Genomic DNA, 41,824 nt, shown 5'->3' on the forward strand with positions numbered 1-41,824 from the left:
GCGCCTAGGCTGGACGCATGATCTCCTCCCTGCGCGGCACGGTGCTGCACGCCGGCACCGACAGCGTCATCGTCGAGGTCGGGGGAGTCGGCTTCTCGGTCGCCGTGCCGCCGGATGTCGCGCGCACGGCGCGCGTCGGCGAGACGCTCGCGCTGCACACCACCCTCATCGTGCGCGAGGATGCCCTGTCGCTGTTCGGGTTCGCCGAGCGCTCGGAGCTCGAGGTGTTCGGGACGATGCTGAGCGTGTCCGGCGTCGGTCCCAAATCCGCCCTCGGGGTGCTGTCCGCGCTGACGGTCGACCAGATCGCGGCCGCGGTCGCGGAGGACGACGACAAGCCGTTCCGGCGCGTGTCGGGCATCGGCCCCAAGACCGCGAAGCTCATCGTCGTGCAGCTGCAGGGCAAGCTCGCCCCGCCGGCGCCGACCGCCACGCCCGCGGCGGCGCCGTCCGACGTGACGGACCGTGTCGTGCAGGCGGTCGCCGGGCTCGGCTGGCCCGAGCGCGTCGCGGGCGAGGCCGTCGCGCAGGCGGCGGAGGCGGCATCCGATTCGGACCGGGCCTCCGTGCAGGCGCTGCTGCGTCTGACGCTGGCCCTCCTGGGCCCGGCCAAGCAGGGAGCAGCGCGTGGCTGACGACGACCTGTCGTCCGACGACGTCACAAGGCCCCAGCCGCTCGACGAGGTGGAGCTCGCGATCGAGGGTGCGCTGCGCCCCGCCAGCCTGGCGGAGTTCGTCGGCCAGCAGAAGGTCCGCGGGCAGCTCCAGCTGCTGCTCGACGCCGCACGCATCCAGCAGCGGCCGGCCGACCACATCCTGCTGGCAGGGCCGCCCGGCCTCGGCAAGACCACGCTCGCCATGATCGTCGCCCAGGAGAGCGAACGACCGCTGCGGCTGTCGAGCGGCCCCGCCATCCAGCACGCGGGCGATCTGGCAGCGCTGCTGTCGAGCCTGACGCCGGGCGAGGTGCTGTTCATCGATGAGATCCACCGGATGGCCCGCTCGGCCGAGGAGATGCTCTACCTCGCGATGGAGGACTTCCGCATCGACATCATGGTCGGCAAGGGCGCGGGCGCGACGAGCATCCCGCTCGATCTGGCGCCGTTCACGCTCGTGGGCGCCACGACCCGCTCGGGCATGCTTCCGAACCCGCTTCGCGACCGGTTCGGCTTCACGGCGCACCTCGAGTACTACGAGCCCGCCGAGCTCGAGCGCGTCGTGGGGCGCTCGGCCGCGGTGCTCGGCGTGGAGCTGGGGCCGCCGCAGCGCGCGGAGATCGCGCGCCGCTCGCGCGGCACGCCCCGCATCGCCAACCGCCTGCTGCGCCGCGTGCGCGACTACGCGCTCGTGCATGCCGGGGGCGCCGCGGCGGGCATCGCCGAGGTGCGCGCCGCGCTCGACCTGTATGACGTGGACGAGATCGGACTCGATCGGCTGGATCGCGCCGTCCTGGACGCGCTCGTGCGGAGATTCCGCGGGGGGCCGGTCGGACTCTCGACGCTCGCGGTCGCGGTCGGCGAGGAGCCGGACACGGTCGAGAGCGTCGTCGAGCCCTACCTCGTGCGCATCGGCTTCATGGGGCGCACGCCCCGTGGTCGCGTCGCGACCCCCGAGGCCTACGCGCATCTGGATGTGCCCCACCCGGATGGGGTGCTGAAATTCAATGACCTATAATCACTGAAGGTCTGGCGGCTTCCCGCCGAACGCCCCTTCTCTCGCACCCGTGACGGTGCGTGCGCCCACCCGAAAGGCTCTCCCGCCCCATGGATATCCTCCTCCTCGTCGTCCTCGCACTGCTGCTCGTCTGGATGTTCTTCAGCTCCCGGCGCCGTCAGCAGAAGATGCGCGAGGAGCAGGCCCGCAAGGCCGAGCTCATGGTCCCCGGCGCGCGCGTCATGACGCGATCCGGACTGTTCGGCACGCTGGTCGAGTTCGACAAGGACGACCTGTCGCAGCCTGCGAGGGTCGAGATCGCCCCGGGCGTCGTCGTCGAGCTGCACACGCAGGCGATCGATCTGGCTCCCGAGGAGACGGCGGCCACGGCCGACGCCACCGACGCCGATGCCGCCGAGGTGGACGCCGTGGACGCGCGCGACGCGGACGCGACCCTGATCGCCGAGCCGGAGCCGGTCGCGGATGACTCGAAGCCGGGCACCTACACGGTCAACGGCGTCGAGGCCGACGAGCTGCCCGGATCGGGCACCACGCCCGACAAGCGCGACGACAAGAACGCCTGAGCCGCACAGCCGCGCCTCACCTCCGCTGCAGAAAGCTGACACCTCAGTGGCGATCTCCACTCCTGCGCGCCGTGCCTGGCGCGTCCTGACCGGCCTGCTGGTCATCACCGCCATCCTGTTCGGCGCGAACGCGCTCGGCGTCCACGTCGTCAAGGGGGGCACCTGGGTCCCCGAGCTCGCGCTCGACCTCCAGGGCGGCACGCAGATCGTGCTCGAGGCCCAGACCGAGGAGGCGGAGCCGTCGGCCGAGCAGCTCGCGCAGGCCGTCGCGATCATCCGCCAGCGCGTCGACGCGTCGGGGGTCGGCGAGTCCGAGATCTCCACGCAGGGTTCGCAGAACATCGTCGTCCAGATCCCGGGCAACGCGGACGAGCAGACGCGCGAGCGCATCCAGGCCAGCGCGCAGCTCGAGCTCCGCGCCGTGATCTACGCGTCTGGTCCCTCGAACACGTTCGTGGGAGAGGACGGCGAGGAGACCCCGTACCCGACGCCGGACGCATCGCTCAACGCGACGCCCACCGCCGAGCCGTCGAACGGGTCCGACCCCGCCTGGGTCAGCGACCTGCTGTGGGCGCAGTTCCAGTCCTACCGCTGCGATGACCCCGAGAACGACCCCTCAGCCGCCCCTGCCGACCAGCCGCTCATCACCTGCGACGCCTCCGGCGCGGCGAAGTACATCCTCGGCCCGGTCGAGATGGACGGGTCCTCGATCGACGACGCGACGAACGGCATGGACCCGCAGACGGGCACGTGGAGCGTCAACCTGCAGTTCGACGGCGAGGGCGCGCAGACGTTCGGCGAGATCAGCGAGCGTCTGAACGCCGTCCGCCAGGAGTCGCCGAACGACCCGCGGAGCCAGTTCGCGTTCGTGCTGGACGGCAACATCATCTCGGCGCCGACGATGAACGCGGTCATCACCGACGGCCGTCCCAGCATCTCCGGCGGCGGCATCGACCAGGAGACCTCGAAGGTGCTGGCCGATCAGCTCAAGTTCGGCGCACTGCCGCTGAGCTTCGAGGTCGTCAGCTCCGACACCATCTCGGCGACGCTCGGCTCGCAGCAGCTGCAGAGCGGTCTGATCGCGGGACTCATCGGCCTGCTGCTCGTCGCCCTGTTCGTCGTCCTCGTCAGCTACCGCGCACTCGGCTTCGTGATCATCGCGTCGCTCGTCGTGATGGCGGTGCTGACCTACATCCTGCTGTGCCTGCTGTCGTGGCGCCTCGGCTACCGCCTCTCGCTCGCCGGCGTCGCGGGCCTGATCGTGACGATCGGCTTCACGGCGGACTCGTTCATCGTCTACTTCGAGCGCATCCGCGACGAGCTGCGCGACGGGAAGGCGATGACGGTCGCCGTCGAGGACGGCTGGGCGCGCGCCAAGCGGACGATCTACATCTCGAAGTCGATCAACGTGCTCGCCGCCGTCGTGCTGTACATCCTCGCCGACGCGACCGTGAAGGGCTTCGCGTTCACGCTGGGTCTGACGACCGTGCTGGACGTGCTGATCTTCGTGGCGTTCACGCACCCGGTCATGCAGCTGCTCGTGCGCACGCGCTTCTTCGGCGACGGACATCCGCTCTCGGGCCTCGACCCCGCCGCCCTCGGCGCCGTCTACCGCGGCCGCGCATCCTTCCGCACGCCGGTCGCCGCGGCCGGGCGCGCGAAGCGCTCCCGCGGTGAGGCAGAACGCCGCCAGACCATCGCCGAGCGCAAGGCCGCCGAACTGGCGGCCGCGCAGAACGCATCGGACAAGGGCGCGGGCCGCGCCGAGGAGGAGAACGCCTGATGCGCTCCATGACCGACTTCGGCAACGACCTCTACACGGGCAAGGCATCCTTCCCGTTCGTCGGTCGCCGCCGCACGTGGTTCATCGTCGCGATCGTGCTCGTCGTGCTGTCGGCCATCGCGCCGTTCCTGCGCGGCGGTTTCGAGTTCTCCGTCGAGTTCACGGGCGGATCGCAGTTCCTGGTCTCCTCGCCCTCGTCCACCGACCAGGCGCTCGCGACCGACACGGTCGAGGAGTCCGTCCCCGGCACGACGACCAGGGTCACGACCGTCAACGACCGCGACATCCGCGTGCAGACGTCGCAGCTCGGCGCCGAGCAGACGCAGACGGTCACGGAGGCTCTCGCCTCGGCCTACGACGTCGCGCCGGAGGAGATCACCGCATCGTTCATCGGCCCCTCCTGGGGGCAGGACGTCACGCGCCAGTCCCTGTGGGGCCTGGCGATCTTCCTGGGGCTGACCTTCCTCATCCTCGCCATCTACTTCCGCACCTGGAAGATGTCGGCGGCAGCGATCGTGGGCCTGCTCGACGTGCTGATCGTGACGGTCGGCATTTACGCCCTGTGCGGGTTCGAGATCTCGCCCGCGGCCGTGATCGGCTTCCTGACGATCCTCGCGTACTCGCTGTACGACACCACCGTCGTGTTCGACAAGATCCGCGAGAACACGATGGAGGACGCGGACGTGTCGGGTCGCACGTTCGGCGAATCGGTGAACCTCGCCGTGAACCAGACGCTCGTGAGGTCGATCAACACCTCCGTCGTGGCCGCGCTGCCGGTCGCCGCGATCCTGTTCATCGGATCGCTGTGGCTGGGTGCCGAGACGCTGTCGGACATCTCGCTGTCGATCTTCGTGGGCATCATCGTCGCGACGTACTCGACGCTGTTCGTCGCCGCGCCGATCTACTCGCTGTTCCGGGAGAACGAGCCGGCGATCCGTCAGGCCGACGAGAGGGTGCTCGCCGCACGTGGCGCAGCCTGAGTGGTCCCCGCCCCGGCGTAGGATTGCAGAATCCGCATGGCGGGCGAGTGAGCGAGGGAGGGGACGCAGCATGGCCGATTCCGTGACGTCCCAGGCCCCGAGCCTGCGCCGGCTGGTCCCGCGGATCTTCTCGCGCGCCGGGCGGCACGTCGATCTCACGCGGCTGATCACGACCGTGCGGGCGAACCACCCGCGCGGCGACCTGGCGATCATCCAGCGCGCGTACGCCGTCGCGGAGGAGAAGCACCGCGGTCAGAAGCGGCAGAGCGGTGAGCCGTACATCACGCATCCGCTCGCGGTCGCGCAGATCCTCGCCGAGCTCGGCCTCGGCCCGCGGGCGATCGCTGCTGCGCTGCTGCACGACACGGTCGAGGACACGGGCTACCCGCTGCCCGAGCTGCAGGCCGAATTCGGCGACGAGGTCGCCCTCCTCGTCGACGGCGTCACCAAGCTCGACAAGGTCAAGTACGGCGAGAGCGCGCAGGCCGAGACCGTCCGGAAGATGATCGTGGCGATGTCGAAGGACATCCGCGTGCTCGTGATCAAGCTCGCCGACCGTCTGCACAATGCGCGCACGTGGGGCTTCGTCCCGCCCGAGAAGGCCAAGAAGAAGGCGACCGAGACGCTCGAGATCTATGCGCCGCTCGCGCATCGCCTCGGCATCCAGGCGATCAAGTCCGAGCTCGAGGACCTCTCGTTCGCGGTGCTGCACCCGAAGATCTACAACGAGATCGACAGCCTCGTGAAGCAGCGGACGCCGCAGCGCGAGCAGTACGTGCAGAACGTGATCGACGACGTCAGCCGCGACCTGCACGAGCTGCGCATCCGCGGCACGGTCGCCGGTCGTCCCAAGCAGCTGTACTCGGTGTACCAGAAGATGGTGGTGCGCGGTCGCGAGTTCGATGACATCTACGACCTGATCGGCATCCGCGTGATCGTCGCGACCGTGCGTGACTGCTACGCGGTCCTGGGTTCGATCCACGCGCGCTGGCGCCCGCTTCCCGGTCGGTTCAAGGACTACATCGCGACGCCGAAGTTCAACCTCTACCGGTCGCTGCACACGACGGTGATCGGGCCCGGCGGTCGCACGGTCGAGATCCAGATCCGCACGAACGAGATGCACCAGCAGGCCGAGTTCGGTGTCGCGGCGCACTGGAAGTACAAGGAGCGGATGGCCGGCGGCAAGGCGGCCGCGGATCCGAAGTCGATCGACACCGACATGGCGTGGCTGGCGAGGATCTCCGACTGGGAGTCGGAGACGAAGGATCCGGGGGAGTTCCTCGATTCGCTGCGCTTCGAGATCGGCGCGAAGGACGTCTACGTCTTCACCCCGAAGGGGAAGGTCATCGGCCTTCCGGCCGGTGCCACCCCGGTCGATTTCGCGTACGCGGTGCACACCGAGATCGGTCACCGCACGATGGGTGCGAAGGTCAACGGCCGCCTGGTGCCGCTGGAGTCCACGCTGAACTCCGGCGACGTGGTCGAGGTGTTCACGTCGAAGAACCCCGACGCGAGTCCGAGCCAGGACTGGCTCACGTTCGTCAAGAGCACCCGCGCGCGCAACAAGATCCGCGGCTGGTTCACGAAGGAGCGCCGCGACGAGGCGATCGAGCAGGGCAAGGACGCCATCGCGCGCGCGATGCGACGTCACCAGCTGCCGCTGCAGCGGTTGAAGGACTCGCTGCACGAGGTCGCGGACCTCATGCACTACGAGGACGTCTCTGCGCTCTACGCGGCGGTCGGCGAGGGACACGTCTCGACCCAGTCGGTGCTGGAGAAGGTCTCGGCGCTCGTGCAGGCGAGCGACGAGCCGACAACCGAGCAGGTCGACCTGCCGCCCACCGTCAGCCAGCGCGCGCCGCGCGGCGGCGACTCCGGCGTGCTGGTGCGCGGTGCCGGCGACATCCTCGTCAAGCTCGCCAAGTGCTGCACCCCGGTGCCGGGCGATCAGATCGTCGGCTTCATCACGCGCGGCAGCGGCGTCTCGGTGCACCGCGAGGACTGCACGAACGTGAAGTCGCTGAAGAACGATCCCGAGCGCATGGTCGAGGTGACCTGGGCGCCCACGACGAAGAGCGTGTTCCTCGTGCACATCCAGGTCGAGGCGCTCGACCGCTCCGGTCTGCTCTCCGACGTCACACGCGTGCTCACGGAGCACCACGTCAACATCCTGTCGGCCACCGTGTCGACCACGAAGGAGCGCCTCGCGCTCAGCCGCTTCGTGTTCGAGATGGGCGACGCCGTGCACCTCGACCGCGTGCTGAACGCCGTGCGCCGCATCGACGGCGTGTACGACGTCTATCGCGTGACGTCGTCCTGATCCGCGACAGGCACTGATCGGTCGTCCGTCAGCCCCGCCAGGAAGGACATGGCGGGCTGTCGTCCGGGAAATCGCCGGTGGGCGACGAGCCATCCGATCGCCGCATCGACCAGCGCCGGCGTCGCGAGGCGTCGTGCGCAGTCGGCGGACAGGGGATCGGATGCCTCGCGCGCCAGCTCTACGAGCGTGCGCACGGGGCTGGCAACGCGCACCCCTCCCAGCACCACGATGTCGTCGTCGCCGATGGGCGTGTCGCGGAAGCGGATGCCGCGGCTGACCGGACGCGCCACACCGTGGGAGCCGCGCTGCACATGGTGCACCGCGGGCGGCGCGCCCGAGGCGCCGTGCACCCACGCCGCGCTCACGCCGATCGCGACAAGACGCTCGCCGAGCAGCCCGCGCAGGCTCGCGGCCCGCACGGCGGGCGTCTCGAGCGCGTCTGCGGGTGCGTACGCGTCCCCGCCGACGCGGGTGAGTTCGCCGTCGAGCCGCGCGGCGGACAGCTCGGCGGGGGACAGGATCTCGTGAGGCAGGTGCACGCGGGCCATGCACGCAGTGTGCCGGGAACGACGAAGAGCGCGCGGCCCGGTGTGGATAACCGGTGCCGTGCGCTCTTCGAGGGCAGTCGTCTCGCTCCGCTGCGCGGATCAGCCTCCGATGGCCCTGAGCCAGGCGCGGCGCGCGTCGAGTGCCTCGCGCGCGTTCGCCGCGGCCTTCGCGTCGCCCTTGGCCTCGGCGTCTGCGAGCTCCTTCTCGAGCTTCTCGATCGCCTCCTCGAGCTGGCGCGTCGCGTCGTTCGCGCGCGCCTTGGTCTCGGGGTTGTTGCGCTTCCAGTCGACCTCTTCGCGCGCGCGCAGATCCTGCTCGATCTTTCGCAGCTGGTCATCCAGCGCACGCTCGGCGTCGCGCGGGAAGATCCGGCCGACCTCGTCCCAGCGGCGCTGGATGCCGGTCAGCAGCTGACGTGCGCGCTTCACATCGGCGATGTCGGGAACGGCCTTCGCCTCCTCGAGCAGCGCCTTGCGCGCCTCGATGCGCGGCGCCGACTCGGCCTGCTCGGCGGCGTCGCGCTCCGCACGCGCCGAGTAGAGGGCGTCGCCCGCGGCCTTGAAGCGCGCCCACAGAGCGTCGTCGACCTTGCGCCCGGCCCGACCGGCGGACTTCCACTCGTCCAGCAGGGCGCGGTAGGCGGGGATGCCGTCCTCACCCTTCGGGGCGAGGGCCTCGGCGCGCTCGAGGATCTTCGTCTTGCGATCGCGTGCGGCCTTGTGGGTCTCGTCGAGCTCGGCGAAGAACGCGCGACGATGACGCTCGACCGTCGAGCGCGCGTCGCGGAATCGCTTCCAGAGCGCCTGACCGGTCGACTTCGGCAGGCGCGGTGCCGACTGCTGGTGCTGCTGCCACTCCTCGAACGCCGCGTTGAGCTCGGTCGTCGCCTGCTTCCACTGGATCGACTTCGGGTCGCGGGCGGCGAGGGCCTCGACGCGCTCGACGATGGCGGTGCGCTGGGCGACGGCCTCGTCCACCGCGGCGCGATGCGCGGCGGCCTCCTCGGCGCTGGCCTCGGCGAGCGAGGCGGTCAGCGCGTCGAGCAGATCGGTGAGACCGGCCAGATCGCCGACGACGGCCGCGCCGTCGACCTCTTCGCGCAGCTTCTTCGCCTGACCGCGCAGGTCGGCGGCGGACGCTCCGCCGCGCAGCCGGCGCTGGGCCAGAGTGCGCACGCGCAGCGCGAGATCGTCGAACTTGCGCTCGTAGTAGGCGAGCGCCTCCTGGGGTGTGCCGTCGGGATACTCGCCGACGACGCGCCACTCGTCGCCCTCGCGCACCGAGACGACGCCGGCTTCATCCACCCGTCCCCACGTGGTCGCGGCCTGCGCGGCGGGCTCGCCCGGCTCGGGGGCCGCGGCATCCCCGCCCGCGGCGGGCTCCTCTGCAGAGGACCCCTCGGCAGCGGTGGCGTCGGCAGCGGCCGCGTCGGGGCTCTCCTTCGCAGCGGGCTCCTCGGCAGCGGGCTCCTCGGCAGCGGTCACGTCGGCGCTCTCCGCCGGCTCCGCGGCTTCTCCCGGCTCGGCGTCGCCGGCGGCCTCGACCGCCGACGGGGCCTCCTCGGCCGCGGGGTCGTCGGCCACCGGCTGCTCCGCGGCGGGCTGCTGCGTGACGGGCTCGTCGGCGGCGGGCCGGCTCGCGTCGGCGGTGGCGGCAGGCGCATCCTCGTCCGCGGGCGTCGCGGCGGTCTGGCTCTCGTCGGCCGGTGCCGTCTCGCGCACCGTCTCGGTGCGCTCCGGCGCGGTCTCGGCGACCTCGGCGGCATCGGCGCCGGCGGGGTTCGTCTCTTCAGCGGGGGTGTGATCGGGGCTCGTCACGGGGGGCTCCTTGCGCGGTGACCGCGGGAGGGGACAGGACGGCCCCAGCCTAGTACGCCGCCGCGTGGGCGACCCGGCGTCAGCCCGCGGGCGTCTCCGTCGGCGCGGGCGAGCCCGTCGGCACAGGCGTGCCGGTGACATCCGGTGCCGGTGCGGGCGACTCCGAGATCGCGGGCGTCTCGCTCGGGACGGGCGCCTCCGCCGCCCCGGGGCCGACCGAGTAGAACAGCGCCTGACCGCCGACCGCCGCGGCGACGACGAGCCCCGCAACGCTGGTGGCGACGATGTTGTCGCGGCGTCGCCGGCGCGCCTGCGCCTGATGGTGCTGCACGCGCGCCTCGTACAGTCGCGCGCGCTCGCGGGCCTCGCGCGCGGCGCGGTCCCGGGCGGACGACCTGCCCACTGCGGCCATGGCTGCGAATCCTCTCGGCGGTGGTCGAAATCGGTCGCTCCGCTCGAGGGGCGCCTCCGCGGCGCCTCCTGCGAAGCGCGATAGAGCCTACGCAGGCTCGTGCTCGTCGTCGAAATCGACACGGTCGTGTCCGAGGTCCCGCATACGCTGGAGGGATGAACTCGGGCTCCCTGATGGGCGGCGGCCGCGGCTCTACGCCGCTCGCCGTGCGCATGCGCCCGACGTCTCTGCAGGAGGTCGCGGGGCAGGCGCACCTGTTGCGCCCCGGCTCGCCGATCGTGGCGCTGGCGGATCCCGAGGCGCAGGCACCCGGCACCGTGTCGGTCATCCTGTGGGGCCCGCCCGGCACGGGCAAGACGACGCTGGCCCAGGCGATCGCGCGATCGTCGGGTCGCCGCTTCGTCGAGCTGTCCGCCATCACGGCGGGTGTGAAGGACGTCCGCGAGGTGATGCAGGAGGCGCTGAACCAGCGCGACCTGTACGGCCAGTCGACGATCCTGTTCCTCGACGAGATCCACCGCTTCACGAAGGCCCAGCAGGACGCGCTGCTGCCCGGCGTCGAGAACGGCTGGGTCATTCTGATCGCGGCGACCACCGAGAACCCGAGCTTCTCGGTCATCTCGCCGCTCCTCTCGCGCTCCCTGCTGCTCACGCTGCAGCCGCTGACAGATGAGGACCTCGGGCTTCTGGTCGACAGGGCCGTGACGGATCCGCGCGGCCTCGCGGGCGAGATCCGCCTCGACCCGGAGGCGCGCGCGGCGCTCATCCGCCTCGCCTCCGGCGACGCTCGTCGGGCGCTCACGGCACTCGAGGCGAGCGCGGGGGTCGCGGTGTCCGAGTCGCCCGAGGACGCGGATGAGCCGACGGTCACCGCCGCCCACGTCGCGCAGGCCGTGGACCGCGCCCTCCTGCGCTACGACCGCCAGGGCGACGAGCACTACGACGTCATCAGTGCGTTCATCAAATCGATCAGGGGCTCCGATGTCGACGCGGCGATGCACTATCTCGCGCGCATGATCGAGGCGGGGGAGGACCCGCGGTTCATCGCCCGGCGCCTCGTGATCTCGGCATCCGAGGACATCGGACTCGCCGACCCGCAGGCGCTGCAGATCGCGGTCGCCGCGGCGGACGCCGTGGCGTTCATCGGCATGCCGGAGGGGCGCATCCCGCTGGCCGAGGCGACGGCGTACCTCGCGACCGCAGCGAAATCCAACGCCGCCTACAACGCGATCAACGCCGCCATCGCCGACATCAAGGCCGGCCGGATGGGCCCCGTCCCGAAGCACCTGCGCGACGCGCACTATGCGGGTGCGAAGCGGCTCGGGCACGGCAAGGGCTACGTCTACCCGCATGACAACGATCTCGGCGTCGTGCCGCAGCAGTACCTGCCCGACGAGCTGCGAGGGCGGCGCTACTACGAACCGAAGCCGCACGGCGCCGAGCGCGAGGTGGGCGCGCGGCTCGAGCGCCTGCGCCGCATCCTGGGCGACTGACGCCGGCCGCGCTCGGCCAGGCGCGGCCTGCTGCTGGCGCCAAACCACATCGCCTGAACGAGACCACACTGTCTGACGCGCCCGAAGCCTGTGGTCTCGTTCACACCATGTGGTTTGCTGCACGGACGGGGCGGGCGCACGCAGGCAGCGACCCCGAGCGGGTCAGGGGGATCCCCGGTTTCCGGCGCGAATCCTTGACGCGGCGCTTCGGGGACCGCGAGGGTGAGCAGACATTCCCCTGATCCCACCCACCCCAGCCCCAGCTCCCCGAACGAGGTCTCCCGCATGGCCGTCTTCCGACGCGTGATCCTGCCTGTCTTCTGGCTCATCATCGGCGCGATCGTCGCCGTGGCGCTCGCCAAGCTCGCGTTCTTCCCCGACCGCGCCGAAGCTCCCGCGGTGGGCGCCGGCGCGGAGCCGACGGGAGCGCTCGCCGAGCCGCAGCTGCCGGTCGAGCGCGGCACGATCGTGAACGACCTCGAGCTTCCCGCGACGATCGCGAACGACCCCGCCGTGGCGGTGCAGGCGCACAAGGCCGGGACGGTGGTGGATGTCTTCTTCCGCAAGGGACAGCAGGTGAAGGCCGGCGCGATCGTCGCCAGCGTCCGCGAGCAGGTGCCGCAGGAGGACGGATCGACCACCGACCTGTGGAGCGAGATCATCGCGCCCGGCACGGGAACCCTGTCCGACCTCACCCTCGCGAGCGGTCAGGCCGTGGCGCCGGGAGACACGGTCGGGGCGATCGCGCCGGCGACCTTCCAGATCCAGGGCTCGATCCCGCCGGCGGATCGCTACCGCCTCACGACGGAGCCGAAGGAGGCGACCATCGAGATCACGGGCGGGCCCGCGCCGTTCACCTGCAAGGGTCTCGTGCTGGAGACGCCGCTCGCGGGGCTCGAGAGCGAGAGCGGCGAGGCCGCCGCGCCCGCGACGACCACGGTGCGCTGTCCCGTGCCCGACGACGTGCGGGTGTTCCCCGGACTGAGCGCCACGATCACCATCCCGGGCGGCGTGGCCGAGGACGTGCTCGTCGTGCCGATGACGGCGGTCCTCGGCACGGCGGAGTCCGGTGTCGTGTTCGTGCCCGGCCCCGACGGACTGCCGGAGGAGCGCGACGTCGTCCTCGGCCTGAACGACGGTTCGGTCGTCGAGGTGCGCGAGGGGCTTGAGGAGGGCGAGGCGATCTTCGAGTTCGTGCCCGTCTCCGAGCAGCCCGGCGAGGACGCCGACGCTCAGACGACCGCCGGGGCGGAGGGGTGAGCGCGCCGATCCTGCGGGCTCGCGGCATCACCCGCACGGTCGAGCTGCCCGACGCGGCGCCCCTGCACATCCTGCGCGGTGTGGATCTCGACGTCGCGGTCGGCGACCATCTGAGCGTCATGGGCCGGTCAGGATCCGGGAAGTCGACGCTGCTGAACATCCTCGGCCTGCTCGACGCCCCCACGGACGGCGAGCTCGAGTTCGACGGCGTGCCGCTGCAGCGCATGAGCGCCGGGAGGCGGGATCGCACGCGCGGCAGGAACGTGGGGTTCGTGTTCCAGCAGTTCAACCTGCTGCCCGGACGCACCGCGCTCGAGAACGTCGAGATGCCGCTGCTGTACGACAGCGGACGCGCGTTCTGGCGACGGCGTGCGATCGCGACGGACATGCTCGAGCGCGTGGGGCTCGGCGACAGGCTCGAGCAGATGCCCGAGCGGCTGTCGGGCGGCGAGCAGCAGCGCGTCGCGATCGCCCGCGCGCTCGTGCGCTCACCGCGGCTGATCCTCGCGGACGAGCCGACCGGCGCGCTCGACGTCGAGACCGGGGCCGTGATCATGGATCTCCTCGACGACATCGCCACGCAGGCGGGCGCCGCGCTCATCACGATCACCCACGACCCGCACGTCGCGGTGCGCGCACGGCGCGCCTACCGGCTCGCGGAAGGCGTCCTGCACGAGACCGTCCCTGTGCTCGAGGCGGACGCGATCGCGCGCACGGGAGGAGTGGCATGAGGCCGCTCACCGCGATCACCGGCGCGCTCACGGAGGCGTGGCAGGAGCTGCGTGTGCACCGGCTGCGCGTGCTGCTCAGCCTGATCGTCGTCGCGGTCTCCGTCGCCGCGTTCACGGGCGTCGTGGCCCTCGGGCAGATGATGGCGCAGGGCTTCCAGGAGCAGATGGAGCGCTCCGGCGGCAGGCCCGCCCTCGTCGGATTCTCGGCCTTCGAGGCCTCGAGCGACCCGGACGCGGTCCCGGAGCCGCCGGACGCGGACGTCGTGGACGCGGCGTTCTTCGCGACGACGGAGCGCTTCGGCGTCGACTGGGCCGCGCGTGTCGCGCAGGTCGACGCGGTCGTGCCGAGCGGGCCCTGGGTGAGCATGCAGGCGGTCGACCCGGACTACGGCGTCATGCGGCGCGTCCCCGTGCTCGAGGGGCGATGGTTCACGGATGCCGACGGCGACCGGCTCGTGCCCGCGGTCGTGATCAGCGAGAACTGGTGGAAGGCGCTGGGCGCTCCCGCGATGCAGGCTCATCCCACCGTGACGCTCACCCTCAGCTCCTGGAACGTCGACGGCACGCCGTCGGCGCGGGTGAACGCCGAGGCGGTCGTCGTCGGGGTGACCACGTCGACGGCGGGGCCGGACGGATACAGCGGCTACATCGTCTACGAGGACGCTGCAGGGATCGTCGGGCCGACGCTGAGCGCGAATACGTCGCGAGAGGCGTGGATCCCCGTCGAGGGCGCGGACGAGCTCATGGAGGCGATGAAGGTCTCGATGGCGGCGAGTCTTCCGCGCGGCATGGAGGCCGACGCGTACCGCAGCGACTTCCTGTTCCAGCAGGAGCAGGGCGGCTACGACCCGTTCGGTCCGATGTTCCTGATCCTCGGCGCGATCGCGGCGCTCATCCTGGCGCTCGGTGGGCTCAGCCTGCTCAACATCACGCTCGTCACGGTGCGGCACCGCATCCGGGAGATCGGCGTGCGACGCGGCTTCGGGGCGACCGGCACGCGGGTGTTCTTCTCCGTCATGCTCGAGAGCGTCGTCGCGACCGTCATCGCGGGCGGCGTCGGCATCGTGATCGCGATCCTCGTCCTGCGTATGCCGCTGCTGACGGACAACCTGTTCGCCGGTCTGCAGGAGCCGCCGGCGTTCCCCATGTCCGCGGCCGTGACCGGCCTGCTGGTCTCTGCGGTCGTCGGCGCCCTCGCGGGGCTGCTGCCCGCGCTCGTCGCCGTGCGGGTGCGCCCGATCGACGCCATCCGCTACTGACGCAGCCCGCAGGGGTCGTCTGATAGGCTTGATCGGCTCGAAAATCCGGGCACATCCCCTTTCGCACGATCCCTCGGGTGGGTAGACGTACGCCCGAACCGGATGGAAGGGGACTGTACGTCCGAGCGTCGCGATAGCCGCGGCCTCGTGAAAGGAAACCATGGTTACCAAGTCCCAGGACCGCCGCAAGGTCCGCCTGTCGCGCGCCCTCGGCGTCGCGCTGACCCCGAAGGCCGCGCGCTACCTCGAGAAGCGCCCTTACGGCCCCGGTCAGCACGGCCGCACGAAGCGCAAGACCGACAGCGACTACGCCGTCCGTCTGCGTGAGAAGCAGCGTCTGCGCGAGCAGTACGGCATCCGTGAGAAGCAGCTGCGCATCGCCTTCAACGAGGCTCGCCGCACCGAGGGCCTGACGGGTGAGAACCTCGTCGAGCTGCTCGAGATGCGTCTCGACGCCCTCGTGCTGCGTTCGGGCTTTGCCCGCACGACCGCGCAGGCCCGTCAGTTCGTCGTGCACCGTCACATCACGGTCGACGGCAAGATCGTCGACCGCCCGTCGTTCCGCGTGAAGCCGGGCCAGACGATTGAGGTCAAGGCGAAGAGCGAGGGCCTCGAGCCCTTCCAGGTCGCGGCTCTCGGCGGTCACGCCGAGGTGCTGCCCGCCGTGCCCGGCTACCTCGAGGTCGAGCTCGACAAGCTCCAGGCGAAGCTCGTGCGTCGTCCCAAGCGCGCCGAGGTGCCCGTCACGTGTGACGTGCAGCTCGTCGTCGAGTACTACGCCGCGCGCTGAGCGATCCCGCGCTGCGAGGGCGTCGAGGCTTCGGCCTCGGCGCCCTCCGTCGTTCCGCGCCCGGCGGCTTCGGCTGCCGCGCCCAGCGTCGGTCTACGATGGAACGGATGCCGCCACGCGCGGTCCGATCGGAGGATGGGTGACATGAAGAACCTGCTGGCGTTCCTGCTCGGCATCATCGCCGGCTTCGTCGCGGCGCACTTCCTCAACAGGGACCCGCGGGGCGCCGAGCTGCTCGCCGACATCGACGCGCGCATCGACGAGTTCACGGGCCGCATCGGCGAGGCGTACCGCCTCGAGGAGGCCCGCCGCTCGTCGGCGGACGACGCCCCCGCCGTCTGACCCCATCCGCTTCCCGGCCGTCACCCGAGACGGCCGCCCCCGCATGCTGTCGCGCTTCCTCCGGGAACCCGCCAGCAGATCGACCAAGGACGAATCACCCCACATGAAGACCGCGGAGATCGCGAAGCGCTACCTCGACTACTTCGAGAAGAACGACCACACGATCGTGCCGTCCGCGTCGCTCGTGAGCGACGACCCGTCGATCCTGTTCACGATCGCGGGCATGGTCCCGTTCATCCCGTACCTCACGGGCGTGGTGCCCGCGCCGTATCCGCGCGCCGCCGACGTGCAGAAGTGCATCCGCACGAACGACATCGAAGAGGTCGGCAAGACCGCCCGGCACGGCACGTTCTTCCAGATGCTCGGCAACTGGTCGTTCGGCGACTACTTCAAGGAGGGCGCGATCGCGTATGCGTGGGAGCTGCTGACCTCCTCGGAGGCGGACGGCGGCCTGGGCTTCGCGGAGAAGGACCTGTGGGTCACCGTCTACGAGACCGACGACGAGGCCGCCGAGCTGTGGCAGAGGATCGCGGGACTGCCCGCCGAGCGGATCCAGCGGCTCGGCCGCGAGGACAACTTCTGGACGACCGGCCAGCCCGGACCTGCGGGTCCCTGCTCGGAGATCTACTTCGACCGCGGCCCGGCGTACGGTCGCGAGGGCGGCCCCGTGGTCGACGACAACAGGTTCCTGGAGATCTGGAACCTCGTGTTCATGCAGAACGAGATCACGAACGTCCGGTCCAAGACCGAGTTCGACATCGTGGGCGACCTTCCCGCGAAGAACATCGACACCGGCATGGGACTCGAGCGCGTCGCGTTCCTCAAGCAGGGCGTCGAGAACATGTACGAGATCGACCAGGTGCGCCCCGTGCTCGACCGCGCGTCCGAGCTGTCGGGCCGCCGCTACGGCGCGGTGCACGAGGACGACGTGCGCTTCCGGATCATCGCGGACCACGTGCGGTCGTCGCTCATGCTGCTGTCCGACGGCGTGACGCCGTCGAACGAGGGTCGCGGCTACATCCTGCGCCGCCTGATGCGCCGCAGCGTGCGCGCCATGCGGCTGCTCGGCGTGGAGGAGGCCACGTTCCCCGTGCTCTTCGAGGCGTCGCGCGATGCGATGAAGGAGGCCTACCCGGTCGTCGATGCGGACTGGCAGCGGCTCTCGTCCTACGCGTTCGCGGAGGAGGAGACCTTCCTGCGCACGCTCTCGTCGGGATCCACGATCCTCGACACCGCGGTGCAGAAGACGAAGTCGGAGGGCGGCGCGACGCTCGGCGGCGACCAGGCCTTCCTGCTGCACGACACGTACGGCTTCCCGATCGACCTCACGCTCGAGATCGCCGAGGAGGCGGGCATCGGCGTCGACCGTGCCGGCTTCGACGCGCTGATGCAGGAGCAGAAGCAGCGCGCGAAGGCGGACGCGCGCTCGCGCAAGCGCGCGATTGCGGACGTCAGCGTCTACCGCGACTTCCGCGCGCTCGGCGAGACGGTGTTCACGGGCTTCACCGACCTGGAGACGGAGAGCCGGGTGCTGGGGGTGCTCGTGGACGGCCTCGCCACCGGCACCGCATCCGAGGGACAGATCGCCGAGGTCATCCTCGCCGAGACCGCGCTGTACGCCGAGTCGGGCGGCCAGGTGGCCGACAAGGGAACGATCGTCGGGCCGGGCTATGAGCTCGAGGTGCTCGACGTGCAGCGCCCTGTGCCCGGTCTGGTGAGCCACACCGTGCAGGTCACGCGTGGCGAGGTCGGCCAGGGGCAGCCCGCCACGACGATCGTCGACGCGGTCAACCGCCGGGCCGCGCAGCAGGCCCACTCGGCCACCCACCTCGTGCACGCGGCCCTGCGGGACACGCTCGGCAAGGGCGCGACCCAGGCAGGCTCGCTCAACCGAGCGGGCTATCTCCGCTTCGACTTCACCTGGGGTCAGGCGCTCAGCGCCGAGACCCGCTCCGAGATCGAGGAGATCGCCAACAACGCCGTGCGGGACAACCTCGAGGTCACGACGCGCGTGCTCTCGCTCGAGGACGCGAAGGCCGCCGGAGCCATGGCGCTGTTCGGCGAGAAGTACGGCGAGACCGTGCGAATGGTCGACATCGGCGGGCCGTGGTCGCGCGAGCTGTGCGGCGGCACGCACGTGTCCTCGAGCGCGGAGGTCGGGCTCGTGAGCCTGATCGGCGAGTCGTCGGTCGGCGCGTCGAACCGCCGGGTCGAGGCGCTCGTCGGCGTCGACGCGTTCCGCGAGCTCACCGCCGAGCGGGCGATCGTCGCCGAGCTGTCGGCGTCGCTGAAGGCGCCGAAGGACCAGCTCTCGGCGCGGATCGCCGAGCTCACCGCGAATCTCAAGGCCGCCGAGAAGAAGATCGCGGCGTTCGAGGCCCGCGCCCTCGCCGACCGTGTGCCGGCGCTCGCCCAGACCGCTCAGCGGACCGGATCTGTCAATCTCGTCGCCGAGAACGTCGGTGCGGTCGGTTCCGCCGACGACCTGCGCAGCCTCGCCACCTCCGTGCGGGAGCGCCTCGGCTCGGAGCCCGCCGTCGTCGCACTGACGGGGCGCGCGGGAGACAAGGTGCTGGCGATCGTCGCGACCAACGACGCGGCGCGCGCCGGGGGCGCGAAGGCCGGCGTGCTGATCAAGGCCGCGCTCGAGCCGCTCGGCGGCCGCGGCGGCGGACGCGACGACATGGCGCAGGGCGCCGGTGCGGACGCGTCAGGCGTCGTCGCCGCACTGGACGCCGTGCGCGCGCAGCTGCAGGGGTGATGAGCGGCTTCCGACGCGGCGTGCGTCTCGGCGTGGACGTGGGCAAGGCCCGCGTCGGCGTCGCCCGCTGCGACCCCGACGGCATGCTCGCCGTGCCCGTGGAGACCGTGCCGCGCGACGAGCGGTCGATCGCGCGACTCGTGGAGCTCGCGGCGGAGTACGAGCCGCTGGAGTTCGTCGTGGGACTGCCGCTCAACATGCGCGGCGAGGACACGCCCTCCACGGCGGACGCCCGCGAGTTCGCGGCCCGGCTCGCAGCAGCCCAGGCGGCTCCTGTCCGGCTCGTCGACGAGCGCCTGAGCACGGTGTCCGCGCATTCCGCTCTGCGCCAGTCCGGGCGTTCTCAGAGGGGTTCTCGTAGCATTGTGGATCAGGTCGCCGCGGTGGTGCTGCTGCAGCACGCCATCGACAGCGAGAAGCGCACCGGGGCGGCCGCCGGTATCCCGGCCGGCATACCCGAGGAGTAGACCCGACTCATGTCCGACCCGACTCGCGATGGCAAGCCGCTGACCCGACGTCAAGCACGGCAGGCCTCTCGCGCTCCGCAGGACCCGAACCCGCCCGCCGCCGCGGAGGAGGGCCCCGCGGACGCCGCCGGCCCCGTTCCGGCCAGCCGCTCGCTTCCCTGGGACCAGGAGCTGTTCCGCGGCCCGTCCGGCGGCTCCGAGGCCACGATCGCTCCGCCCCCCGCCGCCCGTCGCGGCACGGCGCCGGCGACGCTCGCGGAAACCGCCACGCGCGCGGCCGACGAGCCCGACGCCGCGGATTCCGAGCCCGCCTCGCTCGATGACCTTTTCGTGCCGGAGAACACCGTCGACGCGAAGCCGCGCCGGGGCGGCCGCGGCTGCCTTGTGACCCTGGTGATCCTGCTGGCGATCCTCGGCGGCATCGTCGCCGGCGGCTTCTACCTCTGGAACACGTATGGCCCGGCGATCCAGGAGCGCTTCGGCTGGGACGGCCCGAGCGACTACGAGGAGGGCCAGGCGACCGGCGAGGCGACCATCACGATCGAGGAGGGCGACGGCGGCGAGGCGATCTCGCAGAAGCTCTACGAGGCCGGCGTCACGCTCAAGCCGGACTCGTTCTACGATCACCTCATCGCGGCCGAGGCGATCCCGCTGTTCTATCCGGGCGTGTACCAGCTGCAGCAGAAGATGACGTCCGCGGCGGCACTGGCGGCGATCGAGGATCCCGCCAACCGCCTGGAGAACGCCGTCGCGCTGCAGGAGGGGCTCACGGTCGAGGCGACGCTCGAGGCGGCATCGGCCGGACTCGACATGCCGCTGGAGGAGCTGCAGGCAGCGGCCTCCGACCCGTCCGCTTTCGGCGTCGAGGGCGACAGCCTGGAAGGCTGGCTGTTCCCCGCCAACTACACGTTCGATCCGGGCGTCACGGCCGAGGACGCGATCCGCGCCATGGTCGACCGCACGCGCGAGTCGCTCTCGGCCGCGGGGGTGCCCGAGGGGCAGGAGCACGAGATCCTGACGATCGCCTCGATCATCCAGCGCGAGGCGCGCTTCCAGGACGACTTCTACAAGGTCTCCCGCGTGATCCAGAACCGTCTCGACCCCGCCATCTCGGACACGGGCGGCCTGCTGCAGATGGACTCGACCGCGCAGTACGGCTACGGCGAGATGCACGACGGCACCGTCAGCAGCTCCGAGGAGGCGCTGCAGGACGACAACCCGTGGAACACCTACGTGCACACCGGCCTGCCCGCCGGCCCGATCTCCAACCCCGGCGATGTCGCGATCGACGCCGCGCTCAAGCCGGCCGAGGGGCCGTGGCAGTACTTCGTGACCGTAAATCTCGACACCGGTGAGACGGTGTTCAGCGAGACCCTCGGCGAGCACGAGCGGGCCATCTCCCAGTGGCACGAGTGGTGCGAGGCGAACCCGGACTCCGGCTGCTGACGTGCCGGCCGCACACCGTCTGGCGGTCTGGGGCGACCCGATCGCGCACAGCCGGTCGCCTCAGCTGCACGGCGCCGCGTATGCGATGCTCGGCCTCGACTGGACGTTCGGGCGCGTGCGCGTGGCGGAGGCCGTGTTCGACGACATGCTGGCGACGCTCGACGCCGAGTGGCGTGGCCTCGCGGTGACCATGCCGCTCAAGGAGCGGGCGTGGCGCGCGAGCGCGTGGCACGATCGCCGCGCCGAGCTGACCGGCGCCGTCAACACGCTGCTGCTGCCCGGCGCCGACGTGCGGCGTCCGGAGGGTGCACCCGCCGGCGCGCCCATCGGCTTCAACACCGACGTGGGGGGCATCGTCGCGGCGCTCGCGGACGAGGGGATCACCGCGGTCGACGAGGTGCGGATCATCGGCGCGGGTGCCACATCGGCCTCCGCCCTCGTCGCCGCAGGAGAGATCGGCGCGCGGCGGGCGAGCATCGTCGCGCGACGTCCGGAGCGTGCCCTGCCGCTGGTGGCGCTGGCCGAGCGGCTGGGGATCGACGCGTCGGTCGAGCCGTTCGGCATGGTGCACGCGCCCGTCGACCTGACGGTGTGCTCCCTGCCGGGCGGCACGATCCTGCCCGAGGCGCACGCCGACGCCCTCGCGGCCGCCGGAGGGGCCCTGTTCGACGTCGCCTATCACCCGTGGCCGTCGCACCTGGCAAGCCGCTGGAGCGGACGGGCGATCCCCGGACTCGGCATGCTGCTGCACCAGGCGGTGCTGCAGGTGCGGGTCTTCACGAGCGGGAGCGTCGAGACCCCGCTCGCGTCCGAGGATGACGTGCGCGCCGCGATGCGCGCCGCGCTCGTGGGAGACTAGGGGCATGCTCCGCGTGCTCACGGCCGGCGAATCGCACGGCCCCGAACTCATCGCCGTGATGGAGGGCCTGCCCTCCGGCGTGCCCCTTCTCGCCGAGGACATCCAGGCGGACCTCCAGCGCCGCAAGCTCGGCTATGGACGCGGATCGCGCATGAAGTTCGAGCAGGACGAGCTCACGATCTCGGGCGGCGTGCGTCACGGGCTCACGCTGGGCAGCCCGATCGCGCTGCGCATCGGCAACACCGAGTGGCCGAAGTGGACCGAGGTCATGAGCGCCGCGCCTGTCGAGCTGACCGAGAAGTCGCGGGGCCGCGGTGCGCCCCTCACCCGCCCGCGTCCCGGTCACGCCGATCTGGTCGGCATGCAGAAGTACGACTTCGACGAGGCCCGTCCGATCCTGGAGCGCGCGAGCGCCCGTGAGACGGCCGCACGCGTCGCTCTGGGTGCCGTCGCGCGCGCCTTCCTCGCGCAGCTCGGCATCGGGCTCGTGAGCCACACGCTGTCGATCGGTCCCGTCCGTGTGCCGGACGACGCCCCGCTGCCGACCCCCGGCGATGTCGCCGCGCTGGACGCGGATCCGCTGCGCTGCTTCCACGCGGCGACGTCGGAGCGGATGGTCGCCGAGGTCGACGACACGCGCAAGGCGGGCGACACGGTCGGCGGCATCGTCGAGGTGCTCGCCTACGGGCTGCCGCCGGGGCTCGGCTCTCACGTGCACTGGGACCGTCGGCTCGACGGCAAGCTCGCACAGGCGCTCATGAGCATCCAGGCCATCAAGGGCGTCGAGGTCGGCGACGGCTTCGAGACGACGCGTCGCCGCGGGTCCGCCGCGCACGACGAGCTGTACGTCACGCCGGACGGCATCGCGCGCGGCACCGACCGTGCGGGCGGCACCGAGGGCGGCATGTCCACCGGCACCGTGCTGCGCGTGCGGGCGGGAATGAAGCCCATCGCGACCGTGCCCCACGCCCTGCGCACGGTCGACGTCGCCACGGGGGAGACCGCCGCCGCGCATCACCAGCGCTCCGATGTGTGCGCCGTGCCCGCCGCCGGCGTGGTCGCCGAGGCGATGGTCGCCATCACGCTCGCGGACGTCGTGCTCGAGAAGTTCGGCGGCGACTCGGTGCGCGAGACGCGCCGCAACCTCGAGGCATACCGGGAAGGGATCGCCGACGAGCTGCGGACGTCCTCGGATCCCGCGACGCTCGCGCATGACCTCGCCCTCTGACGTGCAGCCCGCCGCCGCGCCGCCGGGACGCGGAGGCGAGAAGGCCGTGGTGCTCGTCGGGCCGATGGGTGCAGGCAAGACCAGCATCGGACGCAAGCTCGCCAAGGCCCTCGCCGCGACATTCCGCGACACGGACGCGATCGTCGTGCGCGAGCACGGTCCGATCCCCGAGCTGTTCCGTACGCGCGGCGAGCAGACGTTCCGCGAGCTCGAGCGCCGCGCGGTCGTCGAGGCCCTCGCCGCCGGCGGCGTCGTCTCCCTGGGCGGCGGCGCGGTGCTCGATGCGCGGACGCGAGAAGACCTCCGGGAGCACCGGGTGGTGTTCCTGACCGTGGCGCTCCCTGCGGTGCGTGGGCGTATCGCGGGGGCGAACCGCCCGCTGCTCGAGGGGGCCGACCCCGTCGCGGAGTGGCGACGGATCTTCGACGAGCGCCGGCCGCTGTACGAGGAGGTCGCGGGCCTCGAGATCGACACGTCGACGGGGCCCATCTCGGGCGTCGTCGCCCGCATCGCGGACTGGGTGGGACAGAGCGCCGAGGAGGGCTCCAGATGAGTGACACGACGGTGATCCCTGTCGGCACCGAGTACGACATCACGATCGGGCACGGGCTGCTCGCCGACGTCTCGGCCGCGCTCCCGCCCGCGGCCCGCAAGGTACTCGTCGTGCACCCGCCGACGCTGGCGGCACAGGCGGCCGAGCTGCGGGAGCGGCTGCTCGCGGACGGCGGGCGCGAGGTGCTGCTCGCCGAGATCCCGGACGCCGAGGCGGGCAAGCGCATCGAGGTCGCCGCATTCTGCTGGCAGATCATGGGGCAGGCGGACTTCACGCGCACGGACGCGGTCGTGGGCTTCGGCGGCGGCGCGGTGACGGACCTCGCCGGCTTCGTCGCGGCCACCTGGCTGCGCGGCGTCGAGATCGTGCAGGTGCCGACGACGGTGCTCGGCATGGTGGATGCGGCCGTCGGCGGCAAGACGGGGGTCAACACCGCCGAGGGGAAGAACCTCGTCGGCGCCTTCTGGGCGCCCCGGGCGGTGATCTGCGACCTCGACCTGCTCGCGACGCTGTCCGAGAACGAGGTGCTCGCGGGCTTCGCGGAGGTCGTGAAGGCGGGATTCATCCGCTACACCGAGATCCTCGATCTGATCGAGGCGGACCCGGCGCGGGTCGTCGACGTCACCTCGCCCGAGTTCCGTCGCTGCGTCGAGCTGGCGATCCGGATGAAGGCGGATGTCGTCAGCGCCGACTTCCGAGAGGCGGGGGAGCGGGAGATCCTGAATTACGGCCACACGCTCGGGCACGCGATCGAGCACGCCGAGCGGTACCGCTGGCGCCACGGCGCCGCCGTCTCGGTGGGGATGATGTACGCGGCCGAGCTGTCGCGGCTGGCCGGACGGCTTTCGGACGATGCCGTCGACCGCCACCGCCGCGTGCTCGAGATGCTCGGGCTGCCGACCACCTACCGCGCGGGCGCGTGGGCGACGCTGCTGGCGACGATGAAGCGCGACAAGAAGAGCCGGGGCGACATGCTGCGCTTCATCGTGCTCGATGACCTCGCCAAGCCCACTGTGCTGCAGGCGCCGGACGAGTCGCTGCTGTTCGCGGCGTACCAGGAGATCGGCGCCGAGGACGAGGGACGGATCATCCGCACCGGTCGCTGACGACGCGAAGACGCCCGGCGAGTTGCTCGCCGGGCGTCTTCATCTCTGCGGTCAGGCGCCGGCCAGCACCTTCGCATCGGCACGGTGGCCGAGCTGCTCGGTCGGCACGTCGCGCGTCTCGCGCGCGGTGAGCGCGCTGACCGCGGCCACGATCGCCACCACGGCGGTGAACACGCTGATGACGACCCACCCGCCGTCCGCGACGCCACCGAGCGCGGTCACGATCGTCGGCGCGAAGCCGGCCATCAGGAAGCCGAGCTGCGTGCCGATCGCCATGCCGGAGAACCGCACGCGCGTCGAGAACATCTCCCCGTAGAACGAGGGCCATACGGCGTTGGCCGCCGCGTACCCGAACGAGAACGTCAGGATCGCCAGGGTGAAGATCAGCAGCGTGGCGCCGCTGCTCATGGACAGCATGTAGAACGGCATGAGCGCGGCGGACGCCAGGGCGCCGTACACGTACACCGGCTTTCGGCCGATGCGGTCGGCCAGCCGGCCGAAGAGCGGCTGCGTGCCGAGGGCGACGATGTTCGCCACCACCACGAGCCACAGCGTGAGGCTCTCGGCGAGACCGACCTCCTTGCCGTACGCGAGCGCGAGGTTGCCGAACACGGTCGAGACCGCCGCGATCGTGGCACACAGCACGACGCGCAGGACATCGCGCCAGTGGTCGCGCACCAGCGGCACGAGAGGCAGTCGCGCGATCTGGCCCCGGGCCTTGGCATCCTCGAACGCCGGTGTCTCGTGCAGCGAGCGGCGGATGATGTAGGCCACGATCACGACGATCGCACTGAGCCAGAACGGGACGCGCCAGCCCCACGAGTACTTGATGTCGTCGGGCAGCGCGACGACCGGGATGAAGATCAGCGCCGCGAGGATCTGCCCGCCCTGCGTCCCGGTCAGCGTCCAGGACGTGAAGAACGCGCGCCGGTCGTCCGGTGTGTGCTCGAGCGTGAGCGACGATGCGCCGGCCTGCTCGCCGGCGGCCGACAGGCCCTGCATCAGGCGGCACAGCACGAGCAGGGCGGGCGCCAGCCACCCGACCTGCTCGAAGCTCGGCAGGCATCCGATGATGAACGTGGACACGCCCATCAGCACCAGCGTGAACAGGAGCACCTTCTGCCGCCCGATCCGGTCCCCGAAGTGCCCGAGGAAGATCGCGCCCACGGGGCGGGCGACGTAGGCGAAGGCGAACGTCGCAAACGACATCACGAGCGCCGCGTTGTCCGCGGACGGGAAGAACACGTGCGGGAAGATCAGGGCCGCGGCGGATCCGAACACGAAGAAGTCGTAGTACTCGACGGCGCTGCCCATGAAGCTGGCAACGGCCGCCCTCACGGGTGTCTTCCGCGTCGTTGCGGTGTCGGTCATCGGGTTGTGCTCCATTCAGACGAGGATCTCGCGCGGGCGCACGAGATCGTGGAAGTGGCGGTTCATGCGGTCGGAATCGGGTCGGGTGCCCGTGATCAGTTCGAACGCGTCGACGGCCTGGCCGACGGCCATGCGGCCGCCGTCGAGGGTGGGGCAGCCGGCCGCGCGCGCGGCGGCGAGCAGCTCGGTCACGAGCGGCCGGTAGACGATGTCGGCGACCCACAGGTCTGGTCGCAGCAGCGCGGCGTCGAAGGGCATGCCGGGGTGCTCGGCCATGCCCGTCGGGGTGCAGTGCACGACGCCGTCGGCGCCCGCGAGCAGCTCCGCGAGCTGCGAGGGCCCTGCGGCGACGGCGTCCGTCCCGCGGCGCTCGCGCAGATCGCGAGCCAGCGCATCGGCGCGCGCGGCATCGAGGTCGACGATCGTGAGGCGGGCGGTGCCGAGCCGGGCGAGGGCGTCGGCCACGGCGACGCCCGCGCCGCCGGCGCCCAGCTGCACGACGTCGCCGCGAGGGGCGTCGGGCATGCCCGCGGTGAACGCGCGCTCGAAGCCCGTGGTGTCCGTGTTCCACCCGCGTCGGCCCTCGGGGCCGAGCAGCACCGTGTTGACGGCGCCGAGCGCCTGCGCCACGGGGTCGATCTCATCCAGGTGGGGCATCACGGCCTGTTTGCACGGGTGCGTGATGTTCAGGGCGTCGAAGCCGAGTCGCTCCGCCCACGTGAGGACATCGCCGATCCGGTCGGCGCCCAGATCGAGCGTGGTGAGGTCGATGGGGCGATAGACATACGGGATGCCGAGCGCCGCCGCCTCCGCCATGTGCATCGGCGGCGTGAGCGACGGGGTGACCCCTGAACCCACCAGACCGACGAGGTACGCGTGCGCGCTGTCCACTCGAGCTCCTTCGCTGAGCGCTCAGCCGTGAGCGCCGTGTCTGTACTATCCGGTACGTACGGAGTGAATCACGCCGGCCGGGTGATGTCAACGTCCGTGGCACGCGGCAGAACGCGGCAATGAACCGCGTGGTACATTTTCGCGGATGAAGACGTCGATCGCGACCGTGTGCCTGAGCGGCACGCTGGCCCAGAAGCTGCACGCGTGCGCCGCCGCGGGGTTCGACGGCGTCGAGATCTTCGAGCCCGACCTCGTCGCCGCTCCCGAGAGTCCGGAGGAGATCCGCGCGCTCGCGGCGCGTCTCGGGCTCTCGCTCGATCTGTACCAGCCGCTGCGCGACGCCGAGGGCGTGAGCGAGGAGGTCTTCGCCGACGTGCTGCGTCGCGCCGAGGCGAAGTTCGCGCTCATGAAGCGCCTGGGCATGGATCTCGTGCTGTGCTGCAGCAACGTCGCGACAGCCACGATCGACGACGACGAGGTGAGCGCAGGCCAGCTGCGCCGGCTCGGCGACCTCGCACAGCGCTACGACGTGCGCATCGCGTACGAGGCCCTGGCCTGGGGGCGCTTCGTCGACGACTACCGGCGCGCCTGGCGCATCGTCCAGCTCGCCGACCACCCCGCGGTCGGCGTGTGCCTCGACTCGTTCCACGTGCTCTCGCGCGGGCACGATCCCGCCGCGATCGAGGACATCCCCGGGGAGCGGATCTTCTTCCTCCAGCTCGCGGACGCGCCGGCGCTCGAGATGGACGTGCTGTCGTGGAGCCGGCACCACCGCCTGTTCCCCGGCGAGGGCGATTTCGACCTGCACGCGTTCGTCGGCCACGTGCTGCGCGCGGGCTACAGCGGGCCGATCTCGCTGGAGGTGTTCAACGACACCTTCCGGCAGACCGAGGCACGCCAGACAGCCGTGCACGCGCGTCGCTCGCTGCGCTGGCTGGAGGACGCGCTCGCGGGCGATCCGCCGCACCGCACCGACCTCTCCCGGCTCACCCCCGCGGCGGCTCCGCGCGGGTTCGACTTCGTCGAGATCAAGGCCGAGGACACGTCGCACATTGAGGCCCTGCTGCAGGCGGCGGGATTCTCGCGCCGGGGTCGTCATCGCACGAAGCCCGTGACGCTGTGGAGCTCTGGCGAGGCCCGCGTGATCCTGAACGAGCAGCACGCGCGCGACCTGCAGCCGCACATCGCCGCGGTGGGCTTCGCAGTCGCCGACACGGACGCGCAGACGGCAAGGGCGCGCGAGCTGCGCACGCCCTTCGCGTATCGGCGCACGCACGCCACCGAGGAGGCGCTGGTCGCCGTCACGGCGCCCGACGGGTCCGAGGTGTACTGGTACGCCGCATCGGAGGGCGAGCCCGCCTGGGTGTCGGAGTTCGTCGACGGCGAGAGACGCGGTGGCGGGCCGGTCAGCGGCATCGACCACGTCAGCCTGACGCAGCCGTGGCAGGTGATCGACGAGAGCGTCCTGTTCTATCGCTCGGTGCTGTCGCTCGAGACCGCCGGCGGCACGGATGTCGCGAGCCCGCGCGGCCTCGTGCAGTCGCGGGTGCTGCAGACACCGGACCGGGCGATCCGGATGCCGCTCAACGTGTCGCCGCCGATCGTCGCCGAGCGCGGACCGGGCGCCGGGCTCTCGCAGCACGTCGCCTTCCGCTGCAGCGACGTCGTCGCGCTCGCGCGGGAGGGGCGCGCGCGCGGCCTGGACATCCTGCCGATCCCCGACAACTACTACGACGACCTCACGGCGCGCTTCGGTCTGCCGGGAGACCTTCTCGCTGAGCTGCGCGCTCTCGATCTGCTGTACGACCGCGACGCGACGGGCGAGTACCTGCACTTCTACGCGTCGGCTCCCGGTCGCGTGTTCTGGGAGTTCGTCGAGCGGCGCGAGGGCTACGACGGCTTCGGCGCCATGAACGCCCCCGTGCGTCTTGCGGCGCAGGACCCCGGCGGCCGCTGACGGGCCGCGCAGGAGCGACCCGGTAGAATCGGCTTTCGGTCGCATCCGGCCGCATCCCTCAGGACGAACGGAAACTCCACACTCATGGCATCCACCGCAGACATCAAGAACGGCGTCGTGCTCAGCATCGACGGGCAGCTCTGGAGCGTCGTGGAGTTCCAGCACGTCAAGCCCGGCAAGGGCGGCGCGTTCGTCCGCACGAAGCTCAAGAACGTCGTGACCGGCAAGGTCGTCGACAGGACGTTCAACGCGGGTGCCAAGGTCGACATCCAGAACGTGGACCGCCGCGACTACACCTACCTCTACAACGACGGCGACAACTTCGTGTTCATGGACGCGAAGGACTACGACCAGATCAACGTCGCCGCCGCGACGGTCGGCGACGCGTCGAAGTTCCTGCTCGAGAACCAGGAGGTGACAATCGCGCTGCACGACGGCACGCCGCTGTACGTCGACCTGCCCGCCTCGGTCATCCTCGAGATCACGTACACCGAGCCGGGTCTGCAGGGCGATCGCTCGTCGGCCGGCACCAAGCCCGCCACGGTCGAGACCGGCGCCGAGATCCAGGTGCCGCTGTTCCTCGAGACGGGCACGCGCGTCAAGGTCGACACCCGCACGGGCGAGTACCTCGGCCGCGAGAAGTGAGCGCGTGAGCGCCCGCACCAAGGCGCGCAAGCGCGCCCTCGACATCCTGTTCTCCGCCGACGTGCGAGGGGACGACATCGCCGTCGCGCTGGCCGCAGAGGCCAAGCGCGCCGCCTCCGAGCCCGCGCGTCAGGCGTCCTGGCTCTACGCGCGCGAGATCGTCGACGGCGTGATCGACGCGGCCGCGGAGATCGACGAGCAGATCACGACCCACAGTCGCGACTGGAAGATCGACCGCATGCCCGCGGTCGATCGGGCCCTGCTGCGCATCGCGACGTGGGAGATCCTGCACAACCCCGACGTGCCGACGGCGGTGGCGATCGACGAGGCGGTGGAGCTCGCCAAGGAGTTCTCGACCGACGACTCCGGCGCGTTCGTCCACGGCGTCCTGGCCCGTATCGCCCGCTCGAGCTGAGCGAGCCCGGCTTCCGCTGAACTAGACTGATCACGACCTGCACCTTTAACACCGTCCTGTGAGGCGGAGAAGGGAGAGGCGGATGAGCACGCGTGCCGTGCTGAATGACGCCGACATCGCCAGGGCCCTGACTCGGATCGCACACGAGATCCTCGAGTCCAACAAGGGGTCGGACGGACTGATCCTGCTGGGGATCCCGACGCGCGGCGTGACGCTCGCGCAGCGGCTCTCCGCCCTGATCGAGCGCTTCGCGGGTCAGGCCGTGCCGACCGGTTCGCTGGACGTCACGATGTACCGCGACGACCTCGCGAAGCACCCGACCCGCACGCCGCGGCCCACGCAGATCCCCGCGTGCGGCATCGACGGCAAGGTCGTGGTGCTGGTCGACGACGTGCTCTTCTCGGGCCGCAGCATCCGCGCCGCGCTCGACGCCCTGAACGACATCGGTCGTCCCGCGGCAGTGCGCCTCGCGATCCTCGTCGACCGGGGGCACCGCGAGCTGCCGATCCGACCCGACTTCGTCGGCAAGAACCTGCCGTCCTCCCGCACCGAGCGCGTCAACGTGCGCGTGACCGAGGTCGACGGCGGAGCCGACGAGGTCTCGATCGAGGGCGGCGACGCATGAGGCACCTGCTCGACACGCACACGCTGTCGCGTGAGGACGCGATCCGGATCCTCGACATCGCAGAGGACATGGCCGACACGCAGTCGCGCGAGGTCAAGAAGCTGCCAACGCTGCGCGGCAAGACCGTCGTGAACCTGTTCTTCGAGGACTCCACGCGCACGCGCATCTCGTTCGAGGCGGCGGCCAAGCGCCTGTCCGCCGATGTCATCAACTTCGCGGCCAAGGGCTCGAGCGTCTCCAAGGGCGAGAGCCTGCAGGACACCGCCCAGACGCTGCAGGCGATGGGCGCGGACGCTGTCGTGATCCGACACGGTGCGTCCGGCGCGCCACGCACGCTCGCGACGAGCGGATGGATCGACGCGGGCGTCGTGAACGCCGGCGACGGCACGCACGAGCACCCCACGCAGGCGCTGCTCGACGCTTTCACGATGCGCAAGCGCCGCGACGGCGCGGACAGCCGCGGCAGAGATCTCGCGGGCTACCGCGTCGCGATCGTGGGAGACATCCTGCACTCGCGGGTCGCGCGTTCGAACGTGTGGCTGCTGCACACGCTGGGCGCGGATGTCACGCTCGTGGCGCCGCCGACGCTGCTGCCGCAGGACATCTCGAACTGGCCCGTGACCGTGCGCTACGACCTCGACGAGGCGATCGCGGCGCAGCCGGACGCGCTCATGATGCTGCGCATCCAGCTCGAACGCATGAATGCGGCATATTTCCCCTCTGAGCGGGAGTATTCCCGCCGCTGGGGGCTCGACGCACGGCGCTTGGACAGCCTGCCAGCCGGTAGCATTGTGATGCACCCCGGGCCGATGAACCGGGGCCTGGAGATCTCCGCAGAAGCCGCCGACTCGCCGCGTTCGACGGTGCTCGAGCAGGTCAAGGCGGGTGTCTCCGTGCGGATGGCGGTGCTCTACCTGCTGCTGGCGGGGGAGCGGACGGACGCGAAGACCCAGAGTGAGGAGGAACGATGAGCAGTGTCCTTCTCATCACCGGAGCATCGATCGAGGGCGGCGACCGCGCCGATCTGCTGATCGAGGACGGCCGCATCACGGAGGTCGGATCCGGCCTCTCACGCAACGGCGCCACGCGCATCGACGCGGACGGACTCGTCGCTCTGCCGGGCCTCGTCGACCTGCACACGCACCTGCGCGAGCCGGGCTACGAGGCGAGCGAGACGATCCTCACCGGAACCCGCGCGGCGGCGGCCGGCGGGTTCACGGCCGTGTTCGCGATGCCGAACACCTCCCCGGTCGCCGACACGGCCGGCGTCGTCGAGCAGGAGCTCGCGCTGGGCGAGGCGGCAGGCTACGCGACCGTGCAGCCGATCGGCGCCGTCACCGTGGGTCAGAAGGGCGAGCGCCTCGCCGAGCTCGGGGCGATGGCCGACTCGCGCGCCCGCGTCCGCGTGTTCAGCGACGACGGCTTCTGCGTGTGGGATCCGCTGATCATGCGCCGGGCGCTCGAGTACGTGAAGGCCTTCGACGGGGTCGTGGCGCAGCATGCGCAGGATCCGCGCCTCACCGAGGGCGCCCAGATGAACGAGGGCGTCGTGTCGGCCGAGCTCGGCCTCGCGGGCTGGCCCGCCGTCGCGGAGGAGTCGATCATCGCGCGCGACGTGCTGCTCGCAGAGCACGTGGGCTCGCGCCTGCACGTCTGTCACCTCTCCACGGCCGGGTCCGTCGACATCATCCGATGGGCGAAGAAGCGCGGCATCGACGTCACCGCCGAGGTCACGCCGCACCACCTGCTGCTGACGGACGAGCTCGTGCGCGACTACGACGCGCGCTTCAAGGTGAACCCGCCGCTGCGCACGGCCGAGGACGTTCAGGCGGTGCGCGAGGGGCTGGCCGACGGCACGATCGACATCGTCGCGACGGATCACGCCCCGCACCCCGCCGAGGCGAAGGCCTGCGAGTGGCAGGCTGCGGCCAACGGCATGGTCGGGCTCGAGAGCGCGCTGCGCGTCGTGCACCAGGCGATGGTCTCCACGGGCCTGCTGGATTGGGCGGGTGTGGCGCGTGTGCTGTCGAAGGCACCCGCGCGGATCGGGCGCCTGGCCGGCCACGGCACGCCGCTCGCGGCGGGGCAGCCCGCCGAGCTCGCGCTCTACGATCCCGCGACCGGGGGAGCGTTCGGCACGTCCGACCTGCGCGGGCGCAGCCTCAACTCGCCGTACGTCGGGCGCGAGCTGCCCGGTCGGGTGATGTGGACGATCCACCGCGGTTACCCGACCCTCGCCGGCGGCGAGGTCGTCGATCCCGAGACGGTGCGTGCGAGCGAGCGGAGCACGTCGGCATGAGCCACGAAGCCGCCTCGCTGATCTTCGTCGCGATCGCCGTCATCGCCCTCGCGCTCATGGTGTGGGGATGGCGACGACGAGCCAGGCGCGACGCCCGCGTCACCGCTCCGGTCGCCGAGCGCCGCGGTGCGGTGCGCGCCACCTTCACGGGCCTCTACGTCGCGACCACGCGTCACGACGAGCCGCTCGACCGCCTGAACGTGAAGCACCTCGCCTTCCGCTCGCGCGTGACGGTGACCGTGACCGACGCCGGCGTCGCGCTCGACATGCCCGGCGAGCCCACCGTCTTCCTCGACGCGCCGCGCCTGCGGGACGCGGGTCGCGCGACGTGGACGATCGACCGCGTCGTCGAATACGACGGCCTCGTGCTGCTGGCCTGGACGGCCGACGACGGCACGATCTGCGACAGCTATGTGCGGCTGCAGAATGCGGACCCGGACGCCCTGGTGTCCGAGGTCCAGCGCCTCCGCACGGATTCCGACTCCGACTCCACCCAGATGGGAGCACAGCGATGACATCGCTCCTCGACCGCCAGCCGGCCGTGCTCGTCCTCGAGGACGGCACGCGCTACCCCGGGCACGCCTACGGCGCGCGCGGCACGACCCTCGGCGAGGTCGTCTTCACGACCGGCATGACCGGCTATCAGGAGACCCTGACCGACCCGTCCTACGCCGGTCAGATCGTCCTGCAGACCGCGCCGCACATCGGCAACACGGGCGTCAACACGGAAGACCCCGAGTCGCGCCGCGTCTGGGTCGCCGGCTACATCGTGCGGGACCCCTCGCGCGTCGTCTCGAGCTGGCGCGCCGAGGAGTCGCTCGACGACGCGCTCGAGCGCGACGGCATCGTCGGCATCAGCGGGATCGACACCCGCGCGATCACGCGGCACATCCGCTCGGCGGGCAGCATGCGCGGCGGCATCTTCTCGGGCGACGCGGCGCAGATCGCGGACGACGAGCAGCTGCGACTCGTGACCGAGGCCCCGCAGATGTCCGGACAGAACCTGTCGGATCAGGTGTCGGTCGAGGTCGCCGCGGTCACCCCCGCCGTGGGCGAGAAGATCGGCAACCTGGCGGTCATCGACCTCGGCATCAAGCAGGCGACCGTCGACAATCTCGCGCGCCGCGGCTTCGAGGTGCACGTGCTGCCGCAGAGCGTGACGAAGGAGCAGCTGCTCGCGATCGACCCGGTCGCGGCGTTCTACTCCAACGGCCCTGGCGACCCCGCGGCCTCGGAGGACCACGTGCAGCTGCTGCGCGGCATCCTGGACGAGCAGCTGCCGTTCTTCGGCATCTGCTTCGGCAACCAGCTGCTCGGCCGCGCGCTCGGCCTGGGCACCTACAAGCTGCCGTTCGGTCACCGCGGCATCAACCAGCCCGTGAAGGACAAGGTCACGGGCCGCGTCGAGATCACGGCGCACAACCACGGCTTCGCGGTCGACGCGCCGCTCGTGGGCGCGTTCGACAGCCCCGCCGGCTACGGCCGCGTCGAGGTCAGCCACGTGGGCCTCAACGACGACGTCGTGGAGGGCCTGCGCGCGCTCGACATCCCCGCCTTCTCGGTGCAGTACCACCCGGAGGCCGCCGGCGGTCCCAACGACGCCAACTACCTGTTCGACCGCTTCCGCGACATGGTCGTGGAGCACCTTGCCAGCAAGCACGCCAAGAAGGACGCGAATGCCTAAGCGCGACGACATCCAGTCCGTTCTCGTCATCGGATCGGGTCCGATCGTCATCGGTCAGGCCGTCGAGTTCGACTACTCCGGCACCCAGGCGTGCCGGGTGCTGCGAGAGGAGGGCGTCCGCGTCATCCTGGTGAACTCGAACCCGGCCACGATCATGACCGATCCGGAGTTCGCCGACGCGACGTACATCGAGCCCATCACCCCCGAGGTGATCGAGTCGATCATCGCGAAGGAGAAGCCCGACGCGATCCTGCCGACCCTCGGCGGTCAGACCGCGCTGAACGCGGCCATGGCGCTGCACGAGCGCGGCATCCTCGAGAAGTACGACGTCGAGCTCATCGGCGCGAAGGTGGACGCGATCCGCAAGGGCGAGGACCGTCAGGTCTTCAAGGAGCTCGTGATCGAGGCGGGCGCCGAGGTCGCGCGCAGCGTGATCGCGCACACCATGGACGAGGTGCTCGCAGGCGCCGAGGAGCTCGGCTATCCGCTCGTGGTGCGTCCCTCGTTCACGATGGGCGGCCTGGGATCGGGCTTCGCCTACGACGAGACCGACCTGCGTCGCATCGCCGGTGCTGGCCTGCGCGAGTCGACCACGACCGAGGTGCTCCTCGAGGAGTCGATCCTCGGCTGGAAGGAGTACGAGCTCGAGCTGATGCGCGACACGGCCGACAACACGGTGGTCGTGTGCTCGATCGAGAACGTCGACCCCGTCGGCGTGCACACGGGTGACTCGATCACCGTGGCGCCGGCGCTCACGCTCACGGACCGCGAGTACCAGAAGCTCCGCGACATCGGCATCGACATCATCCGCGCCGTGGGTGTGGACACCGGCGGCTGCAACATCCAGTTCGCAGTCAACCCCGAGAACGGCCGCATCATCGTGATCGAGATGAACCCGCGCGTGTCGCGTTCGTCGGCGCTCGCGTCCAAGGCGACGGGCTTCCCGATCGCCAAGCTCGCCGCCAAGCTCGCGCTGGGGTACCACCTCGACGAGGTGCCGAACGACATCACCAAGGTCACGCCCGCGTCGTTCGAGCCCACGCTCGACTACGTGGTCGTGAAGGTGCCGCGCTTCGCGTTCGAGAAGTTCCCGGCCGCCGACCCGACCCTCACCACGACCATGAAGTCGGTCGGCGAGGCCATGGCGATCGGCCGCAACTACGCGACCGCGCTGCAGAAGGCCCTGCGCTCGGTCGAGAAGCGCGGCTCGAGCTTCCACTGGGGCGACGAGCCGCGGTCGACCGAGGAGCTGCTGCTCGAGGCCCGCACGCCCACCGACGGCCGCCTCGTGCTCGTGCAGCAGGCGCTGCGCAAGGGCGCGACGGTCGCGGAGGCATTCGAGGCGACGGCGATCGACCCGTGGTTCCTCGACCAGATCGTCCTGATCAACGAGGTGGCCGACGTCGTCGCGACCGCCGCCGAGCTGGACGCGTCGGTCCTGCGGCTGGCGAAGGAGCACGGCTTCTCGGATGCGCAGATCGCACAGCTGCGCGGCATCGCCGAGACCGAGGCTCGCGAGGTCCGTCACGGCCTGGGGCTGCGTCCCGTGTACAAGACTGTCGACACCTGCGCGGGCGAGTTCCCCGCGCTCACGCCGTACCACTACTCGAGCTACGACTTCGAGACCGAGGTGACGCCGTCCGACCGCCGGAAGGTCGTGATCATCGGCTCCGGCCCCAACCGCATCGGCCAGGGCGTGGAGTTCGACTACTCGTGCGTGCACGCGTCGTTCGCGCTGTCCGCCGCGGGCTACGAGACCGTCATGGTCAACTGCAACCCCGAGACGGTGTCGACCGACTACGACACCTCCGACCGCCTCTACTTCGAGCCGCTCACGCTCGAGGACGTGCTCGAGGTGCTGCACGCCGAGTCGCTCTCGGGCGAGATCCACGGCGTGGTCTGCCAGCTCGGCGGGCAGACGCCGCTCGGTCTCGCGAAGGGCATCGAGGAGGCCGGCTACCGGATCCTCGGCACGAGCCCCGCCGCGATCGACCTCGCGGAGGACCGCAAGCTGTTCGGCGAGATCCTCGAGCGCGGCGGCCTCGTGGCGCCCCGCAACGGCACCGCGACCGACGAGGCAGAGGCCGTCCGGATCGCGGAGGAGATCGGCTACCCCGTGCTCGTGCGCCCGAGCTTCGTGCTCGGCGGCCGCGGCATGGAGATCGTCTACGACACCCCGAGCCTGCGCGACTACTTCGCGCGGATCGCGGAGCACGCGATCATCGGCGAGGGCGCGCCGCTGCTCGTGGACCGCTTCCTCGACGACGCCGTGGAGATCGACGTCGACGCGCTGTACGACGGCCACGAGCTGTACATCGGCGGCATCATGGAGCACCTCGAGGAGGCCGGCATCCACTCCGGCGACTCGAGCTGCGCGCTGCCGCCCATGTCGCTCGGCCGCACGGAGATCGACCGCGTGCGCGAGGCGACCCTGGCGATCGCCCAGGGGGTGGGCGTGCGCGGACTGCTCAACGTGCAGTTCGCCATCAGCGCCGGTGTGCTGTACGTGATCGAGGCGAACCCGCGCGCGAGCCGCACGGTCCCGTTCGTGTCGAAGGCGCTCGGCATCCCGCTGGCCAAGGCCGCATCGCGCATCATGGCGGGCGAGACGATCGACGCCCTGCGCTCCGAGGGGCTGCTGCCGCAGGTGGACGGATCGCGCGTCCCGCTCGATTCGCCGGTGTCGGTCAAGGAGGCGGTGCTGCCGTTCAAGCGGTTCCGCACGCGCGAGGGGGAGATCGTGGACTCGGTCCTCGGCCCCGAGATGCGCTCCACCGGCGAGGTCATGGGCATCGACCGCGACTTCCCGACCGCGTTCGCCAAGAGCCAGTCCGCGGCGTACGGCGGCATCCCGCTCAGCGGCACGGTGTTCATCTCGGTGGCCGACGCCGACAAGCGCGACGTGCTGCTCCCCGCGCATCGCCTGCAGCAGCTCGGGTTCTCGATCCTCGCGACCGAGGGCACGGCCGAGATCCTGCTGCGCAACGGCATCCGGGCCGAGGTCGTGGGCAAGTACAGCGCGACCCAGGCCTCGGGCGAGGAGAACATCGTCGACCTGATCAACGCCGGTCGCGTCGACATGATCGTCAACACCCCGAGCGGAATGTCCGCGCGCGCGGACGGCTACGAGATCCGCGCGGCGGCGGTGGGCGGCGACAAGGCGCTGTTCACCACGATCGCCACGCTCGGCGCGGCCGTGAGCGCGATGGACACGATGGCGGACGGCTTCCGCGTCAAGAGCCTGCAGGAGTACGCGACCGAGCGCGCACAGCGCAGCGCTGTCGCGGTGGGGGCTCGATGACCTCATCCGGCACCGCGACGCGGGCCTCGTTCGGTGAACGGGCCCGCGTCGCCATCGCGCGGCGCGGGCACCTGTGCGTCGGCATCGACCCGCACGAGCCGCTGCTCGCGGCGTGGGGTCTGCCGACGGATGCGGCCGGCGTGCGCGAGTTCGGATTGCGCGTCGTGGAGGCCGCTGCCGGACGCGCGGGCTTCGTCAAGCCGCAGGTGTCGTTCTTCGAGCGTCACGGATCGGCGGGGCTCGCGGCACTCGAGGACGTCCTCGCGGCCGCGCGCGCCGCCGACGTGCTGACGATCGCGGACGCCAAGCGGGGCGACATCGGCTCGACGATGGACGCGTACGCCGCGGCCTGGCTCACACCCGGTGCCCCGCTCGAGGCGGATGCGCTGACGGTGAGCCCGTACCTGGGCGTCGGCGCGCTGTCGGGCACGTTCGATCACGCGATCGCTCACGGCAAGGGCGCGTTCGTGCTGGCGGCGACGAGCAACCCCGAGGCGACGACGCTGCAGCGTGCGACCACTGCCCAGGCGCGCACCGTCTCGGCTGCCGTGATCGCCGAGGTCTCCGACCGCAACGCCGCTGCGGTGCGCGACGGCGAGTGGGGAAGCCTGGGGTTCGTGATCGGCGCGACGGTCGACTGGGCGGAGGCGGGGCTCGAGGCGTTCGCGCCGCCGGCTCCGATCCTCGCGCCGGGCTTCGGGCATCAGGGGGCCCGCGCCGAGCAGCTGCGTGCCGTGTACGGTGCGATGGCGCCCGCTGTCGTGGCGAGCGAGAGCCGCAGCATCCTGTCCGCCGGGCCCGACGGCATCGCCGACGCGATCGCCGCCGCGGCGGCGGCCTATCCGTCCGTCACCGAGGAGGGGGCGCATGTCTGACACCGCGGAGAACCACGCGCGCGGCAGCGCGACGCGGCCCCCGGAGGTCGACCGCGCTGCCGCATCGCGCCGTGCCGTGGCGGCGCGGCGCGCGCGGGCGTCGCTCAAGCGCGACCTCAGCACGCGGGTCGTGACGCCGCAGGAGGTGCTGCGGCGCGCGGTCGCCGATCCGTCGTCGCCCGCGGGCACCCTGCGCGTTCCCGACTTCCTGACGTCGCTGCCCGCGATCGGCGAGGGCAAGCGCGACCGCATCCTCGCGGAGCTCGGGATCTCGCCCGTCAAACGCCTCGGCGGCCTCGGCACGCGCCAGCGCACCGCGCTGCAGGCGTGGCTCGATCGACGCATGCCGGAGCCCCGGCCGCGCCCGGGCCGCAGCCGGCTGCTCGTGCTCGCCGGGCCCACCGCGGTCGGCAAGGGCACGGTGTCCGCCCGCATCCGCGAGGAGCACCCGGAGATCCTGGTGTCGGTCTCGGCGACCACGCGTCCGCCGCGACCGGGCGAGATCGACGGCGTGCACTACTACTTCGTGGACGATGCCGAGTTCGACCGGATGATCGCGGAGGGCGAGCTGCTCGAGTACGCCGTCGTGCACAACCGGCATCGCTACGGCACGCCCCGCGGGCCGATCGAGGCCGCGCTGCTCGACGGCCGCACGGTGCTGCTCGAGATCGATCTGCAGGGCGCCCGCCAGGTGCGTGCGGCGGATCCGCGGGCTTCGCTCGTGTTCCTGCTTCCGCCGAGCTGGGACGAGCTCGTGCACCGGCTCGTCGGCCGCGGCACCGAGGACGACGAGGAGCGGGCCCGTCGCCTGCGCACCGCGCGCGTGGAGCTCGCGGCGCAGAACGAGTTCGACTTCCACATCGTGAACGAGGACGTCGCCACCGCTGCGCGGCAGGTCGTAGAATTGTCAGATGCTTCCGCGCGCTCTTAGCGCGCGACCGACAGGAGGATCCACGTGACCACGGAGAACAAGGGCATCATCGACCCGCCCATCGACGAGCTGCTCGACAAGGTCGACTCGAAGTACCAGCTGGTCATCTACGGCGCCAAGCGCGCGCGCCAGATCAACGACTACTACACGGACCTCCACGAGGGGAACCTGTTCGACAACGTCGGCCCCCTCGTCGACTCCTCCGTCGAGGACAAGCCGCTCACGATCGCGCTGCACGAGATCCACCAGGACAAGCTGCGCCTGCGTCACGCAGAGTAAGCGTCTCGCACGATGTCGGTGGTCGCCCCCATCATGGGTGGCGACCACCTTCTCGTCTGAGCCCGATCGTCGACCAGGAGCAGCATGAGCCTTCGCCTTTTCACGTCCGAGTCGGTCACCGAGGGACACCCCGACAAGATCTGCGACCAGATCTCCGACAGCATCCTCGACGGCCTCCTCGCGAGCGATGCCGAGAGCCGCGTGGCGGTCGAGACCCTCGTCACGACCGGCCTGGTGCACGTCGCCGGTGAGATCCGCACGGATGCGTACGTCGAGATCCCGGCGATCGTGCGCGGTGTCATCAACCGCATCGGCTACACGTCGAGCGACATGGGCTTCGACGGCGACTCGTGCGGCGTGAGCGTGTCGGTGGGCGAGCAGTCCGGCGACATCGCGGCCGGCGTCGACACCGCGCTCGAGACGCGCGAGGGCTCGTCCGACCACTACGACGAGCTGGGCGCGGGCGACCAGGGCATCATGTTCGGCTTCGCTGCCAACGAGACCCCCCAGCTGATGCCCATGGCGGCGTGGACCGCCCACCGGCTCGCCGAGCGACTGACCGAGGTGCGTCGCAACGGCGAGATGCCGTTCCTGCGCCCCGACGGCAAGACCCAGGTCACGCTCGGCTACGAGGGCTTCACGCCGAAGACGGTCGACGCGGTCGTCGTCTCGACGCAGCACCACCCCAAGATGACGCAGGAGGAGATCCGCGCCGAGGTGGAGGCGCGCGTGATCCGCCCCGTGCTCGAGCAGACCGGCCTCGAGGCCGACGGCGTCAAGCTCTACATCAACCCCGCCGGGCCCTTCGTGACGGGTGGCCCCAAGGGTGACGCGGGCCTCACGGGCCGCAAGATCATCATCGACACCTACGGCGGCGCCGCCCGCCATGGCGGCGGCGCCTTCAGCGGTAAGGACCCGTCGAAGGTCGACCGCTCGGCCGCGTACGCCATGCGGTGGGTCGCGAAGAACGCCGTCGCGGCCGGTCTCGCCGACCGCCTCGAGGTGCAGGTCGCATACGCGATCGGCAAGGCGAACCCCGTCGGTCTCTACGTCGAATCGTTCGGCACGGGCGTCGTCTCCGACGACGTGATCGTCGACGCCATCCGCTCGGTGTTCGATCTGCGCCCGGCGGCGATCATCGAGCAGCTCGAGCTCAAGCGACCGATCTACGCCCAGACCGCCGCGTACGGGCACTTCGGTCGCGAGCTGCCCGACTTCACGTGGGAGCAGACCACGCGCGTCGACGACCTGCGACGCGCCGCGGGTCTCTGACCCACCCGGATCCCGAGGGAGCCGTGGTGTCGCGCCGTATCGCGCGCGTGCTGATCGACTCGCCGCTGCCGCAGCTCGACAGGCTGTTCGACTACGTCATCCCCGCCGACCTCGACCGGGACGCCGTGCCGGGCGTCCGGATCAAGGCCCCCCTGCGCACCGCCGGACGCGTCGTGGAGGGCTACATCGTCGAACTGGCCGACGAGGCCGACGGCGATCGCCCGCTGTCCGAGCTGGAGTCGGTCGTATCGGCGGCCGAGGTGCTGCCACAGCGCCTCTACATGCTCGCGCGCAGGGTGGCGGACCGGGCCGCGGGGTCGGCGATCGACATCCTGCGCCTGGCGATCCCGAAGCGGCAGGTGCGGGTCGAGAAGCAGTGGCTCGCGGGGGAGAGGCGGCCCGCTCCGGCCGTCACCGACGAGGCGGTCACCACGGCGCATGCCGTGCTGAATGCGTTCCCCGGTCTCGCAGACCGAATCGCGGCAGGCGGGCGGATCGCGGTCGACGCGCCCGCGCGGCTGGAGGGGTCCCGCCCGGCGTGGACGGCCCTGCTGGCGGCGGCGGCCACGGTGGTCCTGGCAGGCGGGCGCTCCGCGGTGCTCGCCGTGCCGGATCACCGCGACCTCGATCTGCTGCACGCGGCGCTGGTCGAGGTGCTGCCGGGCGAGGCGATCGTGCGCCACGACGCCCAGCAGACCGGGCCCGAGCGGTACCGGGGGTTCCTCCGGACCCTCGAGGACGCTCCCTGCGTCGTGATCGGCAACCGCTCCGCCGTGTACTCGCCGGTGAGCCGCCCGGGGCTCATCGCGATGTGGGACGACGGCGACCCGCTCTTCGAGGAGCCGCTCGCCCCCTACGTGCACGCACGCGACGCCGCGCTCGTCCG

The 41,824-nt window shown here is 71.2% G+C and carries 37 protein-coding genes and 1 pseudogene; 33 read left to right on the forward strand and 5 right to left on the reverse strand.

Features of this window, described 5'->3' with window-relative positions:
* Positions 1-17: 17 nt before the first annotated feature.
* From ruvA to RIF89_RS00730, 6 genes are all read left to right on the forward strand, one after another.
* Positions 18-635 carry a Holliday junction branch migration protein RuvA gene (gene ruvA / locus RIF89_RS00705; RefSeq protein WP_309067268.1) on the forward strand — a complete coding sequence of 206 codons (618 nt, stop codon included), beginning with the start codon at positions 18-20 and terminating at the stop codon, positions 633-635.
* On the forward strand, positions 628-1,674 hold the full coding sequence (ruvB, locus tag RIF89_RS00710) for a Holliday junction branch migration DNA helicase RuvB (protein ID WP_309067269.1): 1,047 nt from the start codon (positions 628-630) through the stop codon (positions 1,672-1,674). Before ruvA ends, ruvB begins: the two co-directional genes overlap by 8 nt.
* An 89-nt stretch (positions 1,675-1,763) precedes the next feature.
* Positions 1,764-2,237, forward strand: coding sequence for a preprotein translocase subunit YajC (yajC, locus tag RIF89_RS00715; RefSeq protein ID WP_309067270.1), 474 nt, complete (start codon positions 1,764-1,766; stop codon positions 2,235-2,237).
* Between the two features lie 46 nt (positions 2,238-2,283).
* Positions 2,284-4,020, forward strand: coding sequence for a protein translocase subunit SecD (gene secD / locus RIF89_RS00720; protein ID WP_309067271.1), 1,737 nt, complete (start codon positions 2,284-2,286; stop codon positions 4,018-4,020).
* Positions 4,020-5,000: a protein translocase subunit SecF gene (secF, locus tag RIF89_RS00725; RefSeq protein WP_309067272.1), complete on the forward strand. Its 981-nt coding sequence runs from the start codon at positions 4,020-4,022 to the stop codon at positions 4,998-5,000. Before secD ends, secF begins: the two co-directional genes overlap by 1 nt.
* A 70-nt stretch (positions 5,001-5,070) precedes the next feature.
* On the forward strand, positions 5,071-7,320 hold the full coding sequence (locus RIF89_RS00730; protein WP_309067273.1) for a bifunctional (p)ppGpp synthetase/guanosine-3',5'-bis(diphosphate) 3'-pyrophosphohydrolase: 2,250 nt from the start codon (positions 5,071-5,073) through the stop codon (positions 7,318-7,320).
* Here RIF89_RS00730 and RIF89_RS00735 read toward each other — a convergent pair.
* The 3 genes from RIF89_RS00735 to RIF89_RS00745 all read right to left on the reverse strand — a co-directional run bounded on the left by RIF89_RS00735 (position 7,299) and on the right by RIF89_RS00745 (position 10,098).
* The gene (locus RIF89_RS00735; RefSeq protein ID WP_309067274.1) at positions 7,299-7,868 is read right to left on the reverse strand and encodes a hypothetical protein; all 570 of its coding nucleotides are present in this window, start codon (positions 7,866-7,868) and stop codon (positions 7,299-7,301) included. The two genes, RIF89_RS00730 and RIF89_RS00735, sit on opposite strands and share 22 nt — an antisense overlap.
* 99 nt (positions 7,869-7,967) lie before the next feature.
* The gene (locus RIF89_RS00740; RefSeq protein ID WP_309067275.1) at positions 7,968-9,686 is read right to left on the reverse strand and encodes a DUF349 domain-containing protein; all 1,719 of its coding nucleotides are present in this window, start codon (positions 9,684-9,686) and stop codon (positions 7,968-7,970) included.
* A 79-nt stretch (positions 9,687-9,765) separates the two neighbouring features.
* Entirely contained in the window at positions 9,766-10,098 is a 333-nt protein-coding gene (locus RIF89_RS00745; RefSeq protein ID WP_309067276.1) for a dioxygenase, read from the reverse strand.
* 155 nt (positions 10,099-10,253) lie between these two features.
* Between RIF89_RS00745 and RIF89_RS00750 the strand changes: the two genes are divergently transcribed.
* The 13 genes from RIF89_RS00750 (at position 10,254) to aroB (ending at position 24,393) form a co-directional block, all read left to right on the forward strand.
* Positions 10,254-11,591, forward strand: a complete 1,338-nt coding sequence (locus RIF89_RS00750) for a replication-associated recombination protein A (RefSeq protein ID WP_309067277.1) — start codon at positions 10,254-10,256, stop codon at positions 11,589-11,591.
* A 285-nt stretch (positions 11,592-11,876) separates the two neighbouring features.
* Positions 11,877-12,851 carry a hypothetical protein gene (locus RIF89_RS00755; protein ID WP_309067278.1) on the forward strand — a complete coding sequence of 325 codons (975 nt, stop codon included), beginning with the start codon at positions 11,877-11,879 and terminating at the stop codon, positions 12,849-12,851.
* A complete protein-coding gene (locus RIF89_RS00760) occupies positions 12,848-13,582 on the forward strand; it encodes an ABC transporter ATP-binding protein (protein WP_309067279.1) in 735 nt (244 codons plus the stop codon). Before RIF89_RS00755 ends, RIF89_RS00760 begins: the two co-directional genes overlap by 4 nt.
* On the forward strand, positions 13,579-14,841 hold the full coding sequence (locus RIF89_RS00765; RefSeq protein ID WP_309067280.1) for an ABC transporter permease: 1,263 nt from the start codon (positions 13,579-13,581) through the stop codon (positions 14,839-14,841). The genes RIF89_RS00760 and RIF89_RS00765 overlap by 4 nt, the downstream gene beginning before the upstream one ends.
* A 160-nt stretch (positions 14,842-15,001) precedes the next feature.
* Positions 15,002-15,631, forward strand: a complete 630-nt coding sequence (gene rpsD / locus RIF89_RS00770) for a 30S ribosomal protein S4 (RefSeq protein WP_309067281.1) — start codon at positions 15,002-15,004, stop codon at positions 15,629-15,631.
* A gap of 144 nt (positions 15,632-15,775) precedes the next feature.
* Positions 15,776-15,973 (forward strand): hypothetical protein, encoded by a 198-nt coding sequence (locus RIF89_RS00775; protein ID WP_309067282.1) that lies wholly within the window; start codon positions 15,776-15,778, stop codon positions 15,971-15,973.
* A 103-nt stretch (positions 15,974-16,076) separates the two neighbouring features.
* Positions 16,077-18,734, forward strand: a complete 2,658-nt coding sequence (gene alaS, locus RIF89_RS00780; RefSeq protein WP_309067283.1) for an alanine--tRNA ligase — start codon at positions 16,077-16,079, stop codon at positions 18,732-18,734.
* The gene (gene ruvX, locus RIF89_RS00785; protein WP_309067284.1) at positions 18,734-19,201 is read left to right on the forward strand and encodes a Holliday junction resolvase RuvX; all 468 of its coding nucleotides are present in this window, start codon (positions 18,734-18,736) and stop codon (positions 19,199-19,201) included. The genes alaS and ruvX overlap by 1 nt, the downstream gene beginning before the upstream one ends.
* A gap of 9 nt (positions 19,202-19,210) precedes the next feature.
* Complete coding sequence (mltG, locus tag RIF89_RS00790; protein ID WP_309067285.1) at positions 19,211-20,647, forward strand: endolytic transglycosylase MltG; 1,437 nt, start codon at positions 19,211-19,213, stop codon at positions 20,645-20,647.
* Position 20,648: 1 nt separating this feature from the next.
* On the forward strand, positions 20,649-21,506 hold the full coding sequence (locus tag RIF89_RS00795; RefSeq protein ID WP_309067286.1) for a shikimate dehydrogenase: 858 nt from the start codon (positions 20,649-20,651) through the stop codon (positions 21,504-21,506).
* A gap of 4 nt (positions 21,507-21,510) precedes the next feature.
* On the forward strand, positions 21,511-22,734 hold the full coding sequence (gene aroC, locus RIF89_RS00800; protein WP_309067287.1) for a chorismate synthase: 1,224 nt from the start codon (positions 21,511-21,513) through the stop codon (positions 22,732-22,734).
* Entirely contained in the window at positions 22,718-23,287 is a 570-nt protein-coding gene (locus RIF89_RS00805; protein WP_309067288.1) for a shikimate kinase, read from the forward strand. The genes aroC and RIF89_RS00805 overlap by 17 nt, the downstream gene beginning before the upstream one ends.
* On the forward strand, positions 23,284-24,393 hold the full coding sequence (gene aroB / locus RIF89_RS00810; RefSeq protein ID WP_309067289.1) for a 3-dehydroquinate synthase: 1,110 nt from the start codon (positions 23,284-23,286) through the stop codon (positions 24,391-24,393). Before RIF89_RS00805 ends, aroB begins: the two co-directional genes overlap by 4 nt.
* A gap of 51 nt (positions 24,394-24,444) precedes the next feature.
* Here the strand turns inward: aroB and RIF89_RS00815 are convergent, their stop codons facing one another.
* Together RIF89_RS00815 and RIF89_RS00820 are read right to left on the reverse strand one after the other, a co-directional pair.
* Positions 24,445-25,764, reverse strand: a complete 1,320-nt coding sequence (locus RIF89_RS00815; protein WP_309067290.1) for an MFS transporter — start codon at positions 25,762-25,764, stop codon at positions 24,445-24,447.
* Positions 25,765-25,779: 15 nt separating this feature from the next.
* Positions 25,780-26,655: a shikimate dehydrogenase gene (locus tag RIF89_RS00820; RefSeq protein ID WP_309067291.1), complete on the reverse strand. Its 876-nt coding sequence runs from the start codon at positions 26,653-26,655 to the stop codon at positions 25,780-25,782.
* 145 nt (positions 26,656-26,800) lie between these two features.
* Between RIF89_RS00820 and RIF89_RS00825 the strand changes: the two genes are divergently transcribed.
* The 14 genes and pseudogenes from RIF89_RS00825 to RIF89_RS00890 all read left to right on the forward strand — a co-directional run.
* A complete protein-coding gene (locus RIF89_RS00825) occupies positions 26,801-28,612 on the forward strand; it encodes a TIM barrel protein (protein ID WP_309067292.1) in 1,812 nt (603 codons plus the stop codon).
* An 84-nt stretch (positions 28,613-28,696) separates the two neighbouring features.
* Positions 28,697-29,257, forward strand: coding sequence for an elongation factor P (gene efp / locus RIF89_RS00830; protein WP_309067293.1), 561 nt, complete (start codon positions 28,697-28,699; stop codon positions 29,255-29,257).
* A gap of 4 nt (positions 29,258-29,261) precedes the next feature.
* Positions 29,262-29,672, forward strand: coding sequence for a transcription antitermination factor NusB (gene nusB / locus RIF89_RS00835; protein ID WP_309067294.1), 411 nt, complete (start codon positions 29,262-29,264; stop codon positions 29,670-29,672).
* An 82-nt stretch (positions 29,673-29,754) separates the two neighbouring features.
* On the forward strand, positions 29,755-30,297 hold the full coding sequence (pyrR, locus tag RIF89_RS00840; RefSeq protein ID WP_309067295.1) for a bifunctional pyr operon transcriptional regulator/uracil phosphoribosyltransferase PyrR: 543 nt from the start codon (positions 29,755-29,757) through the stop codon (positions 30,295-30,297).
* Positions 30,294-31,268, forward strand: coding sequence for an aspartate carbamoyltransferase catalytic subunit (locus tag RIF89_RS00845; protein WP_309067296.1), 975 nt, complete (start codon positions 30,294-30,296; stop codon positions 31,266-31,268). Before pyrR ends, RIF89_RS00845 begins: the two co-directional genes overlap by 4 nt.
* Positions 31,265-32,596 carry a dihydroorotase gene (locus tag RIF89_RS00850; protein ID WP_309067297.1) on the forward strand — a complete coding sequence of 444 codons (1,332 nt, stop codon included), beginning with the start codon at positions 31,265-31,267 and terminating at the stop codon, positions 32,594-32,596. The genes RIF89_RS00845 and RIF89_RS00850 overlap by 4 nt, the downstream gene beginning before the upstream one ends.
* The gene (locus RIF89_RS00855) at positions 32,593-33,111 is read left to right on the forward strand and encodes a hypothetical protein (protein WP_309067298.1); all 519 of its coding nucleotides are present in this window, start codon (positions 32,593-32,595) and stop codon (positions 33,109-33,111) included. The genes RIF89_RS00850 and RIF89_RS00855 overlap by 4 nt, the downstream gene beginning before the upstream one ends.
* Entirely contained in the window at positions 33,108-34,280 is a 1,173-nt protein-coding gene (gene carA / locus RIF89_RS00860; RefSeq protein WP_309067299.1) for a glutamine-hydrolyzing carbamoyl-phosphate synthase small subunit, read from the forward strand. Before RIF89_RS00855 ends, carA begins: the two co-directional genes overlap by 4 nt.
* On the forward strand, positions 34,273-37,581 hold the full coding sequence (gene carB / locus RIF89_RS00865; RefSeq protein ID WP_309067300.1) for a carbamoyl-phosphate synthase large subunit: 3,309 nt from the start codon (positions 34,273-34,275) through the stop codon (positions 37,579-37,581). Before carA ends, carB begins: the two co-directional genes overlap by 8 nt.
* Positions 37,578-38,456: an orotidine-5'-phosphate decarboxylase gene (pyrF, locus tag RIF89_RS00870; protein ID WP_309067301.1), complete on the forward strand. Its 879-nt coding sequence runs from the start codon at positions 37,578-37,580 to the stop codon at positions 38,454-38,456. Before carB ends, pyrF begins: the two co-directional genes overlap by 4 nt.
* A complete protein-coding gene (gmk, locus tag RIF89_RS00875) occupies positions 38,449-39,387 on the forward strand; it encodes a guanylate kinase (protein WP_309067302.1) in 939 nt (312 codons plus the stop codon). Before pyrF ends, gmk begins: the two co-directional genes overlap by 8 nt.
* Before the next feature lie 24 nt (positions 39,388-39,411).
* Entirely contained in the window at positions 39,412-39,666 is a 255-nt protein-coding gene (gene rpoZ / locus RIF89_RS00880; RefSeq protein ID WP_055988299.1) for a DNA-directed RNA polymerase subunit omega, read from the forward strand.
* A gap of 84 nt (positions 39,667-39,750) precedes the next feature.
* Positions 39,751-40,938 (forward strand): methionine adenosyltransferase, encoded by a 1,188-nt coding sequence (gene metK / locus RIF89_RS00885; protein ID WP_309067303.1) that lies wholly within the window; start codon positions 39,751-39,753, stop codon positions 40,936-40,938.
* 26 nt (positions 40,939-40,964) lie between these two features.
* Positions 40,965-41,824 (forward strand): annotated as a pseudogene (locus tag RIF89_RS00890) (primosomal protein N'); the annotation flags it as partial.

This window comes from Microbacterium sp. (assembly GCF_031178525.1).
GTDB lineage: Bacteria > Actinomycetota > Actinomycetes > Actinomycetales > Microbacteriaceae > Microbacterium.

Coding starts and splice junctions, on each gene's coding strand:
- pyrR (WP_309067295.1), top strand. CDS start 29,755: ATGAGCACGCGTGCCGTGCTGAATGACGCCGACATCGCCAGGGCCCTG.
- metK (WP_309067303.1), top strand. CDS start 39,751: ATGAGCCTTCGCCTTTTCACGTCCGAGTCGGTCACCGAGGGACACCCC.
- RIF89_RS00825 (WP_309067292.1), top strand. CDS start 26,801: ATGAAGACGTCGATCGCGACCGTGTGCCTGAGCGGCACGCTGGCCCAG.
- RIF89_RS00805 (WP_309067288.1), top strand. CDS start 22,718: ATGACCTCGCCCTCTGACGTGCAGCCCGCCGCCGCGCCGCCGGGACGC.
- ruvX (WP_309067284.1), top strand. CDS start 18,734: ATGAGCGGCTTCCGACGCGGCGTGCGTCTCGGCGTGGACGTGGGCAAG.
- rpsD (WP_309067281.1), top strand. CDS start 15,002: ATGGTTACCAAGTCCCAGGACCGCCGCAAGGTCCGCCTGTCGCGCGCC.
- pyrF (WP_309067301.1), top strand. CDS start 37,578: ATGACCTCATCCGGCACCGCGACGCGGGCCTCGTTCGGTGAACGGGCC.
- efp (WP_309067293.1), top strand. CDS start 28,697: ATGGCATCCACCGCAGACATCAAGAACGGCGTCGTGCTCAGCATCGAC.
- RIF89_RS00735 (WP_309067274.1), bottom strand. CDS start 7,868: ATGGCCCGCGTGCACCTGCCTCACGAGATCCTGTCCCCCGCCGAGCTG.
- yajC (WP_309067270.1), top strand. CDS start 1,764: ATGGATATCCTCCTCCTCGTCGTCCTCGCACTGCTGCTCGTCTGGATG.
- RIF89_RS00815 (WP_309067290.1), bottom strand. CDS start 25,764: ATGACCGACACCGCAACGACGCGGAAGACACCCGTGAGGGCGGCCGTT.
- RIF89_RS00730 (WP_309067273.1), top strand. CDS start 5,071: ATGGCCGATTCCGTGACGTCCCAGGCCCCGAGCCTGCGCCGGCTGGTC.
- RIF89_RS00850 (WP_309067297.1), top strand. CDS start 31,265: ATGAGCAGTGTCCTTCTCATCACCGGAGCATCGATCGAGGGCGGCGAC.
- RIF89_RS00750 (WP_309067277.1), top strand. CDS start 10,254: ATGAACTCGGGCTCCCTGATGGGCGGCGGCCGCGGCTCTACGCCGCTC.
- RIF89_RS00745 (WP_309067276.1), bottom strand. CDS start 10,098: ATGGCCGCAGTGGGCAGGTCGTCCGCCCGGGACCGCGCCGCGCGCGAG.
- RIF89_RS00765 (WP_309067280.1), top strand. CDS start 13,579: ATGAGGCCGCTCACCGCGATCACCGGCGCGCTCACGGAGGCGTGGCAG.
- alaS (WP_309067283.1), top strand. CDS start 16,077: ATGAAGACCGCGGAGATCGCGAAGCGCTACCTCGACTACTTCGAGAAG.
- carB (WP_309067300.1), top strand. CDS start 34,273: ATGCCTAAGCGCGACGACATCCAGTCCGTTCTCGTCATCGGATCGGGT.
- mltG (WP_309067285.1), top strand. CDS start 19,211: ATGTCCGACCCGACTCGCGATGGCAAGCCGCTGACCCGACGTCAAGCA.
- aroC (WP_309067287.1), top strand. CDS start 21,511: ATGCTCCGCGTGCTCACGGCCGGCGAATCGCACGGCCCCGAACTCATC.
- aroB (WP_309067289.1), top strand. CDS start 23,284: ATGAGTGACACGACGGTGATCCCTGTCGGCACCGAGTACGACATCACG.
- RIF89_RS00775 (WP_309067282.1), top strand. CDS start 15,776: ATGAAGAACCTGCTGGCGTTCCTGCTCGGCATCATCGCCGGCTTCGTC.
- RIF89_RS00755 (WP_309067278.1), top strand. CDS start 11,877: ATGGCCGTCTTCCGACGCGTGATCCTGCCTGTCTTCTGGCTCATCATC.
- secF (WP_309067272.1), top strand. CDS start 4,020: ATGCGCTCCATGACCGACTTCGGCAACGACCTCTACACGGGCAAGGCA.
- gmk (WP_309067302.1), top strand. CDS start 38,449: ATGTCTGACACCGCGGAGAACCACGCGCGCGGCAGCGCGACGCGGCCC.
- ruvA (WP_309067268.1), top strand. CDS start 18: ATGATCTCCTCCCTGCGCGGCACGGTGCTGCACGCCGGCACCGACAGC.
- carA (WP_309067299.1), top strand. CDS start 33,108: ATGACATCGCTCCTCGACCGCCAGCCGGCCGTGCTCGTCCTCGAGGAC.
- RIF89_RS00845 (WP_309067296.1), top strand. CDS start 30,294: ATGAGGCACCTGCTCGACACGCACACGCTGTCGCGTGAGGACGCGATC.
- RIF89_RS00855 (WP_309067298.1), top strand. CDS start 32,593: ATGAGCCACGAAGCCGCCTCGCTGATCTTCGTCGCGATCGCCGTCATC.